The sequence below is a fragment of the Cerasicoccus maritimus genome (assembly GCA_031296935.1).
Lineage (GTDB): Bacteria > Verrucomicrobiota > Verrucomicrobiia > Opitutales > Cerasicoccaceae > Cerasicoccus > Cerasicoccus maritimus.
This window is the reverse complement of record JAVDPD010000013.1, coordinates 57672-115342: the sequence shown is the minus strand read 5'-3', so window position 1 is coordinate 115342 and position 57671 is coordinate 57672. Positions and strand designations below refer to the sequence as shown.

Here is a 57671-nt window from a genome sequence, read left to right as displayed (position 1 = left end):
CGGGAACGGGCGTTGGCACGATTGCCGATGAGCCCGGCATGGCGGACTACCGCACGATCGCTGCGCTCGTCGACGCTGAGCCGTCCGCTGAAAAGTGGGACGAGGAAGCGCAGGTGAGTTACTTCTACAGCGCAACGCTCGATGGTGGCACCTTTGCCGGCTATGACAGCCCGCGCGCAGTGGAACGCAAGCTTGAGTATGTCGACGACGAAGGCCTCGGCGGTGTGATGTTCTGGGAGCTTTCCAACGACATCCGCGACTACGACGACGAAGACAGCATCATCCACATCACTTCCGAAGCGTTCGCTGAAGAAGAGACTGCGGATGGCGGCGATGACTCGTCTAGCACCGATGGCTCGTCTAGCAGCACCGATGACAACAGCTCCAGTTCTGATGGCTCGGATGATACATCTGGCGATGCGGAAGTGAGCTCCTTCAACTACGGTGAAGCCTTGCAGAAGTCTTTGTACTTCTACGAGGCTCAGCGTTCCGGTGAGTTACCCGAGGATAACCGCGTCTCATGGCGCGGTGACTCGGCGCTTGACGATGGCGCGGACGTCGGGGTCGACCTCAGCGGTGGCTACTATGATGCGGGCGACCACGTAAAGTTTGCGCTGCCGATGTCCTCCTCGCTGACGCTGTTAGCGTGGGGCATCGACGAGTATGAGCAGGGCTACGCCGACAGTGGACAGCTCGACGAGGCGCTCGATACCATTCGCTGGGGCACGGATTGGCTGATGAAGGCCCATCCCAGCGCCAACGAATTTTACGCACAGGTAGGAGATGGTCATGTTGACCACTCCTACTGGGGCCCGCCGGAAACCATGACGATGGACCGCCCGGCCTGGAAGGTTGACGCGGAAAACCCCGGCTCCGATGTAGCGGGTGAGGCAGCAGCAGCATTAGCAGCAGCAGCTATTATCTTTAAAGACAGTGACCCTACCTACGCTAGCGAACTAATTTCCCATGCTAAAGAACTCTACGCCTTTGCTGATTCCTACCGCGGCAAGTATTCAGACTCAATTTCGAACGTTCAATCATTCTATAATTCCTGGTCGGGCTACGAAGACGAGCTCGTCTGGGGCGCGCTCTGGCTTTACAAAGCCACTGGCGACGCTGCCTACCTGACTAAGGCCGAGAGCTACTGGAGCGCCGTGGGTGGCCTCAACAACGGCTGGACGATTAACTGGGACGACAAGTCTTACGGTGCCGCCGTGCTCCTGGCCCAGCTGACCGGCAAGGCGACTTACAAGAACGCCGTGGAAAACTGGCTCGATAACTGGGTCGGCGGATCGATCACGCGCACCGATGGCGGCCTGGCCTGGCTTGACCAGTGGGGTAGCCTGCGCTACGCCGCGAACACCGCAATGATGGCCTTCATCTACGGTGATACGGTCAACGATGACGGCGGCGTTTACACGGGCTTTGCCGCGGAGCAGCTCGACTACATCCTTGGCGACAATCCTGCGAACCGCAGCTACGTGGTCGGCTTCGGTGAGAACTCGCCGATCAATCCGCACCACCGCGCTGCGCATGGCTCGACGACGAACAACATTGGCCTGCCGGTCAACAACCTGCACGTGCTCTATGGCGCGTTGGTTGGCGGCCCGAAGTCAGCCGATGATTTCAGCTACGTCGATGACCGCACGGACTACATCACCAACGAAGTGGCGATGGATTACAATGCGGGCTTCACCGGCGCACTCGCACGCCAAACACAAGTATACGGCGGTGCGCCGCTGGCGAACTTTCCCAACTGATAGGCTGACGTAGCCATAATCGGCTTTAAGTTGGATTGAGTAAGATACATAGCCTGGGTGGTTGGTTTCAACCAGGCGAACACAGCAGGGCGCGGTAGCAGAGACCGCGCCCTGTTCCAGCTTCCAGCTGGACCGATAGATTTGCGCATTGCGCAAATGCGGTGCGCAAAGTTGGCGGATTGTTCTGGCGGCCTATGGGGACTGTGCTACGTTTCACGACATGAGTTCCCCGCTGTTTGAATCGTTCCAAAATTGCCCGATGTGCGGCTCGTCGAATTTGTCGGCGGGTGACTTAAAGCGCCAATGCGCCGACTGCGGACACGCGATGTTTAACAACCCGATTGCTGCCGTTGCGGTGTGGATTTTTGACGCCGAGGGGCGTGTGTTGCTCATCGAGCGTGGTCGTGAGCCGGCCAAGGGTAAGCTTGCGCCTCCTGGAGGATTTCTAGATGCCGGCGAGTCGTTGGAGTGCGCCGCGGTGCGTGAAATCGAAGAAGAGGTCGGCCTGAAAATCAAGGAGCTGCGTTACCTGATTTCACACAAAAACGATTACCTTTACGGGGGCAAAACCTGCTCGACCTGCGATGTGTTTTTCACTGCACAATTAGCGGAGCCCGCAGGCAACGGCGTTGTGCAGGAAGGGGAGGTCACTGCGATGTCCTGGCGCGCGTTGGCTGATATCGCTGCTGCAGACCTCGCCTTCGAATCGATGCGTGTGGCTTATGCGAAGCTACAGGAGCTCGTTCAAGAAGGCTTTTTATCTAACTTTGCCGAATCGGGCGTCGAAAGGCTCAGTTGAGCTTCGCTGGAGAGCGTCTTTACGGTCCAAGGTTCAGCATCTTTACTCGATGCCTGTCGCCTAACCGTGAATGAGTAGGATTTACTGTTTGTCGATGACGAAATCGTCCAGGTATATCCAGCAGTCGTTGGATGAAATGTAGTCAGATGTCGCATCGCCGCCTCTGAAAATATCCCACATTATTTGATCAATTTCTCTCCCTGAATTTTGGGTTACCCATCGGAAAGTTGCATTGTAGTAAATTGTACTGTCGTTGATTTTTACCTGAAGCTTGCCGTCATAATTATCATCGGTGTTCATTTTGACGTGAATCCAAATGTCATACCAATTGTCATCGGTAATGAAGTAACGTGTGCTAAATTCATCGCCATAGACACCAGGCTGATCAACGTAATAGGCGTATGGCGCTAGAAATGGTTGGCCATTGTTTATGTTGTCGTAGGTGTGCCAAACAATGCGGAAGGACCATCCATCGCCAGGAGAGGTATCCTGGCCGCCAGCATAGATTTGGCCTCCGCCAATCCCTGGCAGTTTGCCTCCTTTTTTCCAATCAAAGCCAGACTCAAATTTAACTTTATACTTAATGATGTAATCGGTCCCGTTATCAATCAGAACATCGCAGATGGTGCCTCCTGACTGACCTACCAAGTCCTTGAGTAACTTGACGCCTAACACTCCATTAGTTATCTGATGCCTGTCTTTTTCTTCGTCGCTATATCCGTAAACGTTGCCAAAATCACTGGTGAAATAGCCATACCAGTAGGTGCTGTTTTGCCAGCTGAAATAGACACTGTTATCGCTGTAGATGGTTGACTGCCCATATGATGAACCAAGGGGCATCGCGAGGATTGAGCACATGACAAGCTGCGTGGCATGTGACTTGAGGGCCTTAAAAAATTTAAGCGGAGAGAAACACGTATTCATGCTCTAGGTGAAGGGTTGAAGTTGCCGGTGAAATTTTTCAGAAAGCAGTTAATTGATTTGTACTTCCGAATCAGCAGGCGATTTTTCGTTGGTTTTGAATACGCCGCCGAGTGGAGAAATGTATGTAGCGCCTTCTATCGTGTGCAGTGGGAATGTGCTTCGAGTCATGGCCGACTCTTCAACGCTGAAGCCGGGGTCTTTTTCCAATTCAAAAATAGTAGTCCCAGCCTCTCTCTCTCTACTCTTGTTCAGGTAGAGCCCACGTCCGCTTCCATCGGCAAAAGTAATTGCAGCCCAGCGTGAGGAGGGCAGATTCATTTGACCGTCGACCAACAGCTCTGTACCCGAAGGTGATCCTTGCAGTGACAGTACCCGCATTGGCGTATTTTTGCCTCCGTCAATGATTAGCTCTTCATTCTGCTGTAAGGTTGAACCAACCGCGGCCCAGCGCCACAGAGTTTGATCGCTTCGAGTTGAGAAGCCGGCTGCGCGTCCGTGAAATGTATAATCTCCAAAATTTATCCCATTGCTAGACTGCCCCAAAAACCAATGATCTGTTCGATCTTGCAGGACAATGGTTACCATTACACCGGACCCATGCTGATTAAAGTCCCAAATCACGTTTAGTATTTTGGATACTTCGCCATCAGCGACTGGCTCATAAACACTAGCCCAGAGCGTAGGTTCGTCTGGCTGAACTTGTTTCTGTCGAAGCAGATGCCATCCAAGGAAGTCGTTCTTTTTGGATTCATCCTGATTGGTTGGCCGAAGGCGTGGAAGCCTGCTGATCCAGCTGGTTGAACCGGGTTGTGGTGCTATAAACAGATTGAGCGCTACATTGCTCTCGGTGCCTAGCCAGGTCATCTTGAAAGAGGACTCGGTATCCACTCTTTTGGGGGATTTGAGCAGAGCGCTCCAGGCTCCATCGCCAACTTTATCTTCATTCAATACATGCGCCATGCTTAAGCCAGCATCTACTAATTGGGCATCAACTGTTTGGACGACGTCTTCATCTTCCGTTTGCCGTAACATCGAGCGATGGATTGTGCCGCCTTTCAGCCAGAAGCAGTCAAGGACATAACCAGACCAATCGCCTGTAGCGACTTGGATAAGCGCGCGTTCGGATACTTTTATGCCTTCGTTGACAGGGCCAGGCGAAGCCCCTGCAATATAGGTGACAACGCCATTTGAGGACTGGCCGCTATCATAGCCTAATAGTGCGCTACGAGCCCATGCTCCTTGCCATACTCCGTAAGGCCCATCTTCGTAGGTCGTATCTTCGTCATACGCCAACGACACATTATGAGCGAGTGGGGACATGTGGAAATAACGGTTATTGGCAGGTCTGAATGCGTAGCCTGCATCGGGCAGGAGCTCTTGGCCGTGCCCCCAAAGTTGCAAACTTAATCTACTGTCGTGAATGTGCCCGCCGCCGTAGCGACCACCTCCGGTCAAAACCGGCAACGACAAGTGTGACTCGATATCGCGACCGGCTAGTGAGAAATGGCCGAAGTCTGGAAATTCAATGGGTTTCGGCGCCCTCGGTGTTGAAGTGGCTGGAACTGCCCAATGGGTGTCATTGATAGGAATCGGTCTACCGCTGGGCATTCGAAAGTCATTTTGCGCCTTATCAATGGCGTCGAGACGCTCCGACAGTTTCTGGACTTCCGCTTTGGTATACTGAGCCTGGCCAGAGAGCAGCCCTGCTTCAAGCATCGGCAACAGTGCTTTTAAGTTTCCGGTAACTTGCCTTGCATAGGAAACAGTGCCTTCTTGCCAAATTAAATCCGCATACCAAAAGTCTGATCCCCAGGCTAAATAGTTTGCGGTGTCATAACACTTTTGGAGCAAGACTTCGTCTTGAATCACTAAGGCCAATGAGGCGGCATGCCTTAAGCCAAAAGGAGTATAGTTTGTTATTTGATTAGGGCGATTGAGCAGCTTTTGGAAGGACTGAGAATATGCCTTGAGCCATACTTCAATGTCTTCCTTTCGTGCGAGTACCTCGCCACTTTTAGCTTTAACGGGCCAGATTGGGGCATCGTAAACTAAGCCAAAGCTGATGACCGCCGGGTAGGGAATCCACTTGCCTTCTACGTGTATGCCTGTCGGTGGTTGTGGCGTATTTCTGGATGCGAGGCCGGCTAGTATGGTTGCGGCTTTCTCTGCGGCTGCCGCATCACCGTTTAATCGATAGAGGTGGCTTAGCTGCCAGGCAGTCCATTCAATCGGAGGGCGTGCATGCGAGGTAAAGTTTGTTTCGTTAGCTGCTTGGTTAAAGAGCAACACATTGGAGGATGTCAGCGCGGAGGCTGCTTTTTCGCACAGAGTAGGAATATCGCTTTGAGTTGGCGGCGAGGTTTTCCATGCGGCATAATGCCAAGGTTCGTTCGCCAAGCAGATATAGGGTAGCAGCGCTAACAATAGGGTAGAGGTCTTCATGGGTGCCTTGAGTAATCAGTCTGTCGGCGCAAACGCTATAAGTTCTTTGACCTGAAAACATTTTCGTAAGTTGGTTCCTCGATGAACTGTACGCTGCCATCCCAGTAAGCTGCATTGAGTCCTGAATTGTGCCGCCAATCAGTTGAGGAACCCTTCACCTTACTTTTGAATTTGGTTTGATTATAGTAATCTGTCGTAGCTGTGGTTTCTGAGTCGATGAATTGAGGCGAATCTGGCGCGTTGGATATCTGTGTGCGTATCTTCCACGTGGGTTCATCTTTTAGTAAAAGATAAGAAATGGCATTCCATTCCGTGCCGTTGGTTTCGAACGCCTCAATTGCAGAATCGTCATCAGGGCATTGGAAAACTGAGGATGTAACTTTGTACTCATCATTATCGAGATATGGATAAACCTGCCTAAACCAGTATTTCCCTGCCTCTTGAAACGGAGTTGCGATCAGATCGCCATTGTGGTCATTCGAATATAGTAATGACGCCGAACTCAGCTGTCGGAGATTACTGGCGCAAACGCTGCGTTTGGCGCTCTGGCGTACGGTCCCAACTACTGGGATGAGGATTGATGCCAACACTCCGACAATTGCCATGACGGCAAGGAGCTCTACTAGAGTGAATCCTGAATGGCTCTCCTTAGGATAATTTGCTAGCTTTTGCATCTTGAAACAGTGAAAAAAATGGGTGGGACTGGTGTGCGTGGGAACTAGGCAAGAGCTGCTGATGAGGCGCAAAGTGCTTCGTCATTCACGAGTTGATTGGAAGCATCTTCGATTGCTCTTAGCCGGCTTTCCCAATAATATTGTGGTAAAGGAGCCACTACTTTTCCATTGAGGCATTGCTCCAATTGTTCACCGAATTCCCTACAGGCCGTTATGTCTTGCGCGAGCAGGTCAAAGATAATTTCTTCAATCCCACTGTTTGCTCTGGTTGGTTCGAGCTTAATATTTTCCTTTTGCTCATGGAGTTGTCGAATCCAGTCCCACGATCTATCTACGTGCGTAGTGAAATTGCACAGAAGCTGTTTGCACGAAGCGAGGTGCGTAGCTTCTCCTAAATCATCCAGTACGGAAATACAGGTCTTGATGCCATCCAGAGGAGCTTGTCCGTTGTGGAGGGTTATGGCCATGTAGGCCAGTGAATCAAGGGCGCCATCGATTGGAGTCACTTGAATTCTGCCGCTAGCATATCGGCTCCAGGCCGTGATGAATATGCCTTTCAATCCAAATTGAGCCGTTAGCGCAGCCCAACCCTGTGTAGCTTTTGCTCTTGCAAGCGTATCAGGCAGATTTGCCCAAGGGCCGTCTGCGCCTTTGTAAGAGGTGGCGCCCCAAATGGAGCAACCCAGCTTGTGAAGTTTCTCGATGTGGGGGAGCCGGAAATGATAGGTTTCTGGATTTCTTGGGTCGCCCGTGTATCCCCAAACAACCAGGTCGAAGTCTTGTGCGAAAACTTTTATCTGATCATCTTCCCATTGGACGACTTCATCGTGCCAGAGCAGGGGGCGTATGGAGTTATCTTTAAGGAGAATGAGTGATGGTTGTAATTGTTTTAAGTATAGTTCTGCTATTCCATAAGTTTCAATAAACTCCTTGCTTGCGGGGTGTTTACCCAAAGTGTAAACTTCATCTCCACCTAAATGAAAGTGCTTGATACCAGGGATGAGCTCAATGACATCCCGAATCATGTCGGCGACTATCTGAGGTGAACCTTGGGCTAAAGGGTGGAAAACATCGGTACGGTGTGGGACTTCTCGCATGCTCTCGTTACCGGGCAGGCGCAGGACATTCTCGGAATGGCCGAGGCTTTGGACCAGTGGAATGATCTCAATGCCAAGCTCATCACATCGCTTTGCGAACTGTAAGATTTGGTCTTTGGTGTAAGCATGTGGTGCACGAAGGCGTGGATCGCAAGACCACGGAAAGCAGTCCTCCCACTCTACTAATATAGCTTGAATTCTAAGCGTGTAGAAAATGTCAACCAGCTCCAGCAAACGATGGAATGTTGGGACTAATCCTTTGAGGTCCAAGTGTACTCCGCGAAATGGCACCGCTGCGGATTGAGCGTCGAATGCTAATGCTGTAGCCATATCTATTTATTGCTCGAAATTCACGTGAATGGGTGATTTTCCTTCGGCAAGATGTTGTCTGTAGGCTGAGGGGGGCATGCCTATAGCCCGGCTAAAAGATTGGCTAAATGAGTTGATGGATTCGAATCCGCAGCGTTTTGCGACATCTGAGATTGAAAGGTCAGGGCAATTGATCAGTTGTACTCCGCGAGTCAGGCGCGATTGTCTCAAGTAAGCCCCAAGGCTAACCCCAAAGTTTTCACGGAAAACTTTGCGTAAATTGCTTTCGGACATTTCGAGGTGCTTGGCTATGTCATCAATGCGCACCGCGAAGTCCATTTCGCGATCCACGAAGCGGGCTATCTTTTTTAGAAAATGGTTCGTTTCGTGTTCTTGTAGGTCAATCGTGTCGACAGGCGACAGCGTATGGGTTTTGACGGCCGATTGGCAGACTCTCCCCATGGTTAGCGCAGCTTCAAAAATGTCGAGTTCTGAGCACGGATCCAGGTAGATCTGGGTCGCTTGCTTAATGGACTTTAAGTGAGCATCCGTTAGCTCTGTCATCAGCCCTGACTTTATGGGCAACAAGTTCTTACTGCTGAGATCGAATGTGAAGAAAAGCCACAGAAATCCATCCTCAGGAACGTTGTAGTAACGGTGAAACGTTTCGGGGGGGATCAATGTTGCTGAGCCGGGATTGAAATCGTATTCGTCATCACCGAGACAAACCCGCGCCGACCCAGAATAGTTTACAACTAATTCGTACCTCTGGTGCAGATTTTGAGTGACTCGGGTTGGGCTCAGCTCCTCGGCGTTTTGCCGTAGAAAGAACATGTAATTGTTTGGCATCACACCGTTTTGCCAGACGTGACCGTGATAATGGTCAGGAAGGTCGCCAATGGCCTTAAGCCATTTTGGTGCTGTATCTTCTTTTGTCGGATGAAGTTGGGTATGATACTCTTCTGGTTTAGCCGTTTCCATTAATTTAATTTTGATTATTTGCTAAGATCGATAATATTAAATAAAAAACATTTAGGTAATGTCAACGATTATATTGATCCTGTGAATCGTTGTCCTCTTTGGGGCATTGTTATTTTTCATGCATTCGGGGTAGTGCTCTTCCAGTTTGGTAACGTGAATCTGAGGAGCCGAATGGATTTTGAGCTATCCTGATCACCAGGCAAAATGACTCCCAATGTCGGACGGTGGGGCGATAGGCGGACTACCGTATTTTGGACAAGCTTCCACTGGCCATCAAAGGAAGCAATTTTCAGTGGTGTTACGGCACGGTCTTGGTGCAGTGGCGTCCATGAGCGTGCTGATGGATTGATGGTTATTGGACTACTGTTTTTTCCAATACGGACTGCTTTCGGTGCATCCGAGTAATTGCAGAAAAGCACCCCCATGCTGTTTTGATCAGCTTCTGAGCAATCGATGAAGCCTATTTTAAATGGTGAAGATTCACTTGTTCTCTGATCCCTTGTTAGAACCAGCACACCAGAGGTGGAATTGCTTGGTAGGAGTAGTCTCTCGCGAGGAATGAATGTTGTTTTTTCTCCTGGTTGATTCACTCGCTCGTAGAGCGTGAACTGTCGAGGCCCATGATAGGCAAATGGCAAGGACAGGAGATTTTCATCTGCAACGACTTGCTGGAAGTTATCTGGATTGGAGCTGGTGCGCACCCAGCGCTTGTACCTCTCCGCATCCTCTGAGTGAGACTGCGCATTTACTTCAGTTGAAAACGGTGCATTGTATTTGGGCTGATTTTGTTGCTCCAGCATTAGTATGGCAAGGTCCACTGAAACCAGTGGATCATTCTCGGCATGTAAGCTGAGGCTTGAATAGCAGACTAGCAGCCCCAAAAGGGACAGCAATTGACGTAGTGTATGTGGTGTTGTTTTCATGCGAAATTCTAGTCTATCCATCGAAAGGATACGATGATGAATCTGCGGCCAAGCTGTGCATTGGTTTCTGAATGAAGTGCGTTTGTGCCATCTGCATTGTATGGGGGTGCCCAGGGCTCGTCGGCGGTATCTACATATTCGGGGATTCTTTGGACGATGGCTTCGCATTGTGCCGTAGAAATTATTTTGTCTGTGAATGGATCACTTACTTCACCATAGGCAAGAATGCGAAAAGTGTCAGAGCGAACTGTCATGGCAGAGTCCAACGTGGAAAGTAGGTCTCCTTGCATGAGGTATCCAGGCATGCCTTGGGTGGTGACTCCATCCAGGGCTTGGGCGTTTGCGATGCTGCTATGGTTCTCTGAAGCGCTGACTTTCGATGATTCTTCGCTTAAGAGTGATGCGTTGGGCAAGGCCGAAGCGATGGTGTCGCTATTCGATGGCTTGCGATCCAGAGCTGCTTGCAGGGTACCTTTAGCAACGAGCTCTTGTTTTCGCTCGGCTGGTAGGTCATCCCGTAGGGTTTGGCTATTGGATGACCAGTCTGCGGTGGGATTGGCTCTCACTCGATTGACAAATTGGCTCATGCTGGGAAATGGACCCCGGACTTTGACTTCTTCAACGATCGCAGTAGCAAGGGCTCTTAGTTCATGCTCGTTTAGGCGCCGAAAGCCGGTGAGCATTCCCTTGTTTTCTGAGTTTAGCTCCCCTGGGGAGAGGCTGCCTCCGAGCGGATTCATTAATCTGGTGTAGGGCGCGCCATTTTCTGCGTCTTGATTTTGATCTTGTAGAGTTACGGGTGCATCGAGGGCGTTCGCTAGAAATGCTGCCCAGGCTTCGATGGAAGTGGAGTTTACGTTAAATGCGCCATCCAGCATCAACTTCGCAGCATGTTCATTGAAGCCATCCGAGGTTTCTGTTTGGGCCAGGGATGCGCCGTATTCCAAGAGCAATGGATGCGCTGATTGCTGCGTATTTGAGTTTACTGCTGAAAGAAAATATCTGTCGTAGAGCGCTTCATTTACCAGATACGGTATGTCTGGCAGCCAGAATCTTTCAGGCTCATTAAAATGAGCGACCACTTCCTCTGGTTCAATCAGTGGAGATGCGATTGATTCTCCTAGATTAAATGCAGGAGTTAGGTGTTGGCCACCTCTCGGCTCATTGCCGCTAACGGGGCGTATCGCGCTGCTGGCGAGGTTTGCATGGCGCAAACTGGCAATATTGAAATACTCATCACCTGGTTGCGATAAGCGAAAAATCGCTGCGCGGTCGTTGTCGAAATTATCTGCCTGGCCGCCCACGGGTGTATAGGTTGGGTCTGGGTTGGGGTCGTTCAGTACTAATGCAGGCGTAAAGGCATCGACGGCATCGTAGTTGAAGAAAAGTCCGGAGGTGTAGGTGCTGGGCATTTCTGCGGAGCGGCTGAATGTGTACTCCGAACGAGGATTGTAGTGATAGCTCCAGCGGATTTTTTCGGCTCCAAATGCGCTATTGGGGAGGCCAAAATTATCGTCGGAAAATTTCGTTGAAAAAACCTGTAGAACGGATGGGACGGTCAGCGAGCCTTCCTCAAGGAAGCTTGCCGGCGATTCGAAATCAGCAGGGTCCGCAAGGCGCTTCATTTGCGATGCGTTAAATACCAGAGATGTGGCACCGCCCTTTGTGTGTGATAGCTGAAAAATCTGATTAACGAACAGTTTTTCTGGTGAGCTGACTGATAGCCAGCCGTCTTTTAGCTGCCCAATTGAAGAGGGTTCCAGTAGATCCCATACGCCGTTGGAGTTGTAGAAACTATTGGTGTAAATGCTTTTGGCTTCGTTGTCTGGAAGGGCCATTTTCATGGTTACTTCATAATCCGCAATGGAGTCTCCCTGAGCGTCGGCGTCGAGCGTTAAGACTACGTGGGTGCGTCGGTAGAACGATCCATTTGGTCGCCATCCAGGCTTCAGATCATTGGTGTTTGTGTCACTGGAATCAGCTAATTGGAAAGTTCCTTCATCGGGGGATAATATCACGGCTCGCCCGGCGGGTAAGACCATTTCGGGAATGTAAAAATGCATTGGCCCGATACTTTGATTTGGAGTAGAACTTTCTAGTTGGCCTCCAATGGTTGGTACATTGCTTACGACTTCATTTCCTGTTGCATTACGTATGGATAGTCGAATGCCGTAGCGGTCATGAAATTTGTAATTGCTGCTGCCGACGTATGGGCGGGAAATCGCTCTTAATTCCGGTATGCGCATCGCAACATTGTAGGGGTTCCAGAGCACGATGGCGGGGAAGTAGTAGTAGTAGATTTCCCAAGTGGTGGTATCGGCATCGGGGGGAGATGTCTGTATTAATGCTGGAGTGATGCCCAGTTGGGCTCTGGTCAGGATCGGTAAAATGCCGGGTGTGTTTTCGCTCGGCATACGCATGGCGACGATTTCTCCAGTTGCCCAGGTTGCATCGAGGAGCGCATTGCTGTTATCATTGTTATTGATTGTTTGTATGCCTTGGTAATGGTCGCGCAGGTAGCCCCAAGTGGGTTGAATAATTTTGTGTTCATCTGGAAGTGCAAATTCCGGGTAAAGTGGGGAGCTGTTTTTTGTTTCGTCTGGAGCTGCATTTCCATCGGTTTGTAGGGCTACGGTGAGGTCCTTTTTTAGGCCGCCATTGCGGACATCCGCCAAGACTCCAAGTGAATCTAAGCTGAAGTCATGATAATGCGGATTTGTTGTGTCGTCGGTTTCCGACGTGAATACATTGGCAAAGCGTGGGTCGATGAGCTGGAGCATCTCCATGCTGGTTGCATCGCTGGCGAAAGTATCATACTTGGCTCGATCGAGGTCGCGCAGACTGGTGTCCACCAGCTGTGGCGTTGCGCCGACGGGGTGTAGCCATTCGAAGGAGTTCGAGGGTGTCTCGTCCTTGATGGCTTTCCGGTTGATCTTGGCCTTGAGGCCTTCATCGCCAATCCACCAGGCATAACGATCATTGAATATGCCTGCTGTGTTTCCAATGAGTTGCTTTTCGACAATTACATCTGCTTCTTCAAAGGTGTATGGATTAGTAAAGTCTGCGGTGGCTTGGGTAATGTTGGCGTGGTTTCCCCATATAAAGCCCTCGTTTCCACTGACGAGGAAGGCGGGTGGCTGGAGGAGGTTGGTATCGTTTTGAGCTCCCGGCTCATGGGGCCAGTTAAGGTTCTGCGTTGGCCTTACGTCCCAGACGGCGGTGTAGAATGGATTCGAAACTGTCTGATCGTCTGATGGGTTAGTCGCTTGGTCATAGTCTTCGAGTATATCTGCACGTGCGGTTATCCGCTGGTCCGGGCCGGCCAGGCGTTGCAGTTCTCCGAGTGCAATATACAATCCTAACTGTGCGTTATGCCGTGCCTTATTCTTGGATGCTTCAATACTGGTAGTGCGCGTTTCGATGTTGATTAGCGTGCTGATGGAAAGCATCAGCATCACCATGAAGGCCATCAGAGCTAGAGCGATAATCAGTGCAAAGCCTGGCTTAGCGTCTTTGGTGATTATCCTGCTGTATCTATTCTTGGTGTATGGCATTTGTTATGCAGAGGTCGATATTCCAGGTGCTTTCAGTATAATTGCATGGTGGTAGTCATGCTCGTGTTCCGGTGAGGGACTACTCTTAGCCTATTGTTATGGCCTCGGGAGCGCTTCACCTGATCGGGCAACATCAACTTGCGATGACCAATAATGGCGTATTGCTGGTTTACCCTGGCGATGCGGCTTGAGCGATGTCGGTAAGATTAAAATTGATAAAAATATTGTTGACGATCGATAAAATTAAAATAATCCTTTTTATGTAATGTCAACGATTTACTTGAAAGTTTTACCGATCCTTATGCTCGGATTGATGCAGGTTAGTGCAGAAACGGTTGGGACTTGGGACTTCAGAAATGGTAATCTGGATACCGAAGCGTTTCTTAAGGATTGGGCTATTGGCTCTGTCGCCGCTGAGCAGGAGGGCGCGATTCAAGTGGTTCCCCCGCCTGGGCTGGTTGAGCCGGGGCAAGTCGCAATGGTTCTCAATGATGTTTGCGACAGCTCCGCTCATAAACTGAATGATGCAGATGGCACTCCATTGCTCGTCTATAAATTCGATAGTATTCCAGCGGGTGGATTCTTGTTTCGGGCCGGGACATCAGGTTCTCAAAATCAGAATGCCACGATTACATTGCTGTCCAGGGGGCGTCCGCTGCTAATCATTAAATTGATCAATAATACAACGGGTGTCCTAGTCAGCGGTACGGGTGAAATCGAGTTTTCAGATCCGGTCAGTTGGTTTAATCGAGCGCGTTCGTTTGAAGTATACTGGCATGAAAATGGGCGGGTGGATTTTTACTTCAAACCAGATTCTGGGGATCCGCTGGAGATTAGATCGCTACGTTTTCTCTCACCGGGCAAGCCCAACGAGATACAAATTAAAGTCGGCTATGGCAGAGGTACGGGGAAGGCTGTCCGACTGGAAACCATTTCACTGATTAAACAAAACTAACACTCAAGAATAGGCAAAAAATGAAAAGCACAACAGTTCTACCTCTGTTTGTAATCGGCGCCATTTGTAGCATTTCTTTGAATGCTCAGACGCGGGAATACGGATACTCTTTTTCAACTCCAGAGACTTTGGCCACAGACGTTGCCAGCTGGAATTATACATTAGACACCTCTTACAGTGGATCAGGTGATCCGGGCACCACGGCCAATATGTTTATCGTCAGAGGCGAAAGTGGAAGCTCTGATCATTCAATAGTGTCGATTGCTGGCGAAACGGCTTACTACGTTCGCACTGTAAATACTCAGAATACCAATTTTGGGTTCTATTTGATGAATCTGGATTTCACTGATTTTACCTCGGGTCAAGATGTTCTGGTGAGCTACAGCTTTAAGATCCTTGGCAATGATACCAATGGTGGCATCGATCCAAATGACTGGCAAGTTCTCTACACGGAAGGTACGACTGGAGTCGGGGTGAGCAGTTACACGGACGTCGCGCAAACTTTCAGTTTTCAGGATGATAATCAGACTTGGACGAGTATCTCGGGGACCTTCATTGTCTCGGGTGCTTCGGACCGTGGCGGTATCCTTATAAACGCTGGCACAAGTGGCAGTGGTTATACCTCTAGTGGTGGATACTATCTTGCTGATTATGCTGTTGAAGTTTCGTCGATCCCTGAGCCATCCAATTTTGCCCTCATGGGTGTGGCAGTTATTGGCGTGCTGGCGGTTGCGCGTCGTAGGATAAAGCGAAAAAAGTAATCCAAGGCAGACTGTCTAAGTATATTCAACTTCATTGAATTCGAACAAGTCGCAATGTTGTAGCTAGGGGGGCAGCACTGTGCTGTTACGCTACGATCTGGACTGATTTCGAGATTCAACGGAACTCGTAGTTCCTCCAATGGGAGCCACTCGTTATCTACTTTGCGAGTGGCTCTTTACTTAGAATTTTGAACTCAGAGAGAGTCGCTGGGATGATAGTGGAATACACTACATTGGCTGTTGGCTGAGTCTTTTCTCGGCTAAATCGTAATGTTAGTGATTTTGCACGCGGGGGAGCTCAAGGCCCAAGAAGATGTGTTCTCTGACAAAGTTGCTTAGAGGGTGCCACAAGTGAGTTCGCCACGAGATTTACAGTGAGATCGGGTGGGAAAGGATTCAGGTAACTTCGGTCTCTGCAACGAGTCTGCATATTGTTACATGTCTGCTCGTTTTACAAATGGCCTTCAAAAGGCGATGAATGGAGTCCAATCGTTGATTGATTAACCCATTCGGCATACCCTTTTGAAGAATAAGAATCCAGGCTTTGCGCTCGTTATCGCCCTCGTGTTGATGGCCTTCATGGTCATGCTGCTTTTGTCGTTATCCACAACTTTGATGGTGGAGTCAAATGCGTCTTCTGTTCAGCGAATCGATGCGGAGGCACGAAGCAATGCACAGTTTGCCTTGGTGCAGGCGTTGGGAGAGTTGCAGAAACTGGCCGGGCCAGATCAGCGTATCACGGCTCGAGCGGATATTCTAGCTGACGACGCGCCTTACTGGACGGGTGTATGGTCGAGCGATCCGGATGACGAAGCATTCAGCCTGAGTGACGATCAGACTCAACAGGAGATTAAAGATCGTAGCGTGCTCAAATGGTTGGTCAGCTTGCCCAATAATGGAGAGTTGGCTGTATTGGAGCCATACTTGGGACGTTCGGCGAGTAGCTTAGCCGATGATGAAATCCTGATGGCGGACGACGATTTGGACGGTACGGCGGTCATCTTGCCCAAGGAGGACATCTACAGTGAGGGGGCACTGAAGGGAAAATATGCCTACTGGATTTCGGATGAAGGATTGAAGGCCAATGTTTCGCTGACGCCGGAAGATGTACGTCGCGCGAATAATTTGGATGCGCGAAATCCGTCAGTCATGAACGCAGCATCCATTGATGGCATTGGTGCCTTGATTACTGATCTGGAGATCGGGCAGTCACAGCTGGGGGCAACGACCACCTTGTCTGAATTGCCTATTGTGCTGAATACCGATGATTCCATTTTGGAGGATTACGCGCATGACATCACGGGTGAAACACGTGGGTTGCTGGTCAATGTACGCGATGGCGGGTTCAAAAAAGATCTCACGGCAGCTTTTGAAGACACCGAGGATTTTCAGGATTTAATCGCGGATCATGGTAGCACTCAGGTGTTTGATGCGCAAGGTGGGGTGGCGAACGACAAAGATCCTGGTGGACCTCTTTGGGAGCAGCTACGCTCGTATTACACCCAACGCCTTAACGACGATGGAGAGCTGGAATCCCGCGAGCCAACGGATGCGCAGTCCGGCGTTTACCCGGTGATTGCTCAGTTTTCGCTTCATCATCACCTAATCATGTATAGCATTGGATCCGGGCAGTATCAGCCACGCTTGTGCCTGTTTCCAATTGTTGTTTTGTGGAATCCATACGATCAGCCAATCGCGTCTGAGACCTACTTTGTCAAAGTTACCGATATTAATACCTACAATGGCGCTGAGGGGATGACGATGGAAATCCAGCCGCGTATCTATCTGAAAGAAGATGACGGTCGACCGGACACCGTTACCTATACGAATCCAAACAATGGCCAAGTTTCTTACTACAAGGAGAGTGATGTATTTCCCAATACGAGTGATCCGCTGCGCTTCGAATTGGTAAGCCCGGTGATTGAGCCAGGCGAAGCGCTGGTGTTTTCGCCAAGCTCGATTTCGAAGATGGATTCGAATCCTGCCACGCCAATGCCGCTGGAAGTGGGGTTCTACGACGGTGAATATTTTTACTACGAAGATGTGACGCCGTTTACGTTGGATTTGCTGGGCGCGGAGCAGCAGATCGATCAGTTCGGCCTGCGGATGATGTCTGCTAACTACCTGCGCATTCGCCTGGCGCGTGAGTCGATCGCCAACGCGGAAAACAATGTGCTGCTTCAGCATGTTTCGGGGCAGAATTATTTTGTGACTGGCTCAGGAGGCGGTGGGCAGGGGAATATTCTCTGGCCTGCGACGGACAGTTCGCTCATCAGCTCCGCAGAAGCAAATCAGCCGATCATTGCCGGGCATACCAATTACAATTTAGCGACGTTCCCCGCTGCCGGAGCTTACATGCATCTCAAGTTGCCCAGCAACTATGCCGAGGTGAATAACAACGACGACCTTACGGATGCTCAGCGTGAAATAATGCCCTACGTACGCACGATAGCGAACTACAATCCACGCGCGCCACGCAGCAGTAAAACTCCGCTGGAGCAGGTGGACTACGGTAATAACCAGGGCAGCGACTTCGCCTTTAATCCAAGCTACTTTGGCAACACTGAAAACTACCACTGGTATTATGGCCTGCCCGCGAACAACTCCTACTTCAGCTACAATCATGGCGATGAGCGAGTGAACTTCAGCTATACGGACGATCCCAGCGCCATTACCGACGGCGGTTTTATTCTCTATGAAGCGCCTACGGACGACAGCTTCTTCCTTTCTGTTGCAGACCTTGCCCACGCGAATCTTACGCAGCCGTTCATCAACTCGAGTAAATTCTACAGCCATCCTTACAAGACTTACAACGTCCAGAACACCTGGCCGGCATATGCAATCGGCAACTCGTTACAGGATCCGCGCATTCCTGCTGGCCAAACGTCTCGCAGCACTTGGCCCGATAGTAATCCGGATCCTGCCGGTTACTATCACTACGATGTGTCTTACTTGCTCAACGACGCTTTGTGGGATGGCTATTTCTTCTCGGCTTATAACGCTGCGGATGATAGCAGCCACAATGCTCGGCACTCTTTGACAGACGACTTTGACCTGGGATTCGCGACCTCGGCGGCCGGTCTTTACGTGAAGGGCGCCTTCAATGTAAACTCTACTTCTGTGCGTGCCTGGTCGGCATTACTTTGCAGTGCAAAGCATGCAGCGGTGGAAAGCCGTGTCGGTGAATACGACGATGCCGCGACGACGCCTTTTCTCCGCGTGGCCATGCCCGATGGTGAACCCACTGCGGTGGATCGCAACACACTCGATGACGCGGTTTATAATGGCTTTCTCGCTCTAACTGATGATGATATCGAACGCTTGGCGGAGGCCATCGTTACGCAGGTTAAGGAACGCGGTCCATTCATTTCCCTTTCGCATTTTGTGAATCGTGTGTTGGACTCAGCCAATTACCAATCTACCCGCGAGGCGGCCTACGCAGCATCGGGCGAGGAAGGTAGGCGCGCGATGATGGTGGGCGCCTTGCAGGCGGCGATTGATTTGTCTGAGGTTAATGCGGTGTCGGCTACAGGGAGTTCGCGATTCAACGACGAAAACTACAAACTGGCTGAACCCGACTTACAGGAGTTTTACCGCGAAATGGATATCGATGCGAGCTTGGGTGATCGTGCCACTGGCGCAACCGGCTACCTCACCCAACTGGACTTGCTCGATGTGATTGGCCCGGTGATGAGCGTACGTTCGGACACCTTTGTCATTCATGCCTACGGCGAGTCGATTAACGCACTGACAGGGGAAACTCAATCCATCGCGCGCTGTAAGGCGACGGTTCAGCGAGTGGCGGAATTCGTCGACCCTTTGAATGCGGCGACCGATGAAGAGCAGGACTTGACCGAGATTAATCTAACCTTTGGGCGACAGTTTCGCATCATAGATTTCCAATGGATCGACTAAGCAAAGTTACTGCATGGCTGATGTTGGGCGCGGCGCTCTGCCTGGGGCAATTGGCACAAGCTCAAGGGGTGCAAGATGCCTGCTCGGTGGAGTTTCAGGTGATGGTGTTCAGTGCGCGCAAGCAGGTGTCCTCTGGTACATTGGCAAATGCGCGCCCAGCACACGAGCTGCCCGACTTGTATTTCATCGGAGCCGATGGCTATGAGCCAATTGCGATTAACCAAACGACGCTTTCGCCTACTTACGCGTACTCCGGACCCACGCAGTTTAGTCTCTACGCGCGTAGAGATTCTGAAGACGGGCCGATTTACACGCCGGTCATCAACGTGAACTTCGGACGGGAATGGGAGCGGTCAATTATCGTAGTGACCACCGCCAGCGTCGGCGAGCAAAAGAGCCGCGCCATTGCGATTAACACTTCTGAGCAAAACGTGCCAGCTGGAACAATTCTGGTTTACAATCTTTCGATGGAAGAGCTCGTGTTGAAAGCGGGTGGGGAAATCTACAACCTTCGACCTTTGGCACCGGTTAGTGTGCCAGTATCCGGCATTAAAAACTTAACGCTTCCAGTGCAGTTAGCGCTGAAGGACGACGACGATTACAAGCTGGTCTACCGTCGTAAATGGCGCATGCAGCCAGACGTCAGCGGTGTCTATTTTTTGTTCACGCTCAGTGACAATGATCGCCGTTGGTTTATGCGAAATGTGATTCTCTGAAAATCGTTGCAGCGAAAGATAACGTTCCGCTTTTCAAAAAAATTGCTTACGCTTCACCAGCTGCAAATGACCTTCACGCTATTGGCCAGTGCGTTGGGTTTATGAGCGAAGCGACAGGCTTTGATTCAGTGTGGGCAGACTTTCGCCGTCTAGCCATTCGCCATTTACCATTTCGATGAGGTCAGATTGATCGGAGCCATGACTGCTGGAGCGGATCATCAAATTGAGTAGCTGCAAACTGCGACGTAGCAGGATGACGTTGTCCCGGAAGTAACCGGCGATTTGGCCAGCGTAATTCGGGTCCCACATGTTGATGGTCAGGTAGGCAAAATCTTTGGGCATGGTGTAGCCTAGCAACGCTAGCGTTTCGTAATGGTGATGCGTGTCGCCAACGACGACATCCGGCCGATAGCGCTCTACCCATTCTCCTACAGACGTATGCTGCGTGTGGTTGCGGAAATTACAAAACTGAATGGGAATGAGCTTGTCTGGATTGTTTTCGCGATGATGTCGGCAAAGCACGGCACCGAGGCGCTGGTTCATGGTAAAGGACTCGGGGTAGTCCTCGAGCAGCACGCCGATGCGCTGATAGCCGTCGCGCTTGAGCCGCCGCCAGATTTGTTCGATTGCCATAAACTCATCGTGCATAACGATGGGGCAGTCGGGTTGTGTTGCCGATACGTTGATGCTCACTGCGGCAAAGTTTTTCAACAAGTCGGCGATGTCGTATGGCGCTTCGGAGATGTAGGATAACACGGCGCCGCTGACGCCCTTGGCGTCCATGCGCTGCATGAGTTTTTGGATGCTTGGGTAGTCGCGCAAGTCTTCGGGGATGAGCGTGTAGCCAAGAGTCAGCGCAGCTTCCCGATAGCGCTTGTACTCAAGCTCGTCGGTTTCCGTGAGATCCTTGCTGTCGAAAACGTAGCTGATGTTCAGTCCGTCGTTGGAGCGACGTCCGCGCCAGCGTCGCTCAATCAAAACCTGAAACCCGGGGTCGGGCCGGTAGCCCATTTTCTCCGCGGCGTCTTTGATCTTCTTAATGGTTTCGGGCGCGGTTTTGGGGTCCGTCCGCAATGCACGTGAAACGGTCGCGACACTTACGCCGAGTTTTTTGGCGATGTCACGCTGAGTCACGTTTTTCTCAAATGAATCAGGGGGAGTAATGTGGGTATTTTCTCGATGCCTAGGCGGGAGTCAAGTTTCGCTCAATGTATCGGTGTGGACTTGTGGTTGCTGAGAATGCCTAGCGATCCAAGGATGTGGCTAAACGCGCGGTCGCCAGTGGTGTATTTTGTTACATCCTTTGCTGCTTGAAGCGCATGCTCTTGTGGATAAGATTCCATTTATAACCCAGAACTCCACACACACCATACCCTATGCATCATATGAAAATCAATCCTCTGCTGGTCTGCGCGTTGGCGCTACCTTCTATTGCCTTTGCTCAAACTACATGGACTGGCGCGACGGACAGCGTGTTTTCTACGAGCACGAATTGGACCGCGGGCACGCCAGACATTTCGGGAAATGATGGCTTCATCACCGGCACAGGTCCCGCCGTGTCCATTGACAACTCGTTCTCTTCCAATGTCACCCAGACTGGGAATACCGTAACCTGGGATGTAACAGCTGCCAAGAATTTCTCAGGCGGCGTTTATAACCTCAATGGCGGCACGTTTGACTTGGCTACTTCGAACATCTTCATTCTCAATGGATCGACGATGAATGTAGACGGCGGCTCTTTTACCGCAAGTGTTGGCGCCGGCTCCATTCGATTCGTCGGAACAGCGGCTACGCTTAACATTTACAGCACTGTCAGCATGCCCTTAACGACAAATAACCAACGCGATGGCAGCATGCTCATTGACGGCGTTACCGCTACGTTTGGCACTTACCTTTACGCGCTTAACGGCGTCGTGAATCCGTTGTTGACTATTCAAAATGGCGGCACGCTCGATGTCAGCCTCCTGCAGTATGGGGCGAACCCGGATACTGGTTATGGCCAGATCACTATGGGCAGCGGCGTGAACTCTATTGTGGCTGCGAATACGACAGGTCGCTTCACGGAGTTTAACTTCGATTTCGAAGCAGATTCGGTGGGGAGCAGTATCACAGTTGCTGGAGCCAGTGCGCCAGACGAGGCCACTTGGATATCGCAATGGGCGGCTGGCAAGCTGACGGTTGCTGGCAGCAATAGTGGGGACTTTGCCGACTACTTCACTTTTTCCGGTGACACCTTGACGCTGACGTCAGTCCCAGAGCCAGGCATGTATGCGTTATTCCTTTCTCTGGGCATTCTTGGCTGCGTGATACGTCGCCGTCAAAGTAAGGCAAATCGATGCTGATTAGCTCGACCGCTTGCCGGTAGGGCTTGGGTATCAGTTCTATCCCTCTACGCACGAAAGGAAAGGGCGCTTCATTTCCCCGCATTCAATCGAATCAAGAATGACTGTTCGCTGAACGTTCAATTTGTTGTTTGAATTGCCGGAGTGGAAACTTTTCGGGAAAGCCAATTTGTGGGTAGATTACTGCGTTAACCAAGTCTTGCTCGTCAAGTCGGTAGACAAAAATAGAATTGTTGATGCGTGCAACTGGCTCCTGTTCAATCAGGTATAGCCGCAGTCGTTCGTCTCTTAGCTGCTCGTAGGACCTTAGGACTTTTAGCCAATGCTGAGGGTTGTTCTGGGCAATCTTATCGAGGAGTAATTGCATACTGCTTACGCCGTTAAAGAGTCGGGCTAGCTCTCGGATTGAGTGCAGGTAGAGTTGGTTTTGCTCTTCGGTCCAGGGGCGAGAAACTGTCTGATAAGGACCTTGTAGGATCGTGGCGCTCATTACGTAATAGCCAGGTTCCAGGCGAGGCATATTGTATGAATAATACAACTGATAGCCTGCCGAAAATAGATAGCGCGCATCGATGCCAAGGTATTCGGGATTTTCAGTGCCCAGGCAACCTAGATAGACCGGGATTTCATTGGGAGCCGCATTGTTTTCTGCGAGCCAATCACTCAGTGCACCGAGGTCCTGGCCCCAATCCAGTGAGCTATCGACTAGCAGCTTGTAACCGTTTTGAGAGCCTCCAACTGCAATATTGAAGAACGATAAATAATTAGGGTAAGCGGTGGCGCTTTCAAATACATACAGGGTCAATAATGATGCAATCGCGATCTGGCCGACTCTATTGCGGCGCCACAGGATAGCCATTCCTCCGATGAGGACTAGTCCGCATAGTATGACGGGCAACATATAGCGCAGCCCCAAATTTAGTGAGCTGTTTATTGCGACACTGCCGTAAACCAGTATGAAGATTACCAGCGGAATTGTCAGGATCATCCTCGTTACCTGTTGCTCCTTCTGTAACAGATCTTTGCCGGATCGTTTGAGCCAAATAAAGAGACAGAGTATGCCCAGGAGAGTTAAAGCGATCAATGCGATGGGGCTCTTGAAGAGTAGAGCGAGTGGGAAGAATGCATGAAAGCCGGTGAACGAATACTCGCCCATCAAGAAAGAAGGGCGTATATGGCTGTTCTGCAAGTTCTGCGCAACGCCATAGAGAAAGGCTTCCGGCAGTAGTTTATGGTTTAGGGTAAAGCGTATCAGATCGGCGCTGATTTTTTCAGCAGGAAGCACGTAATCCCAATCCCAGTTAGCGTTAGGGGCAGGCAGCTCTGGATTATAGGTTTCAAAGCGAAAGCCGTAGCAGGCCCATAATACAGTCCATGCCAAGATTGCCGCAACGGTCAGGGCACTCAGTCGCATGCCAAAAGTTTTTAGGTAGCCCCGTGCCCGATGCCCCTTACTTCGCCAGACGATTAAGTAATCCGGCTTAAGTATCGTAACCAGGATCAATGAGATGCTGGCCACTGGCGCTAGCAGAGCAGCGTGGTTTTTGGATACGCAAAGTAGCCCAGCGCCAATGCCCAGCAGACATATTCTCAGCAAAGTCAGTTTTTCCAAAACCAGCCCAAGCGCAAACAAGGAGAGGAGGAAGGTCCCAGCACCAAGCATGTCCGAAGTGATGAGACTGCCGTGGGCCAATATTTCCGGAAAGCAACAAAAGAGAACAAGTGTAATGAAGCCACCGCATATGCCAAATAAGCGCTTGGCGTAGATGTAAGACAGCAGGCCGATTAGGGCTGTTATGAGTATGATAACGACACGTCCGCAAAAGATTAGCCAGATTGGTTCAGTTTGCAGGTCATAGAAATAATGTGCTTGGGCGCTCCAGCCATCTCTGTTGGCCCACGAGTAGTGATCCGTAGGAATTGCGGGCGTGTCCATTGTTAGCATAGGAACGGATGCCATGCGTTGAGACAGCTGGCCGTTCTCAGGGTGCAGTCGGAAGTCGTCGAGTGTCCAAAAGGAGTAACCACCAATTAAGTGGATGCCTTCGTCATAGGTCATTGATTTACTCGAAACGCCATATAGCGCCATGAGAAAATAGCCACCGAGGAGCAGCATGACACAGATTCTTTCTATACCGACTTTCATCGCTGGCATGGTTGTCGGTAAATACGGAATAGCAAATGGAAACTCAGGAGGTTTCTATAGGTTTTAAATTCTCTGTTTGTGAGCTGAAATAATTGATATGCGTATGTCGGGAGAGCCTATGGCCACCGTAATCGTTGGGGACGCAGTCCCTTAAACGACGGTCCGCGAGCTTCCGATCTTTGGTTTATAAGGCCCTGCGGATTTGCTTGCCGTGATTTTTTACCAACGCATAGTAAGTGCCCGATGTTTCGTGACGATACAGGCATTCAGCAACCTTTTGGAACGTGGATTGACTCGATTTTCCGGGCTCAGGCATGCCCTAAAAGCTCCCGGGTTACACTTTCGGGTTGCAATGGCCAAATTTCGCCGTCGAAATTCTTACATAACCAATTGGTATAGAAAGGTTTGTCCCCATAGTTCAATGGATAGAACCGCGGTTTCCTAAACCGTTAATCTGGGTTCGAGTCCCAGTGGGGGCACCATATATAAATCATTGACTATCAGTGCTTTTGTAAAAAAACGCAAATAAGCTCAACCGCGTATAGGTGCGCAAAAATACGCTCAAAAGCACGAATAAACTGCAACACATCTGAACTTTGCACTACAAAGTGGGCATTGCCAGAGGTTCGCTCTCAGTGTAGCCTAGACGATAAGGCTTATGATACCAATGCCATAAGAGACTTCATTGAAAATGCAAAAGCCACTGCTGTTATCCCTCCAATGGAAAGTATTGAATAATATCCATTACGACAAAGAAATCGGAAAGTTTCGACGCCGAATAGATAGCTTTTTCGCTAGGATTAAGTGGTTCAGAAGAGTTAACGTAAGGTGTGACATAACATCTTCTTCGAATATGGGATTCGTAACTCTCTCTGCTATAGCTGATTGGGTGATGAATTGATTTGTCCGCGCGGCCTAAAGTAAATTCCCTCAGAAGTATGCCCAAGACATCTAATGCATTAGGCTGAGGCTGAGTCGAAAAGGTCACTCCGGACTCATACTGTGCTTCGCCACATCCCCATTAATCGAGCACTTTTACGTTCGCATTCCGGTGCATAATCCGTGAAGCTGACCAATTCACGAGATACCAGAACCACCAGCACCATCGAACGAATGCAAATCGCAGCAAACACAGTTGTTTCCCTGAACTACACGCTCAAGGACGATGCAGGCAACATCATTGACCAATCCCAGCCGGGCGCGCCGCTCGTCTATCTGCAAGGCCACGGCAACATCATCCCCGGACTCGAAAAAGCCCTTGAAGGCAAAGCCTTGGGCGAAGCGCTGGATGTCCGCATCGATGCCGCTGAAGGCTACGGAGAGCCCAATCCTGCCCTGACACAAGTCGTCCCGCGTGATCGCTTTCAGGGTATCGACGAGCTCGCCGTTGGCATGCAGTTTCAAGCTGGCACGGAACAAGGTCCCCCCATCGCTGTGCGCATCACTGCGATCGAAGGCGACAGTGTAACCGTGGACGGCAACCACCCGCTCGCCGGCATGGCGCTCAACTTCAGCGTAAGCATCGCTGATCTCCGGGAGGCAACCGAAGAAGAAATCGCTCATGGCCATATTCACCAAGGTGGTGGCTGTTGTGGAGGCGGTGGCCACGACCATGACCATAACCATTCCGGTGGTTGCGGTTGCAGCTAAGCCCAGCATATTCCATTTTCCAAGCCGGCGTTTAGCGCCGGTTTTTTATGGTTCATCGTCAAAGACGAGGGAATGTCGTGCAAAGAAGCGGTGAAGAAGCTAGAGATTAAGTTCTGGCACCGAACCATCCAGCTTCAACCCTGCTTCAATGAATGGAGATTGACCTATTTTCCCTGTTTTGGAAAGGCTACAGCCTGTAGTCATGTCGTTTTCTCAGCCACAAGCATCTTCTGTTGAGGTTAGAGCCTGAGGGGGGTGGCGTTGTAGCGGTTGCGGTCAGAGCTGCTTGCAGATTCATGAGAGGGTTGAGCGTCGAATCCGCGATTGCGATCTATTGGATTGTCGGCTGACACTGGAGCTTCCGGTTCGCCGGGTCGATTGGGCATTTACACTGGCAGGCTCATCAGTTCTCAAGAAACGAAAAAAGTCCTTAAGGACAGTATCGATCAGCTGCTTGCATCCAAAGACCCCGCCCAAGCTATGGAGGCGCTGGACTTGGTGCGTTCTCTGCCGAGAAGCGTCGGTAAGAGAAATGAGCTGTTCCGGAAATAAAACGGCCCGCTGTTCGGCGGGCCGCTTTTTGGGGCTGATTGTGTGTAGATGACAAAGGATTAGCCGAGTCCGTGGGGTGTTGCTCCGACCTTGACCTTCCCCTAATAATCAAGTGGTCTTTCGCTTATGTCAGAAGCCATCTTGACTGGTTACAACGTCCACACGGCAGAAGATCGCCAAAAGATGCTCGCAGCGATGGGTAAGGAATCCATCGCCGACCTCTTTACGGAAGTGCCGGAGCACCTGCGGGTGCAAGGGCTGCTCGATCTGCCTCCCGCGCTCAATGAGTGGGAGCTGGAGCGCCACCTGCGCGGCCTCGCCGGTGAGAACGAGACGACGATGGACACCCTCAGTTTTCTCGGTGCTGGCGCCTACGAGCACCACGTGCCCGCCGTCATCGACGCCATCGCGACGCGCGGCGAATTCCTGACCGCCTACACGCCTTACCAGCCGGAGATGGCGCAGGGCATTCTGCGTTTCTTGCACGACTTTCAAATTCTGTTTGGTAAGTTCCTCGGGCTGCCCGCGGTCAACTGCTCCGTTTACGACGGCGCCACCGCACTGGCGGAGTCCGCTTGGATGACGTGCCGTATCACCGGCAAGCGTAAGCTGGTCGTCAGCGAAGGCCTCTGGCCGGACTACCGCGAAGTGCTCGGCGTTTACCTTGCTGGCCGCGACGTGGAGCTGGTCACCGCGCCGATCAACGCCGAGACAGGCCAGATCGACGAAGCCGCGTTGGCCGGATTGCTCGATGGGGACACGGCGTCGTTTCTTTACCAATCGCCGAACCGCTACGGCGTTGTCGAGCCGATGTCGCGCATTGGAAAGCTGGTGAAAAGCACGGAAGCGCTTAACGTGATGGCGAGCTATCCGATGCTGTTTGGCATCACGAAGAACCCCGGCCAGTTCGGCGTGGACATCGCCGTCTGCGAAGGCCAACCGCTCGGCCTGCACCTCAACGCCGGTGGACCTTACCTCGGCATCATCGCGACCAAGGACGAATACGAAATGCACCTGCCCGGTCGCATCGTAGGCCAGTGTTCGGACCTCAAAGGCGAAGAGGCCCTGGCCCTCGTCAAAGAAGAGCGCGAGCAACACGTGGCCCGCCACAACGCCACCAGCCACATCTGCTCGAACCAAGCGAACCTCGCCCTGCGCGCGCTGATCTACATGACGCTCCGCGGCGAAAACGGTTTTAAGAATATCAGTGACCTTTGCGTGCAAAAGGCGCATTACCTCGCGGACAAACTCACGTCGCTGGACGGCGTTACCCGCGTCCACAGCGGCCCGTTCTTCAACGAAGTCTTGCTGAAATTGCCCGTGCCCGCGAAGGAGGTCTTAGCCACCCTGCGCGACGAAGGCATCTTCGGCGGCGTGGCCGTGACCGACCTCGATCCCGAGGCGCCAGCCAACCAACTGCTCATCGCAGTCACCGAAACCAAAACCAAAGCCGACCTCGACCGCATGGTCGAGTGCTTCGCGGCAGCGCTGTAGGGATGATCTATTTCGAAACAGCAATACTGGAGGGCGACGCTCTGTCGTGGCCGCCCATTGCCTCACCGAACAACGGCGACGACAGAGCGTCGCCCTCCAGCGGACGTTTTCATGGGGTAGGGACGGTTGCCCTCAACCGTCCGCCACGTCTCGCTGGCCGGCAGGATGGAACGCGGACGGTTGAGGGCAACCGTCCCTACCTTTCCACCATGTTGAAACTGCCCGTTAGGGATAACGGGCGCTACCGTCGGAAGGCGTATCTCAAAAAATGAAGAAAATCAAAGAGTTCATGGCAGGGATTGAACCTTGGACCGTTGATTACGGAACGTTAGATGATTTTCCTCGCTACCATGTTTACTTCTTCGAATGGATCGACCGCTTAACGAGCTTCGAGGACGCTGAAGAGGCCTTAGATGGTTGGTCCCTCAAAGGGGCGTTTTTGAACCACTTCATGCACCGGTTTCAAAAGGCTGGCTGGAATGGTTCAGGCAATAAGCAAATCCTTTGGCTTCCTCCCTTTAGTGGCGTCGGGGCGCCCAGCAAAGGGTTTTATGTATTTCATATTAAGCAGAAAGAAGATGGTATCTCCTGGCTTGCATGCCGATACCCGATTCTCGGCCTCGAAGAGAACGAAATTTTAAATTCTTAGCTACCATGACTCCCCAATCTATTTTCAAAAAATCGCGTCCGAACGTCAGTGGCGCGACGGTGTTCGATAACGAGTTTCCGGTCGGTGAGAATCCGGGCATTTGCTGCGAGGCGGAGGACCTGCGGGATGAGCCGATCGGCATTCCCGAGCAGTCGGAGATCGATGTCGTGCGGCACTTCACGAACCTCTCGCGTCAGGCGCACGGCGTCGATAACGGGCCGTATCCGCTGGGTTCGTGCACGATGAAGTATAACCCCAAGCGCAACGACAAGCTTGCTATGCTCGACGGCTTTGGACGTTTGCATCCGCGCCAGCCGGCCGACTCGATGCAGGGCGTTTGGCAGATGCTGTGGGACTTGCAAACTTACATTGCCGAGCTCACCGGGATGGACGCCGTGACTCTGCAGCCGGCCGCTGGCGCGCATGGCGAGTTCACGGGACTGCTCGTGATGAAGAAGCATTTTGAAAAGATCGGACAGGCGCACCGCAAGGTCATCCTGATCCCCGACACTGCGCACGGCACCAATCCGGCCAGCGCGGCGATGTGCGGCTTTACCTGCAAGATCATAGCCACGAGCAAAGAGGGCATGATGGACCTCGACGCCTTCGAGGCCGCGCTCGATGAAAACGTCGCCGGGCTGATGATCACCAACCCATCGACGCTGGGCCTCTTCGAGCAGAACATCGAAACCATCGCCAACAAGATCCACGACAACGGCTCGCTGCTTTACTACGACGGCGCGAACCTGAACGCAATCATGGGCCTCATCCGCCCGGGCGACATGGGTTTCGACGTCATCCACATCAACACGCACAAAACGCTGTCCACCCCGCACGGTGGAGGTGGCCCCGGCGCGGGTCCTTGCGGTGTGAAGAAATTCCTCGAGCCGTATTTGCCGACGCCGGTCATCCGCCCGATCGACGGCGCGCCGATGCCGGACTACGACCGCCCGGATTCCGTGGGCAAGGTCAAGACGCACTTCGGCCACATCGAGGTGCTGCTTCGCGCGTATTGCTACATCCTGGCCAATGGCGCCATCGGCCTGAAAACGGCGACTGAAAACGCCGTGCTCAACGCCAATTACATCAAGCACCAGCTGCAGGATTTGCTGCCTAATGTGTTCCCGCAAAACTGCATGCACGAATGCCTGCTGCACGGCGGCAGCCTCGACGTGCGCGGCGCGGATTTCGTGAAGCGCCTGATCGACTTCGGGGTCCACCCGCCGACACTCGTGGGCGCGGGCTGCGTCCACTTTGCCGAGGAGTTCGACGACGCCATGCTCATCGAGCCAACCGAAACCGAAAGCCTCGAATCGCTCGACTTCATGATCGAGCAATTCCGCAAGGTCGCCAGCGAAGCCAAGGTCGCGCCCTACATGATCGAGACCGCCCCGCACACCGCCGCGACCGCGAAGATCATCCACAACGAATCTGCCTGGATGAGCATCTACGATCCAGAGGAGGGGAGGTAGGCGCGATTTTGGCATGACAGCACAAGCGATAAGCACGCGTGAACTTTTAGTTCATATAGCTCTTGGCCATGATTTAGGGCAAGAAGTGATTGATTGGGCGTGTGAGCTACTCGTTCAGGGAAAGTCTTCTAAACACCTCGCCTATGTCGCTGGCTATACGCTTCAAGTTAAGAATCAGAACTTAGAGGAGTTTCGCACCGACCTGTCTCTTGCAATTCAGGAATTAGATCTGAAATTGCCTGATATAAAGCAGGCATATTCGGACTATGCGTGTATGCTGTGCTCTGATTATTTAGAAGGTCGATTATCTCAGCGAAGCGCCTTGAATTCTCTTTATGCTATTTGGGTAGACACCAATTTTGATCCTAATCTTCGCTTCGATAATCGATATGATGTTTGGCTCTATTTGGAAGATTCAATACAGCTGAGTGAGGAGGAATACGGCCCGCTACTCTCAGTATTCAAGGGCATAAATATTGCGAATCAGGAAGCCTACTTCCGAAAAGAGGCTGAAGCTTTTCTAAAAAAATACCAAGCTGATTACATCTAGGAGTATGCCCATCACCTACCAGCGCGACGCCCAGCTTGACCTCGATCAATTCATCGAGCTTTACCGCGCGGCTACTTTGGGCGAGCGGCGGCCGGTGGAGAATCATGCTGTCATGCAGGCGATGATGGAGCATGGCGACTTGACCATTACCGCGTGGGATGGCGATAAACTTGTCGGCATATCCAGGACGCTAACGGACTTTGCATACGTGGCCTATCTTGCCGACTTGGCCGTCCATGTGGATTACCAGAAGCGAGGCATCGGCGCGCGGCTGGTTGAGGAAACCCGCGCGGCGCTGGAGCCGACTTGTTTCATCACGCTGCTTTCGGCGCCGGCGGCCAATGAATTCTACCCGAAAATAGGGTTTGAGAAACATCCGCGCGCGTGGATGATGAAGCCTAGCCAATCGACTGAAGCGGAGCCCTCGGACCCGCAGCCCGGCAGCTGTAAATAATAATTCTGCTCATGAATCTCCCACCTTTTGAACCACGCAAGGCGCGCATCCTCGTTGTTGAGGATACGAACATGATGCGCGTGATGATGCTGCGGCATTTGTCGCAGGCCGGTTATGAAAACATCGACTCGGTCGAAGATGGTCAGCAGTGCCTGGACTACATTGCCGAGAAGCCGATCGACCTGATCCTGCTCGATATTCAGATGCCGGTGCTCAATGGCTACGATACGCTCAAGGCGATCAAGGCCGACCCGAAGTGGAAAGACATCGCCGTGATCATGGTCACCGCCGTGGACAACATTGAGAGTGTCGCCCAGTGCATCACCGATGGCGCGGACGACTACATGCCGAAGCTTTTCAACCCGATCCTGCTCACCGCCAAGATCGACACCTCGCTCGAACTGCGTCATCTCCGCCAGGCCGTTGCGGCCAACGCCTAAGTTATGGAACGCACCACGCTTCAGTTTCACAGCATCCGCTCACAGATCATTGTGTGCGTGGCGCTGCCGGTCGTCGCGACGATTGCGCTGATCTGCTACCTCCTGCTTGGGGAGTTTTACAACCAGCTCGAAGCCGGTGCGTTGAAGAACATCAACCTCACCACGGAGCGCGCGGCGCAGGAGATTGATAAAACGAATCTGGAGACGATCACCTTCCCCAAGACAATGGCCTTGGCGCAGGAAGCCGGCATGTTTGGGCAGCGTGAAGCGTCGATTCGCTACGCGGAGGAAGTGCTGGCCAAGCACCCGCAGTTGACCGGCGCCTACTTTGGCTATGAGCCGAATGCCGACGGCGAAGACGCGGAGTTTCTGGTGACCGCGAGCGAGGAAGACAAGCGGGCGCTGATGCCCGATGGCCGCTTTTTGCCCTACTGGTATCGCCTGCATGAGGATGATTCGCAGCTCGGGCTGGAGCCGCTCGTCGACATGGAAGAGAGCTTTTATTATCAGGGCGCAAAAAACCTGGCGCAGGACGAGTCCGAGCTGCGCAACATTTCCTTCGCCAGCGAACTGAGCAAGCACTACAACCCCGCGCGCGCCAAGCAAACGGACGACCCTGTTAACGCGCTGGCGATGGTCACCGAGCCCTACGTTTATGAGGGCAAGCTGATCGTGGAGCAGACATACCCGATCATTATCGACGGTGAGTTTAAAGGCATCGCCGGTGTGGACCGCGCCTTGGCGTTCATGGAGAGTTATCTCGAGAGCCTCAAGCAATACGATACGGCGGAGTTTACGCTGATCAGCAAGCGCGGCCGCATCATCGCGTCGACCATCGATGGCGATGTGGCGTTGCCGGAAGACAAACTGAAGGCCAAGCGTATTGAAGACATTACCGAAAATGAAACCCTGCTGAAGTTTTATAAAATGCGCGGCAATTCCGATGTCGAGCTGGTGACGGGCGTTGACGGGGTGGAGCGTTTTTACGACGCGGTAAAAATACCGACGGGCAGTTGGACGCTCGTCATGAGTGTGGATCGCGATGAAATTTACGCGCCGGTCAATGAACGCATCGCGTTCCTGGTGGTGATTTCGTTCATTGGTTTGGCTCTGACGCTGGCCATCATGGTGTGGCTGGCGAATAACATTGCGCAGCGCATTTCGCATGCGGCCAAGCTCGCCAGCCGCGTGGCCGATGGCGACTTGACCGCGAAGGTCGAGGTGAAAACCGAGGACGAAACCGGCACGCTGCTGCGCGCGATCAAGACCATGATCGGCAACCTCAATGTGCTGATCAGCCAGGTGAAGGGCTCGAGCATGCAGCTCACCTCGACGGCGACCAAGATTTCCTCCAATGCCAAGGCGCAGGAAAAATCGGTCAATGAATTTGAGACATCGACGAACTCCATCGCCGCCGCGGTGAAGGAAATTTCCACGACCTCACAAGAGCTCTCCAACACGATGAGCGACGTGACCGCCAGCGCCAACGAAACCAAGGATTTGGCAGACTCTGGGCGCAAGAGCCTTGAGCAGATGGAGACGATGATGAACGCGCTGGCGGAGTCCAATGACACGATTTCCGGCAAGCTGTCGGTCATCAGTGAGCGCGCGAAAAACGTCAACCGCGTCATCACGACGATCACCACGGTAGCCGATCAGACGAACCTGCTCTCGCTCAATGCGGCGATCGAGGCCGAGAAGGCGGGCGAGTATGGTCTGGGCTTCTCAGTGGTTGCGCGAGAGATTCGCCGCCTTTCCGACCAGACCGCAGTCGCCACGCTCGACATTGAGCAGATGATCAAGGAAATGCACGCATCGGTGGACAGCGGCGTGGTCGAGATGGAGCACTTTAGCGCACAAATGAAGCAGAGTGTGCTCGGCGTGAAGACGGTCAGCGATCAGCTCGGCGGTATCATCAAGCATGTGCAGGATTTGACGGTGCAGTTTAAGTCGGTGAAGCACGGCATGGACACGCAGTCCGTTGGCGCGCAACACATCGACGAGGCGATGCTCCAGCTCAAGGATGCCGCCCGTGCGACCACGGCATCGATCAGCGGCTTTAACCAAGCCACCATGGACCTCCAGCAGGCAGTCAAGGTCCTGCGCAGCGGCATAGACAAATTCGACACCAAGTCCTAAGCAGCGTGCCGCTGCACCCAGAGTTTTGGAGAATCAGCCTTTCGGCTCGGGCCAATGGACATTCGAAATAGCCATCATACGTGGGTGGCTAGCTGGGACGCTAGCCGCTACCTCTGCTCGGTTGCTTGACGCTTGGGGTAGCGGCCAGCGTCCCCGCTGGCCAGTATCATCCAGCATGGTCTTCAGCCGTTGGCCCAGCTGGGATTATTGTAAACGTAGCCCTTAACGTGCCCCGAACCTAGCCGTGTGCGTTGCCAAACCTAGCCGTTGGTTGCCTTTAAAGCCCCTCGCGTGTTGGTCCTTACGCCCATGAGCGTAGGAGAGCTACGTCCACGGACGTAACCGGCCTACGTCCCGGGACGTAAGGGGTCTACGTTCATGGACGTAAGCAGCAGTACAGGAGGCTGCGTTACTCCAACACAAGTGGCTATCTCAAAGCAACAAACGCCTTGATACGAGGTAACAATGCCGCAGTCGTCATGGAAGACATCCCGCAAGACCGCCTGATCGCAGAACCAACGAAGCTGACGCGGAAAAGCGCTGCGGCCTGATCGGCCAAGTTAGATGAAAAGCTCGCTAAGTCGTCCCACGCCTGTTAGGTGCTTGCAGGATTATGTCAGGGCAGCGTCCCTTGCTCCCAGCCAGCGTTAACCAGCCATTAACTTTCGCTGTGTTATATTCCTTCAACGGAGCCGTTTATCTTCAAGATCACGCGACATCATGAAAGTATCACTACTACACTCAATTTCTTTGATCACCTGGCTATTGCTAAGCGCCACGACCAGCGCGGTCAGTCAGTCGGACACCCAAGTCCAATTCGATGGCTACGTGGATGGAAAAATCACGGTTGGTTCAGACACCACCAACTACACGAAAAGTGATTGGACGATGACCTGGGATGAGGCCGGCATCGGCTCAATCAGCAATGTGAGTTTCTCCACCGATCTGGATGGCATTGCGGTCAACAGCGTCGACTTCAAATTCACGGTAAGCGACGGAGGCTCATTCACTTATGAATGGCCCGCTTGGCCAGCCACCTACAGTAACGACAAGGAATTCACCAACGTGAAAATCTCGGTGCAATACACTTGGTATGATAACAGCAGTAACTGGTTTATCGAATTCAAAGAGTCTGGCTCGAACCAACTGACCCTCTCTTTTGACGGTGCAATCTCAGGCGCGCCGGACAGCAGCAGCGGCTTCCAATACGCGGTCTATCAAGCCGCGCAAAACCAGAGCGATGAATACCTGACAGAGAATGCGAGTGACGGCACCGCCGCGTTATCGGACAGCGATACGCTTTACCTAGTCGACTTTGTCGACCTCATGAATCAATTCACGGGAGAGGATTACAACACGCTGTTCTCCTACTATGAGTTCAGCGACAGCGGCTCGGACTATTACTACGAGATCACCAGCGGCTACCTCACTGACCCCGAAATCGTGCCTGAGCCCCGAAATACCGCCATCATGATGTCCGGGCTGATGGGTGTTCTGGTGTTCCTACGCCACAGAATTAGGCGACGTTCCGCGGCCATTAACTTTCAATAATTACCAATAGGCTGCGAGTAAATGAAGTTGCCGCGGCGGGCGAATTTGCTTTCAATATTGCGTTGTGACTGAAGACTTCAGCATTCTGGAGCGGCAAAAGCGTCTACTGGCCAAGGAAAAGGCCTTTCTGCGCGAGTCCGTGCCCGTGGAGGAGATTCCGCAAGACCGCCTGATCGAACAGCAGATCAAGGAGGAGCGCGACGGCATCACCACCTACGCCCTGCCCCTGATCGCGGCAGGTGTCATCACGATGTTTTTCTCCTTCATCGCGGTGAACCCGGCGGCCATGTGGGGCAGCTGCATTTTGGGTGGCGCGTTGCTCGCCTTGGGCGTTTTAATCGTCACTCAGCGCGTGCAGGCAGTCACCCGGCTGAAGGCGGAATTGAAAGCGCTCGAAACCGAGACGCGTCCTTGACGCCCCCGCGTAAACGTCCAAACTCGGTCGGTTTCCCATCAAAGCGATGAAAACCGCCGATTACCAACCCGCCGAAATCGAGTCCAAGTGGCAAAACTACTGGGCCGACAACAAGACCTTCGCCGCGCCGACTCCAGCCGCAGGCGACCAAGCCGCGCCCAAGTTTTACCTCCTGGATATGTTCCCGTATCCGTCCGGTGCCGGTCTCCACATCGGCCACCCCGAGGGCTACACCGCCACAGACGCGCTCAAGCGCATGAAGAAGTCCCAGGGCTTCAACGTGCTGCACCCGATGGGTTGGGACGCTTTTGGCCTGCCCACCGAGCAGTTTGCGATCAAGACCGGACGCCCCCCCGCTGAGGTGACCGCCGAAAACATCGGCAACTTCAAGCGCCAGCTCAAGCAGATCGGCCTGACCTACGATTGGGACCGCGAGGTCAACACGACCGACCCGACTTACTTTAAGTGGACGCAGTGGATCTTCACCCAGCTGTTCCAGCATGGCCTGGCCTACGTCGACGAAAAGCCCGTGTGGTATTGCCCGGAGCTGGGCACCGTGCTGGCCAATGAAGAAGTCCTCAACACGCCCGAAGGCCCGCGCTCCGAGCGTGGCAGCTTCCCCGTGGAGCGTCGCCCGCTGCGCCAGTGGGTCCTGCGCATCACCAAGTATGCGGACAAGCTGCTCGCCGGCCTGAAGGACGTTGACTGGCCCGACTCCACCAAGCGCCTGCAAGCCAACTGGATTGGCCGCAGCACCGGCGCCGAAGTCGACTTCGCCCTCGACGGCATCGACGCGAAACTGCGCGTCTTCACCACTCGCCCGGACACCCTTTTCGGCGCGACTTACATGGTCGTCGCCCCCGAGCACCCGCTGCTGGCGCAGATCACCACCGACGCCCAACGCGACGCCGTGGAAGCCTACGTGGAAAAGGCCAAGAGCAAGAGCGACCTGGAGCGCGCCGAGCTGTCCAAGGAGAAGACCGGCGTCTTCACCGGCGGCTTTGCGATCAACCCGGTCAACGGCAACAAGATCCCGGTTTGGGTAGCGGACTACGTGCTGATCACCTACGGCACCGGCGCGATCATGGCCGTGCCCGCCCACGACGAGCGCGACTTCGAATTCGCCAAGGAGTTCGGCTTGGACATCGTCCAGGTCATCGAAGACAAGGACGGCGATGGCGAGCTGACCGAGGCCTACACCGGCGACGGCAAGCTCATCAACTCCGAGATTTTGAACGGTCTCAACGTGGCCGACGCCAAGAAAAAGATCATTGGCGAGCTGCAGTCCAAGGACGCCGGTAAGGAAGCGGTTAATTACAAGCTGCGCGACTGGCTGTTCTCGCGTCAGCGTTACTGGGGTGAGCCGTTCCCGGTCCTCTGGCTGACCGAGAAAGACTACGCCAAGCTGAAGTCGCTCGATAAAAGCGAGCTGACCCGCACCCTGCCCGTCAAGCCCGTCACTTGCGTGATCGAAGGCGAGACGCTGCACGCGGTGCCCGTGCCCACGCAATACTTGCCACTGACGCTGCCCGAGGTGGAGTCCTACCAACCGACCGGCACCGGCGAAAGCCCGTTGGCCAAGGCCAGCGAGTGGCTCAATGTTTGGCTGAATTTGAAGACCGGCGAGACCGTCCCCCACGTCAAGATCGTGGACGACTTGGAGCAGCTCACCGAATGCCCTGGCGAGGACTGGGTCGCCGCGCAGCGCGAGACCAACACCATGCCGCAGTGGGCCGGCTCGTGCTGGTATTACCTGCGCTACATGGATCCGCACAACCCGGACTTCATCATCGACCCGCAAGTCGAGGAATACTGGCAAACGCCCGACCTCTACGTGGGCGGCGCCGAGCACGCCGTGCTGCACCTGCTTTACGCGCGCTTCTGGCACCTGTTCCTGCACGACATCGGCGTGCTCAAAACCAAGGAGCCGTTCCAAAAGCTGTTCCACCAGGGCATCATCCTGGGTGAAGACGGCGAAAAGATGTCCAAGAGCCGCGGCAACGTCGTCAACCCCGAGGTGGTCATTGCCGACCACGGGGCCGACGCCATGCGTATGTATCTGATGTTCCTCGGACCGCTGGAAGCCATGAAACCGTGGAACACCGACGGCATCATGGGCATCGACCGTTTCTTGAAAAAGGTCTGGCGCACGTTCATCGGCGACGATGGCGAACCCGCCGCCAAGCTGGGCAACGACGAGGACGACGCCGATACCGCGCGCGCGCTCCACGCCACAATCAAGAAGGTCACCAGTGACTACGAGAGCCTCGGCTTCAACACCGCGATCTCGCAGATGATGACCTGCATCAACCAGTTTGCCAAAGCCGAGAAGCTGAACATCGCTTCGGCCAAGACCTTCCTGCAACTGCTCGCGCCGCTGGCGCCACACATCGCGGAAGAGCTCTGGGAACGCCTCGGCGAGCAGCCCGCGATTGCCAACGCCCCCTGGCCTAAGCACGACGAGTCCAAGCTGGCCTCGGACACCGTTAAGCTGATGGTGCAGGTCAACGGCAAGCTGCGCGGCAACCTCGAAGTCGCCAAGGACATCTCGAAGGACGACGCCCTCGCCCAAGCCAAGGCCCTGCCCACCGTGCAGGCGCAGACCGACGGCAAGAACATCGTCAAGGAGATCTACGTCCCCGGCCGCATCGTCAACCTCGTCGTCAAGTAAGCCATGCGTCTGTTTGCCACTGCCCTCGCCTGCCTCCTCGCGCTGACTGCCAGTTTGCGCGCGGCGGACGGCTTGGCCGTGTTTGACAGCCTGGCCCAAGCCACGGCGACCAAGGACGGGCAGGTGCTGGAAATTGCCAAGGGCTTCGAGCCGACCGGCGTGGAAATTACCACCAACGCCGACGGCTTTGCCGCCCTTGTGTTTTCCAACGGCGTGGCGGTTTACGTGAGCGCCAACACCCGCCTGCGCGTTGATCGCTACGACCAAATGCCCTTCGAGTCGCGCCCGGATGACTTCGAGTTCGAGCCCAGCCGCTCGGACTTAAAGCTGACGCTCATTCAAGGGCAAATCGCCTTAACCCAGCGCGACCCCAACCCGAGCTCGCTGCTCAAAGTGTCGCTTGAAGATGGCGTCGAAGCCTCGCTCAAGGCCCAAGCCGCCGTGCTGATCCACGAAGGCGTGGAAAAGGAAGTGGCGATTTTAAAGGGCCGCGCGAGTATCCAGATTGGCGACCAAACCCACCTGCTCAATGCCGGCTACCGGCTGCAAGCCCACGCCGTGGACCCCAGCAATTTGATCCGCCCCGTCACCGACGCGCTGACGCAGGAGTGGACCCCGCAAACGGACATTGCGCTGATCACGCTGCGCCGCTGGTTCTTCCAAACCAGTGACGGCGCAATTGAGCCCATGCGCGTCGTGCCGCCCGTGATTCGCAGCAGCAAGCCCTACCACAACACCAAACTGTAAGTGTCGCTCTCCCGCTACCTTCCCGACGACTTCGACCCCACGCAGCCGGTGGCGGTCATCGCCGGGCAGCGCCTTTATCCGGTCCTCACGGTAGAGCGTCTCCGCGCTGCTGGCGTGCCCGTGTGCCTGGTCGCCTTCGAGGGCGAAACCCGGCTCGACCTCTACGAAAGTTTTCCCGCCGACCAACGCGCCATGATCAAAGTCGGCCAAGTCGGCCACATGCTCAAGGCGCTCAAGCGCTTCGGCGCGCGGTCGTCGATGATGGTCGGGCAGATCACGCCCGGGCGTTTATTCAAGGGCCTGCATCCCGACCTGAAGGCCGTTGCGATCCTCGCCAAGCTCAAGCATCGCAACGCCGAAACCATCTTTGGCGCCCTCGCCGACGAGATGGCAAAGATCGACTGCGCCCTGCTCGACGCCCGAGCATTTCTCGATGACCAAATGGCGAGCCCCGGCCTGATGACCGCCGGTAAATTCCAGCCCGACGAGGACTCGCTCCAGCACGGCGTGCACATCTGCCGCGAGATGGCGCGCCTCGATGTCGGCCAGGGCATCGTGGTCAACCGCGGCACGGTCGTCGCCGTCGAAGCCTTTGAAGGCACGGACAAAATGCTCGAGCGCGCCGGCACGTTTAGCGCCAAGGAAATGGTCTTTGTGAAGACCGTGAAGCCCAACCAGGACTACCGTTTCGACGTCCCCGTCTTCGGCGACAAGACCCTCGAAACCATGGCCCAGCACGGCATTAAAGCCGCCGCCCTTGAGGCCGACAACGTCATCATGCTCGACAAGCCCAACGTCCTCGCGGCCGCGAAGCAACGCGGCATCACGCTGATCGGTTTTTCGGCTACTTGACCGCAAAATGATTCGGTGAAGTCGCGTGCTACCTAAAATTCATCTGACCGCATGTCCAGAAACTCGGTGGGCTTGCTGCGCCCGGCCCTATTGACGCGGAGTATCGTTGGGCAGGTATGACCATATTGGGCAATGAGGTGACGTCATTGAGGGTTTATTGAAAAATGCTGCTATGAAGTTTTTTGAGTCAAGCATGCTTGTTGTTGTTGTTCGGTTCTGAAGTCCTCCCTCGGTTGCTCGCTTGTTTTCAAGCGGCTTATACTGCTATGCGCGCGCGACTGGTCGGCGCTTAATGACGTATTCAATGTCGTTTGAGGGTGGCAGGCGGTCTTATCTCTAGAACGGGCTTGGCCCATACATTTTTCCAGACGCGCTCCTTCACCGGAAAGATTATTGGGTTGGCTTTTCTACTTTGTTTATCTTGAGCGAAGTTATCCTATTTGCGGTTTGATGAGCAGGCCGATTTGCTCGGGGGTGGTTTGGTCGGTAAAGAGTCGCCACAGGTCCACGGCCAGTCGTCGGGCGACCGCGACGATGGCTTTTTTCCTGGCTGCCGGGGAGGTTTTCTTTTCCAGCAAGGCGGCGCGGAACTTTTGGATCGGCGGGTAGTTGGGCTGATAGCGCACCAGGCGCCAGGCGCACTCGACCAGCTTGGCGCGCACGCGCGGGTTGCCGTGTTTGGTGATGTGGCCCTGCCTGCGCTTTTTGCCCGAGGAATGTTCGCTGGGGCACAGCCCGGTGTAGCTGCTGACTTGGCGGCGGTTGTTGAAACGACTCCAGTCGCACATCTCCACACCCAGTTGGCGATAAGTCAGCGCGCCGATGCCGCGTGGCAGCGCCTTGGGGGCGTCTTGCTCGAGCTCTTCGGTCAGCGCTTTTTCCTGCTGACAAACTGCCTGCAGCAGCTCGCGCAGCACGCTCAGGTGTTGCAACACCCACTGCGGTGCGGACTCCTCCAGCTCACGCCAGCGGGTGCCTTGCCACCACTGGCCTTTCACGCGAATGTCCTGCGTCAGCAGCAGCGAGCGACCTTGCCCCTGCAAGCTTTTGCGGTGCTTCTGGATCTGCTCGCGCAGGCGGCAGCGGGCGCGTTGACGCTCCTGCTTGAGGCTCGGCACATGCACCACCGTGAAGGCTTTGCGGTTGCCGCCGACGTAGCGGTCCAGACGCTGGCACAAAGCCAGCGCGTCCAGCGAATCGCTTTTGACTCCGCGCCCCTGCTCGTCCCAATCCTGCGGAACCACCACGTAGCTGTCAGCGTGAACATCGATGCCGAGCTTAACGGCCAGGTATTGTTTTTGATCTATCATCGGTTGCCGGGGTGAGCAAGGGCTGGACCCGGCAACTTCATGTTATCTCTAGCCGCTTGCGGTCGTGTAGAAATCAAAGTGGCTCTCATCGACTTGCCGCACCATGACTGGCAATGATTTGCGCGAGGGCAAGGCTTCAGCCTTCCCAAACGTCGCAAACCGGCTACAGTTCGCTAATGTTCTAGCGAGCGAGGTCGCTGAGTTTGAGAACCTTTATGCCACTGGAGGAGAGAATATCTGTGGCCATATCATTATCTTCCAAATGCAGGACGAGGCCACACTTACCTTGTGGGCGCATGAGCATGGGGTAGGTGTAGTGAATATTTATCTCCGTTTGTGTGAGGGCGCAGGTCACGTTTCGGATGTCCTTTTCAGAATCGAATTCAACCACCATGACCTCGTTCAAGGAGAAGGCCAATCCCTGTTCTTCGAAGAGCTTTTTGGCGTCCTCCCAATAATCCGGTATCAATCGGAGTATGGCGCTGTCCGTCGTGTCGACCGTGCAGATCGACAGTATGTGGATATTGTGCTGGGCGAGCATCATAATGATGTCATTCAGTCGCCCAACTTTGTTATCGGCAAAGATTGAGAATTGCCGGATGCAGTCGTCACCCGGACTGCGCAGTATTTCCGCACTCATAAGCCAGTTGTTGTAAGCCGCTTAGAGAACCATGACAACTACTAATTATCCAGAGTAGTTCCCAGCGAGCAAATTTCGCTTAAGCGACTTGGACGCTTGGCTAGCTAATGGTTTCCTGTAGAGATACCGATTAGGGCGGCTTAGACCACGCGGAATTCCGCATTTTCGAGGCCTGGTGCCCGCTCCTTAACGATGGTCTGATTACCATCCGCCAAGACTACAACGCGGGGGGTCCACTCCTTGGCTTCCTCGGCAGTCATGCGCGCAAAGGACATGATGACAAGCAGGTCTCCGGGTTTGCCTCGGTGGGCGGCAGCGCCGTTGAGGGCAAACTTGCGGGACCCGGCAGGGGCCTCGATGGCGTAGGTTTCCAAGCGTTCGCCATTCGATATGTTGCCTACAAGAATTTTCTCGAAGGGGAGCAGGCCGATGCGCTCCATCAACTCCGCGTCAATGGCTAGTGAGCCCTCATAGTCAACTTCTGCTTCAGTGACTTCGGCTCGCAAAATTTTACTCTTTAGAATATCGACTAACATTGTCTTAGTTAAAGGCACAGCAATTTCCGTACACAGAATCGTTTAGTTCACATTAACTTTTACCGAGCGTCAATGCACAAGTGGAGAATTAGCCAAATACTATTCCCTGATGCGTGGGATCTTTCACGAATTGGTTTTGCTAGTGGAGGAATGTAACTAACTGGATATGAGTGATTAATGGCCGCATTTGCAATGGTCGTGGCCGTGATCGTGGTGATTGCAGAGTGCGCTGTCGGGCAAATCAATGCTGAGCCCTTCCTGATGTTTTTTTAGCAATTCCGCTACGGTGCGGCAATTGTCAGCATGAAAAATAAGCAAACCTGCTTCATGCGCCCGCTGTAGGGCCCCACGGCCCATGTTTTGTCCGAAGAGGATGCGGCAACCGCGTTGACTGAGGCCTTGAATTGGGGCACATTCACCTGTCATTCGCAGGTTGTCTGCACTCAGGCACTCATAGTTGCCTCCGTCGGCATCCACGATGGCAAAGAACGGAGCCTTGCCGAAGTGGACGCAAATTACTGAATCATGGCCTTGGTCGGCCTCAACGGGTACGGCCAGGCGCTGGATGTTTTGGGTGGCTGTCATGCGGATTTTACCTTGATGTATTGAATGACTTCGTGGTTGGAAACGCCCTTTGCGGTGTGCGGCACGATGCAGACTTCTGCGAGTAACTCTATCGCATCAGGGCCAAAGCGTCCGGCGACAATATCTGTAACGTTTGCTTGCCTGAGACAGTGGATTGCGGCTTGCGCTGCTTGTCGCCGGACGTGGGCCCCTGCGTTCTCCAGGACCGTCGTGTGTGTGGTAACAGAATTGTGGATAATGAAATATCTGGCGCGACCAAAGATAGAGCTAACTGAGCTGTCGAGATCGCCATCCTCACTCGCAATTGCAATGATGCGCTCTGGAGGAGGTTGTCCAGAGTCAGGCTCTATTTCATCAAACTTGATTTGAAAGTCTGCGGTTTCTTCGGCATCGATGCAAAGGGGACGGTTGCGTTCAATGCCCAGGGCGATCGAGCGGCGTGCTCGCTCTAGCATGCGGCCAGCAGTGCTGTGGGAAACTCCAAGTTCGTTAGCGGCTTCGCGAAGAGTCAGCGCATGTCCGTCCACTAGTCGCATGACTTCGAAATCGAGCAGAGATACTTCGGCGTAGGGCTTTAGCTGGCGCTCAGTTGGGTTCACCGGCAGGTAAACCTTAGGGGAGGGCATACCTTGAAGCTGGCGTTGTTTAGTAGGGCGTCCCATGAGTTGTATGGTTTTAGTAACGGGAATATTCCCGAAATGAGCAACCTGTAACCAGCTCTTTTGCACGCTTAGAAGGAGGGGAAAACACGCGATTAAGCATGCTTTCTAACTCACAGTACGGGAGAAGTAAGCGTGGCTTGGCTTATCCGACTTCCCGAGCTGGGGTGACCGCGCCGTTAGCGACTGCTTCATTACGCGCCTCGCGGCGTGCTTCGGCAATTTGCTTGCGGCGGGCGAGCTCACGCATGTCCACGGCGACGTCATCCTTTTCGAAGATTTCCTGCCCGAGAATGTGCTCCATCACGTCTTCCATCGTGACTACGCCTGAGACGGAGCCAAATTCATCCACAGTAACCGCGAGCTGTTGATGGTTCTTGAGGAACTGCTGTAGCGCATGTGCGGCGTTCGCAGTGTCGGGAACGTAGATGACTGATTGAGTCAGTTGTTTGACCGTGACGGCGTCTCGGTCTTCAGCCTTGGCCTTTAGCAGGTCACGTCGCCGGACGACCCCGACGATATTGTCGATGTTTTCATCGTAAACAGGTAGCCGAGCAAATGGGATGTTTGGCAGTCGTGCAAATACTTCGCCAATGGTTTCCGAGCATTCGAGGGCCGACACAACCGTGCGTGGTGTCATGATTTCGCTGATCTTAACATCGTCCAGACTTAGGGCGTTAGAAATGATGAGGCTCTCGTCAGCGGTTAGAGTACCCTCTTTGGCGCTTTTTTCAGCCAGAAGGATGATCTCTTCTTCGCCCGATTCTTCCACGTTGCGCTTACCGGCGATTAAGTTGACCAAGGCTTTACATGCCTTGGATATTGGCCACATGGTAATGCGAATTATGTGCAGTGGATAGACCATCAGCGGCTGTAGGGAAGGGCGGTAGAGCACGCCGACATTCTTCGGAATGACTTCGGAAAAGATGAGAATCGCAGCGGTGAGCAGCAGTGGAAAATAGTGAACTGCAAACTTTGGGTTTTCAACGAATAGCTTGACGGCAAAACCTCCTGACAGCGTGGCGCCCAAGGTATTGGCGACGGTATTCAACGTGAGAATCGCGGAAGATGTTTCTTCGATGTCTGTTTTAAACTTTTCCAGCAGAGCTCCGCGCTTTGGCGCTTTGTTCTTGAGGCTCTCAATTTCAACCGTTGTGGTGCTGAGGATCATGGCCTCTAGCAGTGAGCAAAAGGCAGATACGGACAACGTAAAGATGACTGCGAGGATGAGCGGTAGATAGTCCATCAGCGCAGGAGGGCGGGCCCGCGGCCCGCGGTTCTAGGTAAAGGCTCTATATCTTCAGGTTCCATGTATTGAATCCTCCATGTCATAGATTATGAGAACCAAATGCAAGCATAACCCGCGCCTGTTTACTGGCGCAATGTTGTGCCTGCAAATAGCCCTCCTTATGTGATATGCAAGTGGAGTATTTCTTGGCGGATAAATGACCTTTCTCCCTTGACCACTGAAATAAAACGCAATTTGATCTAGTTCCCAGACAACTCTTTACGATATGCACACACCCAGAATCCTCGTTGCTGCCTCGGCATTAATCGCCTCCTTCACGTTTTCGGGATGCGAGTTATTTGAAGAAGGTTTCGAGCAGCCCGTTACCGTTTACTCATTTCCAACTGGTGCCGATGTTTCCATTGATGGCGAAAGCGTTGGCAAAACCCCGGTCACCGTTGAGCTTGGGCGACTCAAAGCGCACCAGTTAGTCCTCAACAAAACCGGCTACAAGCCCCAGAAGGAAACGGTCTTGCCGAGTCGGAATGACGAAGGCAAGGGCCTCGTTCGTTTCGGCCTGATGGAAGACACGGGCCTTTATTACGACCTCGGCCCTCAGCCAGTTCAAGCTCAGCTTGTCCCGGATGTGCTCCCAGATAGCAGAGGTATTGATGCCTACAGTGAAATGGCGACTATCATCACGGAAGTCGATCAGCGTCGCGAATCCGGCCAAATTGGTCCGGTAGAGCACAAGTATATCGTTGATCAGATCGTCAATTTCTACGCGAACTAAGCGCGTCCAATAATTTCCTGACGAAAACCCGGCCTTACGCCGGGTTTTTTCTTGGCGTGTGATCAGATTGTTAGACAATCCGCGGCAATGAGTGATTTACAGCACACCCCGCTCTACGCCTTTCACCTCGATCACGGTGCTCGCATGGTGCCCTTTGCCGGTTGGGAAATGCCGGTGCAGTACACTGGCATTTTAGATGAGCACCTGGCAGTCCGTGAGCGCGCGGGCTTGTTCGATGTAAGCCATATGGGCGAGGCGCTGATTAGCGGTGCTGGGGCTGAGGCCTTCCTCGACTACTTATTGCCGAACAAAATTGCGGGCACGCCGATTGGCAAAGGTGTTTACTCGCCGATGTGCAATTCTACGGGTGGTGTGGTGGATGACCTCATTGCCTATCGACTGGGTGAAACCGAATTTTTGCTCTGCATTAACGCTTCCAACACCCAGAAGGACCTCGACTGGATACAGCAGCAGCTTTGTGGTTTTGACTGCTCCTTGGAAGACGTTTCGGCGACTTACGCTCAACTTGCGCTTCAGGGGCCGATGGCGCTGGCAATCCTCAATGCCGTGGCAGGTGTTCCCGAAGGCAAGGAGCTACAGGTCAGGCGTTTCCGTGTGCTGGAAACAGAGATAGCCAGTATTCCCTGTCTCATTTGTGGCACGGGTTATACGGGAGAAGCAGGTGTCGAAATCTATTGCCACCACGGCCATGCTCGACAGTTGGCTGGTGTGATCTTAGACGTCGGTGAGCCGATGGGCCTCACACTCTGTGGTTTGGGTGCCAGAGACAGTTTGCGTCTCGAGGCGGGGCTTCCGCTGTATGGACACGAACTGGGCGACGACATTACGCCGACTGAAGGTTGTGTCGGCTGGACTGTGAAGCTGGATAAGCCGGGAGATTTCATTGGCAAAGAAGCGCTCCTGGCAGAGCGCCAAAATGGTCCGAAGCGAAAAGTCATATTTTTCACCATGAGCGACCGTCGCATTGCTCGTGCGGGTACGCAGGTGTACCAAGGTGACACACTGGTCGGTGAGGTTGTGTCTGGCACGCAGTCGCCGGTGCTGGGCTGTCCAATTGGCAGTGCTTTAGTGGACGCCCAAGTGGACGTCAGTGCCCTAGAGGTCGAAATCCGTGGCAAGCGTTTTCCGATCACTGCTAAGCAACCGCCGCTTCATCTGTAATCCGGCGGACGCGGGGCGTTACCAATTCGTTTTAGTTATGCTGCTGCCTTTCAGCAGAGGCGTATGCAGGGATGTTGAAATGATTTAAATTGGCGGGCTATTGCCGCGCATTGTCGCGGCATGAAGGCTTTAGCTCCGCAGGAAGCTGTCGACCTTATTGGCGACGATGACGCCGTAGTTGATCGTGCCGAGCCAGCCGCTCATGATGATGCCCACCGAGCCCGCGTGGTAGAGGCCGGGTAGTTGATCGGGCAGGGCCATCGAAACCTTCAGCCCTTCGAACTTCGTGCCGAACGAGGCCCCACCGAAGTGGCGGACGTAGCTCTTGACCGTGCGCGGGGTCGCGGCTTCGAGGTGATCAACCTTGCTGCGGATGTCGGGAATGTATTTTTCCAGGCCGTCGAGGGCTTCTTCGCAGAGGCGGGTTTTCGCGGCTTCGTAATCTTCGTCCGAAAGGTCCTTCCAGTCGTCCCAACGCGCGTTGAGCGAGGCCACGATGGCGTAGCGGTCGTCTTCGACGTGGGGACGCGTTTCCGGGTAGTAAACCGAGAAGGTGCGGCTGCTGGTTTTGAAGCTCGTCAGCTCGTCGCTGGAGAAATCCTGGGCTTCGGAGGTGAAGACGAGGTCGCCGATAAACGGGATGGACTCGCCGCGCTTGATGCCGATGTAAACCTGGCAGGAGCTGGTGTTGAGGCGCACGGCCTGGGCTTCGTTAATGAACTCGGGCGTGAAGTTTTCTTTGCCCGCGAGTTCGAAAATGGTGTTCTTTATGTTGGCGTTGGAGAGCACGGCGCGGCACTTTACGGTGCGCGTTTCGCCGGTGCGCGGCTTAATGGTGACGCCGGTGATCTTGCCGTCTTCCACGTGGACTTGCTCGACGAGGCAGTTCTTGCGCAGGGTCACGCCGTTGCCTTCGAGGATCTCCGTCATCTGCGAGATCAGCTGATCCGTGCCGCCCTGGTAAATGAACACGCCCTTGCTCATGAAGTTGGAGAACACGATGCCATAGGTGATGGCCGGGTCGTCCCAAGTGGAGCCGTTGGCGTAGGAGATCGGCTCCATGAGCAGGCGGTGGACGTCGTTGCGGCCGGGGAAGAATTCTTCGAACATTTCCTTGGCCGTGCGGTCGTCGCGGTCGTAGTAATTCATCTGCGCGAGGTGCTCATAGAATGCCTCTACGCGCTCGCGCTCGACGCCGAATTTTTCGACAAAAATCTTGGTGAAGTCGTCGCGGTCGAAGGTGGTTTCGACATCGAACTGCGGGTTGATGAAGCGCACGCTCTTGAGCTGGACGATGCGGTTGGCGATGTCCTTGCTCCAGTATTTGCGGCAGCTCTTGATCATGCCGTGGGGGAAGCCGTGGAGCGAGATGTCGAAGATGTGTCGGCCGGGGCGCTTGAACCAGGTAGCCAGGCCGCCGAGCTGGTAATGATGCTCGAGCAGGAGGACGCGGTGGCCCATCTTTGCGAGGGTGTTTGCGCCCGTCAAACCGCCGAGACCGCTACCGATCACGACCACGTCATATTCGTCTTCAATGCCTTCCAGCCAATCTTTCGCCATCTTCTTTTCGGGTATAAAAACCGGCCAAAGTAGGGCACCCGTCGCGAAAGGCAAGGGCGGAAGAAGTAACTTATCGCAACCAGAGGTCGTCCCAAGCCTGCAAAAATTGACTAGCCATCTCGGGCGGATGGGCTTTCATCAAGCCAACATGCCCGACGCCTTTTACTCCGATTTCGATTCCGCTGCCTGGGGGGAGAACGGTCCGCAGCCGCCAGCGGACGATCCGCATCGCACGCCCTATCAGGTGGACCGCGACCGGGTGATTTTCTCCTTCGCCTTTCGGCGCCTGCAATCGAAGACACAGGTTTTCCAGTCTGGCGAATACGACTTCTACCGCACGCGGTTGACTCACTCGCTGGAGGTGGCGCGCATCGCGCGTTCGATCGGGGAATGGCTCCGCCGTCCGGAAATGGGCGGGCAGGCGATTGACTTGGATCTGCTCGAAGCCATCGGCCTGGCGCACGATCTCGGGCACCCGCCATACGGCCACATTGGCGAGCGCAAGCTTAACGAGCTCATGGCCGACTACGGCGGTTTTGAGGGCAACGCGCAGACGTTACGCATCCTGACGCAGCTAATTTACGAGCGCCCCGACGGTGCCACGGGCATGCGCCCGACGCGCGCGTTCCTCGACGGCGTGCTCAAATACAAGTCGCTGCGTTCCGAGGAAACCAAGCGCAAGGGCCAGCTGCCCGCGAACCACTTTATCTACGATGATCAGGCGAATATCCGCGACTTCGTGTTTGGCGGACGCACTGCGCCGGAGGATGTCGTCCTGAATAAATTTAAGAGCGTCGAATGTCAGATCATGGACTGGGCGGATGACACCGCCTACTCGCTGCACGACATTGTCGACGGTGCCAAGGCGGGCTTCCTGACACTGGACTCCATCCAAGCCTGGGCCGCGACGCTGCCCGAGGACTTGCACTGGATGCGTGAGCATGCGGCCTACGAGCGGCTGCTGGACTCCATCAAGCAGAACAAGCTGGAGCCGCGCTTTGCGAACAAGGTCGGCAATTTCATCCACGCCTGCAAGCTGGCACCGGTCGAGAACTTCCTGAGTGGCCTCACGCAGCGCCATGCCTACACCGTGGTCATCGACCCCGAGGTCGAGCGCGAGCGCGACATCTACAAGCAACTGGCGCTGGATGTCATCTTCCGCTCCACCCGCATCCAGCAGATCGAGTTCAAGGGCGGGGTGATCCTCGACAAGCTCTTCAACGCGCTGGCCGATCATTATCTCGACGGTCGTATGACTGGCCGTGCGCTGAAAGTCCTGCCCGAGCCGGTCCACAGCTGGACGGTCGGCGCGGCGGATGAGGTCTCCCGCGCGCGCTACCTGTGTGACTTTATTGCCAGCCTCACCGACCCGCAGGCCGCGCGCCTGTATAAGCGCCTCTTCGATCCGGACTTCGGCTCGATCACGGATCTTTCTTAAAGAAGCCAGGGTGCCAGCTCTACAACCCGGTTGGCCTTTTTACGTTGCCGCCTCGATTTGATTTTTACTGACTTATTCAATGCAGCCGCACCCTGAACTGACTGAGCACTACTCTTCGCTGGATGAAAAGCAGAACTTCCTGCGCAAGGTGTTCGACGAGGCTGCGCCGCATTACGAGGGCATTGCCAAGTGGGGGTGGTTTGGCACCGGGCATAACTACCGCGTGTGGGCTTTGAAACGGCACGGTCTCAAGCCCGGCATGAAGGTGTTGGATGTCGCTGCTGGCACCGGCCCGACGGCTCGCGCTGTGCGCGATGTAATCGGCATGGAAAACGAAGCCGACATCACTTGTCTGGAGCCCAGCGCCGGCATGATTGCCGAATCCAAGAAGCTCATTAACTGTGAGCACGTGCGGGCCGGGGCGGACGATATGCCCGTGCCCAGTGAGCACTTTGACTTCCTGACGATGGGCTTTGCGCTGCGTCATGTGGATGAGCTGGAGCAGTCGTTCCGCGAATTTTACCGGTGCCTGAAGCCGGGTGGCAAGGTGCTGATCATGGACGTCACTACGCCGCCAGGGAAACTGGGCAAAGTGTTTTTCAAGCTGTATTTCAAGCACATCCTGCCGTTCTTCACGAAGGTGTTTACGGGCAGTGAATCTGCCCGCTACCTGATGGCCTACTATTGGGATACGATGGATCAAATGGCGCCGACCGAAGTGGTGCTGGAAGCCCTGCGCAAAGCCGGCTTTGCCGAGCCGAAGCACGACTTGCTCAAAGGCTGCTTCAGCGAATACACTGCTACCAAGTGATCGCGAATTTTCTGTTTTGATGAACCAGTTTCCTGCGAAATTCATAGCCATGCCCGCCACCGCCACGCGTCCGCACAACGAGCTGATCCCAGCTTGCATTGCGCGGCTTGAAGCCGATAGAGCGGGGGACTGAGGGCGATGCCCATTCGGGTTTTATTTGGCGCCGCAGAGTCCGGTCTGGATCCCCGCCGGGGAGAAATTCACGTGGCCACGCCGCTGCTCATGGGGCCGGGGCACGAGACTATTTGCCCGGGGCCGCTGGATGTCTTTGCGCAATCAGCTGACCATTTCATGGCGGAAAGCAACGGCTGGCTGACGGCTGCCTACTGTGTGCCGATCTGCGGCACGATTGCGGAAACGGCACAGCGGCTCTACGCCCGCATGCTCACGGATTTCGCCGATGCGCAGATCGTCCGCATTTGGAATTTCGTGCCCGCAATTAATGAGGAGGTGGACGAGCTGGAAAATTACCGTGGCTTCTGCCTGGGGCGTCATGAGGCGTTCGTCGAGCAGTTTGGCGGCCGCGCTAATGAGTCCTTTTGCTCCGCCTCGGCCGTGGGCGTAGGGGGGCGGCATTTGGTGGTTTTCGGCTTGGCGACGCATCGTCGGGTTTTACATCAGGAAAACCCGCTTCAGGCGCCGGCTTATCATTACCCGGACCGCTATGGCCCGCGCCCGCCGAGCTTTAGCCGCTCGTCTTTTGTGCCCGGGGAATCGCCCGTGCTCTACATTTCCGGGACGGCCGCAGTGCGCGGCTCCGAAAGCGTGGCGGTGGGCGACTTGATGGGGCAACTCGAAGTGACCGGCGAAAACCTCGACCGAATCATCTCCGAAAGCGTGGGTTCGCTGGGGCAGGATATAGCCCAGGTCGGAGTCGCCTCCGGGCGCGCCTACGTGCGTAACCCTGCCGATGCAGAGACCGTCATGGCCTGCATTCGCGAGCATGCCTGGGCGAAGGACGACCAGGTGAACGTTGTTCAGTCCGACATTTGTCGCAGTGAGCTACTGGTCGAAATTGAACTTTCTTGGCCGGCCGCCTTGACCTAGACGCGGACTCAGTTTCATTCCCAATTTTATGGCGGATGCCACCATCGATTGCCTGATTGCCGGCGCCGGTCCTGCGGGGACCGCGGCTGGAATTCTGTTGGCCGAAGCGGGGCTGCGGGTGGTGATCGTGGAAAAACAGGACTTCCCGCGCTTTCGCATTGGGGAATCGCTGATCCCGGCAGTGAACGCCACCTTGAAGAAACTGGGCGTGTGGGAGCGCATGGACGAGGCGGGCTTCCTGCGCAAATATGGGGCAGAGTTCCTCTATGGCGACGGCTCGCAGGTGGTCCACAACGTCTTCGCCAAGGGCTTCGTGCCGGGCTACGAATACACCTACGAGGTGGAGCGCAAACGCTTCGACCAACTGCTGCTGGACCGCGCGGTCGAGGCCGGTTGCGAGGTCCGCCAACCGGTGGCTGTGGATTCGGCTGAGCAGGTCGATCAACGCTGGCGCGTTAAGCTCAGCAACGGCGAGTCGATTGACGCCCAGTGGTTTCTCGACGCCTCGGGGCGGGGTGGTGTGCTGCCGCGTCGCCTGGGCATGAAGCGGGAAGAATTCGATCACCTGCCGCGGCGCTTCGCCGTCTTCAATCACTTTCGCGGCGTGCAGCGTCGCCCGGGGTGTGAGGCGGGCAACATCACGATTGTCCGCGTGCCCGATGGCTGGTTTTGGTCGATCCCGCTGGACGCCGAGCGCACGTCGGTAGGGCTCGTCACGGCGCGGAACGAGCCGGGCAAACGCCCGCCCGAGATCTTTGCCGACTGCGTGGCGCGCAACGCCTTTTTGCGCGGATGGATGGCCGATGCCGAGCCGCTGGATGACTTTCAGGTCCAGGCGGATTATTCCTTCCGCCAGCCGCGCTACGCGGGCGAAAACTGGTTCCTGCTCGGTGATTCCGCGTGCTTCCTCGATCCGGTGTTTTCGTCGGGCGTTTACTTGGCCTTGTCCTCGGCCGAGCACGCCGCAGGGCTGATTTGCGGGCAGGCGCGCGAGCGGGGTTACCTGACCGACAGCGAGCAAAAGAGCTATGAGGACAACCTCAATGGCCGGGTGTCGGTGATGAACAAGCTCGTCAGCATTTTCTACGACCCCTACGGCTTTTCGGTCTTCATGAGCCCGACGAATCGATTCCGGCTTTTTGCCGCGGTGAACGCAATTGTGGCTGGGCACACGCAGATGGAATTTGGGCTGCGCTGGCGCTTCGCGCTGTTTTGCTGGATCTGCCGCCTCAACCGCCGCGCGCCACTGGCACCGTTGGTGGAACTTAGTTGACCGATTGCGCTTGGCGCGGTGGCCGTTGATTCGTAGAACCGGCCCATGATTCGAGTCCGCCGATCCTCTATTCGCCGGTTCCCCGCCCCCGAAGAAAGTGCCCTGATCTGCTTCCTGTCGCTCACGTTGGGCGAGGGCGGCTCGGTGCGCGGCTGCGCGGTAATACGCCCGCCTGAAGCTGCGCCGGAGTTTGCTCAAGCGGCTGAACAAGCCGCCCGCCTGGCCACCGAGGTGCGCGCTGGCAGTGTGTTCAGCTTTTGGCTGCAGATGCGCGCCGCGCTCGACTCATGGCAGAAAACCAATGGCAAATCTATGGCCGCCGCCGCCTTTGGCCTCGCGTTGTTGGAGCGCGCGTTGATGGACGCCTTTTGCCGCGCGAAGACCAAACCTTTTGCCGCCTGTCTGCATGATAACGACTTTAAAATCGAGCTCGGCAAGCTGTGTCGTCCGCTCAAAGACCGCCAACCTGGTAAGCTGCTTGAGGGGCCGCTGCAAGGCGGCATGCGGGTGCAACTGGCCGTAGCGCCCGCTGCTCCGATGACGGAGCTGGAGTCAGCTATTGCCGCTGGCTATCGACAGTTTAATCTCGGGCTGTCCGGGCAGGCGACCGCTGATTTGGCGCGACTCATCGACATCGCTGCGCGCCTCGATCAGATCGAAGGCCGCTATGCAGTGAGCCTGGAAGGTAATGCCTCCTTTGCCACACCCAAGGAATTGCGTGAATTATGGGAAGGCATGAAAGCGGTGCCCGAGCTAAAGAAGCTCATGCGCAGCGTGGCCTACATCGAGCAACCTTTTCCGGTCGATGACTCGCTGACCAATGCTGCGCTGGCGCTGTTTGCCGAGTGGCCGGAACGTCCGCCAATCATCGTTGACGAGTCCGACGACAGCTTTGGCGCCTGCGCCCGTGCGCTGGAGTGGGGCTACGCGGGCACGGTCTTCCGCGCCGCGCGGGGCATCATCCCGGGCGTGGTTGACGCGAGCTTGCTCGGCGCCCGCCGCGACCGCGAACCCATTGGTAAGTGGACGATTGCCGGCGGCCCCTTGAGCGTTGGTTTGCCTTTGGCGCAGCTCGCGGAACTCTCGGCCAACGCCGCATTTGGCCTTGGCTCCTGCACGATTACTCCCGGGATGCTGGCGGCTCCCACGACCGACGATCCCTGGCGCGAAACGCTCGTCGCAGCGCATCCCGAGACCTTTGATGCGCAGGGCGCTTTGCGGGTCAATGGTGGCGCCATTGCGCTCGATGAAGTGGTCCGCGCAGGCTTTGGTTGCCTGCCCGAAATCGACGCAACTGAATTGCTGCATGCCTAGCGAGGAGACACTCCAGGAGCATCGGGCTTTGCGCACCAGCATTTGGGGCAACCTGGTGCTGGGCGTGCTTGGGCTGGTGTTTGCGGTGTTTAGCCGGTCGGACGCCGTGCTACTCGACGGCGTGTTTTCGATGATCAACTTTGTCGTCGCGCTGCTCTCGCTAAAGGTCGCCAAGATGATCATGCGGCCGACGAACGACCGCTACCCGTTTGGCTACGTTTACTACGAGCCAATGCTCAATTTGGGCAAAGGCCTGCTGATCGGGCTGGTCTGCTTGTTGGCGTTTGTATCGTCGGTCGAGGCGTTGATTCATGGCGGTCGGCAGATCGAGGCGGGCATCGCGTTTTTCTATGCGGCGGCGGCGGCGGGCATCGGTGGATTCATTGCATACACCTTGCGTTCGCTGGCGCGCAAATGCAGTTCGCCCATCGTGGAGGTGGACGCGAAAAACTGGCTGCTCGACACCATTCTCAGCGCGATCATTGCCGTGGCGCTGCTCGTCGTGTATCTATTGCAAGATTCCAGTTTGAGCAAATGGACGCCCTATGCGGACCCGGCGGCGGTGCTGGTGCTGTCGCTGATTTTCATTCCGATTCCGATCAATATTATTCGCCACAACTGGGCTCAAATCGTCGGTCGGAATGTGGACGAGCAGCTCCTGGCCGACGCCAAGAAATTGCTCGGCGATTTTCTGGCCGACAAAGACTGCGCGAGCCACGAAGTTCGTGCCGTGCGCGCGGGGCGCTTTGTGTATTTGCACTTGTTCATCGTGGTCGAGCGCGACGCGAAATGGCCGGGCAAAGTGGAGGATCAGGATGCGTGCCGTCGGGTGGTTTTCAATGAGCTCAAGCCGCGCTATCCTTACATCGTGGTCGACGTGATTTGTACGCACGATGCGGAGTGGGCGGAGATGGATTTCTGATTTAAAATACGCGTTGCCCCCTGCGGAATTTCGCCAACACTGATGGCCAATGAATGGCTCGACGCATCGTTGCTGGGCGGAGATTGATCTCGCCGCGTTGGAGCGTAACCTGGGGAAAATCCGGGCCGCGCTGCCGTCGCACATCCGCTATGTGGCGGTCGTGAAAGCCGATGCCTACGGCCACGGCATGCCCCAAACCGTGGCGCGCCTCATGCAAAGCGGTGCCGACGCCTTTGCGGTGGCCAACGTTTACGAAGCCGCCGAGCTGCGTGAAATCGGGGCAGGGTGGCCCATCCTCGTGCTCGGCGCTGTGCTGCCCGAAGAGGAGCCTTACTTGCTCGATTACGACCTGGTGGCAACCGTCTCCACAGCGGACGAAATCGAGCGGCTGAACAAGCTTGGCCGCAAGCGCAAGAGCCCGGTCCGGGTCCACCTGAAGGTCGATACCGGCATGGGCCGCTTGGGTATTTGGCACACTGAGGTGCGTTCTGTATTTGATAAAATTGTCGCCGCCAAGCACATTGCGCTCGAAGGCGTGTTTACGCATTTTTCCAGTGCCGACAGCGACCCGGACTACACCGCTCTGCAGCGTAAGCGCTTCCTGCAAGTGCTCGACAAGCTGCCCGAGCTCGCGGGGCAGGACTTGCTCATCCACGCGGATAACAGCGCTGGCCTCGACACACTTTCGCCGGACAGCCCGTTCAACGCCGTGCGCGTAGGGCTGCTGCAGTTTGGCCACGCGCCGTACCGCGGTTCGCTGCTCGACCGGATCAAGCCGGAGCCGGTGCTGAGCTTTCACGCGCGCGTGGGTATCATTAAAGAGCTGCCGTCCGGCGTGCCGATCAGCTATTCGCAGACCCATCGTTTGCGCCGTCGCAGTCGCCTGGCTGTGCTGACTGCGGGCTACGGCGACGGCATTCCGACAACCGCGAGCAACCGCGCCGAGGTGCTGATCCGCGGGCAGCGTTGCCCCGTGCTGGGCCGGGTCACGATGGACCAAACCGTCGTTGATGTGACGGATCTACCTGAGGCCCAGCCCGGCGACATCGCCACGATGATTGGCGCTCAGCAACTGCCCGAGCACCTTTGCGAGCCCGACATCAAGGGGCTGCAGTTTGCCCGCATCACAGTCGAAGAGTTTGCGCATTGGTGCCACAACATCCCGTGGGAAATCTTCTGCTCGATCACTAAACGCGTGCCGCGCATGTATCGCACGTCGCGGGAGCAGTAGCTCTGAGACGGCGCTTAATCCACAATGTTGGTGATTTCCACGGAGACTGGACGATGGTCGCTGGTTTTGCGGCTAATAGTCAGGGGCGCGTTGATCAGCTCGTGAATCTCGTGCTCGATTTTGCCAGCTCCTGGTTTGACTTCGATCGGCAGTCTTCCGTTGACCAAACCTTGAGTGAATAAGATGTGATCTAGCAAAATGTGCGGGTCACGGCTGGGATCTACGAAGTCTTTGAATTTCACGGACCAACGCAGATGGTCGGGATAGTCAAAGAGTGCGTGGTTGAGAAAACGGTCAGCTTCGAAGATGTTTCCCTGCACGTTGGAAATCAGATCAAAGAACAGGAATTCGTTTTCGAAATACTCCTTACCGGGCCCGTCATTCAGATCACCCATGACGAAGATGGCGGGGGCGGTTGTTTGGTCGAACTTTGCATTAATGTATTTGCGAACGTTGGCGGCTTCCGTGGTCAGCTTGATGCGGGCTGTCAAAGCCCTGCGAATAAAATCCTCCTTGCGGGAGCCTCCGGCATTCCAGTCTGAGCTGCCCGAACGCACAAACTTGCTCTTGAGGTGCAAGCCGATGAACTCCGCGCGCACACCATCTATGTCCATGATTAGTACTTGCGGATGACGATAGTGCTGGTGCTGCTTGGCTTCGAATTTTCCCCACAAATGGACCGGCCAGCTAGTCTCTGTAAAGGCGTCCCAAGTCTTGGTGGGAAGCAGACTGCATGCGTCGTGATATTGCCGCTTCACCAAAAACCAAATCCACTGCTTGCCCGATGTGTCGTACTCGCCATCCGGCGCTTTTACCGGCAGCCAATCGCCGCCAAGCAGGTTGTTGCAAACTTCTTCAATGGCCGCTTCGCCTTTCGGACCTTCTAGAATACAATAGACGTCAGCGTCGATTGCACGGATTTCTTCTACGACAGCGTGACGGCGGTCGATCTCGTGATTTTGAAGATTAGGCTTAATCAGCCGATCTAGATGTTCTACATTCCAGCTACATAATTTCATAGCATATAGTTGTTAGTGATGGCCATTAGCGACGTCAAGGCGATTGAGTTTTGTTGCGACATTATAACATGATCCATGTGTATCGCCAGGTTCGCCCACGAACTCATGTCTGAATTTAAACCTTTGTCGCGACGAGCTGCACCGTGGAGCTGAGGCCCTGGTGATGGGAGCCTTCGTTGACCTCGCGCT

47 protein-coding genes and 1 tRNA gene (2 of these 48 cut by a window edge) are annotated in these 57671 nt (G+C 54.6%); 30 read left to right on the top strand and 18 right to left on the bottom strand.

Annotated elements, in window-relative coordinates:
• Positions 1 to 1760, top strand: partial view of a glycoside hydrolase family 9 protein gene (locus RBB62_RS10130; RefSeq protein WP_309398679.1) — the final stretch only. It extends 3043 nt beyond the left edge of the window; the window shows 1760 of its 4803 coding nt (coding positions 3044–4803); the start codon falls outside the window, past its left edge; the stop codon is at positions 1758 to 1760.
• 220 nt (positions 1761 to 1980) lie between these two features.
• Positions 1981 to 2559: an NUDIX hydrolase gene (locus RBB62_RS10125; protein ID WP_309398678.1), complete on the top strand. Its 579-nt coding sequence runs from the start codon at positions 1981 to 1983 to the stop codon at positions 2557 to 2559.
• Positions 2560 to 2640: 81 nt separating this feature from the next.
• Here RBB62_RS10125 and RBB62_RS10120 read toward each other — a convergent pair whose 3' ends face one another.
• The 7 genes from RBB62_RS10120 to RBB62_RS10090 all read right to left on the bottom strand — a co-directional run bounded on the left by RBB62_RS10120 (position 2641) and on the right by RBB62_RS10090 (position 13463).
• Entirely contained in the window at positions 2641 to 3483 is an 843-nt protein-coding gene (locus RBB62_RS10120) for a polysaccharide lyase (protein ID WP_309398677.1), read from the bottom strand.
• A gap of 48 nt (positions 3484 to 3531) precedes the next feature.
• Positions 3532 to 5925, bottom strand: a complete 2394-nt coding sequence (locus RBB62_RS10115; RefSeq protein WP_309398676.1) for a heparinase II/III family protein — start codon at positions 5923 to 5925, stop codon at positions 3532 to 3534.
• A 35-nt stretch (positions 5926 to 5960) separates the two neighbouring features.
• Entirely contained in the window at positions 5961 to 6599 is a 639-nt protein-coding gene (locus RBB62_RS10110; RefSeq protein WP_309398675.1) for a type II secretion system protein, read from the bottom strand.
• 44 nt (positions 6600 to 6643) lie between these two features.
• Positions 6644 to 8026 (bottom strand): family 20 glycosylhydrolase, encoded by a 1383-nt coding sequence (locus RBB62_RS10105; protein WP_309398673.1) that lies wholly within the window; start codon positions 8024 to 8026, stop codon positions 6644 to 6646.
• A 6-nt stretch (positions 8027 to 8032) separates the two neighbouring features.
• Positions 8033 to 8986: an AraC family transcriptional regulator gene (locus tag RBB62_RS10100; protein WP_309398672.1), complete on the bottom strand. Its 954-nt coding sequence runs from the start codon at positions 8984 to 8986 to the stop codon at positions 8033 to 8035.
• A 116-nt stretch (positions 8987 to 9102) separates the two neighbouring features.
• On the bottom strand, positions 9103 to 9909 hold the full coding sequence (locus RBB62_RS10095; protein ID WP_309398671.1) for a hypothetical protein: 807 nt from the start codon (positions 9907 to 9909) through the stop codon (positions 9103 to 9105).
• 8 nt (positions 9910 to 9917) lie between these two features.
• The gene (locus RBB62_RS10090) at positions 9918 to 13463 is read right to left on the bottom strand and encodes a hypothetical protein (protein WP_309398670.1); all 3546 of its coding nucleotides are present in this window, start codon (positions 13461 to 13463) and stop codon (positions 9918 to 9920) included.
• A 265-nt stretch (positions 13464 to 13728) separates the two neighbouring features.
• On the opposite strand from RBB62_RS10090, the gene RBB62_RS10085 reads away from it, so the two are divergent.
• The 4 genes from RBB62_RS10085 (at position 13729) to RBB62_RS10070 (ending at position 19810) form a co-directional block, all read left to right on the top strand.
• On the top strand, positions 13729 to 14418 hold the full coding sequence (locus RBB62_RS10085) for a hypothetical protein (RefSeq protein WP_309398669.1): 690 nt from the start codon (positions 13729 to 13731) through the stop codon (positions 14416 to 14418).
• 20 nt (positions 14419 to 14438) lie between these two features.
• The gene (locus tag RBB62_RS10080; protein ID WP_309398668.1) at positions 14439 to 15179 is read left to right on the top strand and encodes a PEP-CTERM sorting domain-containing protein; all 741 of its coding nucleotides are present in this window, start codon (positions 14439 to 14441) and stop codon (positions 15177 to 15179) included.
• A 522-nt stretch (positions 15180 to 15701) separates the two neighbouring features.
• Entirely contained in the window at positions 15702 to 19094 is a 3393-nt protein-coding gene (locus RBB62_RS10075) for a hypothetical protein (RefSeq protein ID WP_309398667.1), read from the top strand.
• A complete protein-coding gene (locus RBB62_RS10070) occupies positions 19082 to 19810 on the top strand; it encodes a hypothetical protein (RefSeq protein ID WP_309398665.1) in 729 nt (242 codons plus the stop codon). Before RBB62_RS10075 ends, RBB62_RS10070 begins: the two co-directional genes overlap by 13 nt.
• Before the next feature lie 99 nt (positions 19811 to 19909).
• On the opposite strand, the gene RBB62_RS10065 is transcribed toward RBB62_RS10070, so the two are convergent.
• Positions 19910 to 20944 carry a LacI family DNA-binding transcriptional regulator gene (locus tag RBB62_RS10065; protein ID WP_309398663.1) on the bottom strand — a complete coding sequence of 345 codons (1035 nt, stop codon included), beginning with the start codon at positions 20942 to 20944 and terminating at the stop codon, positions 19910 to 19912.
• Between the two features lie 251 nt (positions 20945 to 21195).
• Here RBB62_RS10065 and RBB62_RS10060 point away from each other — a divergent pair, with 251 nt between their 5' ends.
• Complete coding sequence (locus RBB62_RS10060) at positions 21196 to 22152, top strand: PEP-CTERM sorting domain-containing protein (protein WP_309398661.1); 957 nt, start codon at positions 21196 to 21198, stop codon at positions 22150 to 22152.
• Between the two features lie 94 nt (positions 22153 to 22246).
• On the opposite strand, the gene RBB62_RS10055 is transcribed toward RBB62_RS10060, so the two are convergent.
• Entirely contained in the window at positions 22247 to 24307 is a 2061-nt protein-coding gene (locus RBB62_RS10055; RefSeq protein WP_309398660.1) for an ArnT family glycosyltransferase, read from the bottom strand.
• 398 nt (positions 24308 to 24705) lie between these two features.
• Here RBB62_RS10055 and RBB62_RS10050 point away from each other — a divergent pair.
• The 14 genes from RBB62_RS10050 (at position 24706) to RBB62_RS09985 (ending at position 39934) form a co-directional block, all read left to right on the top strand.
• A tRNA-Arg gene (locus RBB62_RS10050) sits at positions 24706 to 24780 on the top strand.
• 631 nt (positions 24781 to 25411) lie between these two features.
• The gene (gene slyD, locus RBB62_RS10045) at positions 25412 to 25948 is read left to right on the top strand and encodes a peptidylprolyl isomerase (protein ID WP_309398659.1); all 537 of its coding nucleotides are present in this window, start codon (positions 25412 to 25414) and stop codon (positions 25946 to 25948) included.
• A 678-nt stretch (positions 25949 to 26626) separates the two neighbouring features.
• Positions 26627 to 27994, top strand: coding sequence for an aminomethyl-transferring glycine dehydrogenase subunit GcvPA (gene gcvPA / locus RBB62_RS10040; protein ID WP_309398657.1), 1368 nt, complete (start codon positions 26627 to 26629; stop codon positions 27992 to 27994).
• A gap of 268 nt (positions 27995 to 28262) precedes the next feature.
• Positions 28263 to 28643, top strand: coding sequence for a hypothetical protein (locus RBB62_RS10035; protein WP_309398656.1), 381 nt, complete (start codon positions 28263 to 28265; stop codon positions 28641 to 28643).
• 5 nt (positions 28644 to 28648) lie between these two features.
• Entirely contained in the window at positions 28649 to 30115 is a 1467-nt protein-coding gene (gene gcvPB, locus RBB62_RS10030) for an aminomethyl-transferring glycine dehydrogenase subunit GcvPB (RefSeq protein ID WP_309398655.1), read from the top strand.
• A 13-nt stretch (positions 30116 to 30128) separates the two neighbouring features.
• Positions 30129 to 30665, top strand: coding sequence for a hypothetical protein (locus RBB62_RS10025; RefSeq protein WP_309398654.1), 537 nt, complete (start codon positions 30129 to 30131; stop codon positions 30663 to 30665).
• 4 nt (positions 30666 to 30669) lie between these two features.
• Positions 30670 to 31119 (top strand): GNAT family N-acetyltransferase, encoded by a 450-nt coding sequence (locus tag RBB62_RS10020; protein WP_309398653.1) that lies wholly within the window; start codon positions 30670 to 30672, stop codon positions 31117 to 31119.
• 11 nt (positions 31120 to 31130) lie between these two features.
• Positions 31131 to 31559 (top strand): response regulator, encoded by a 429-nt coding sequence (locus tag RBB62_RS10015; RefSeq protein ID WP_309398652.1) that lies wholly within the window; start codon positions 31131 to 31133, stop codon positions 31557 to 31559.
• A gap of 3 nt (positions 31560 to 31562) precedes the next feature.
• A complete protein-coding gene (locus RBB62_RS10010; protein ID WP_309398651.1) occupies positions 31563 to 33698 on the top strand; it encodes a methyl-accepting chemotaxis protein in 2136 nt (711 codons plus the stop codon).
• A gap of 720 nt (positions 33699 to 34418) precedes the next feature.
• The gene (locus RBB62_RS10005) at positions 34419 to 35249 is read left to right on the top strand and encodes a hypothetical protein (RefSeq protein WP_309398650.1); all 831 of its coding nucleotides are present in this window, start codon (positions 34419 to 34421) and stop codon (positions 35247 to 35249) included.
• Between the two features lie 64 nt (positions 35250 to 35313).
• Entirely contained in the window at positions 35314 to 35664 is a 351-nt protein-coding gene (locus tag RBB62_RS10000) for a hypothetical protein (RefSeq protein WP_309398649.1), read from the top strand.
• Positions 35665 to 35710: 46 nt separating this feature from the next.
• Complete coding sequence (leuS, locus tag RBB62_RS09995; protein ID WP_309398648.1) at positions 35711 to 38335, top strand: leucine--tRNA ligase; 2625 nt, start codon at positions 35711 to 35713, stop codon at positions 38333 to 38335.
• Positions 38336 to 38338: 3 nt separating this feature from the next.
• The gene (locus RBB62_RS09990) at positions 38339 to 39082 is read left to right on the top strand and encodes a FecR family protein (RefSeq protein ID WP_309398647.1); all 744 of its coding nucleotides are present in this window, start codon (positions 38339 to 38341) and stop codon (positions 39080 to 39082) included.
• Positions 39083 to 39934: an LpxI family protein gene (locus RBB62_RS09985; protein ID WP_309398646.1), complete on the top strand. Its 852-nt coding sequence runs from the start codon at positions 39083 to 39085 to the stop codon at positions 39932 to 39934. It begins immediately after the preceding gene.
• A 431-nt stretch (positions 39935 to 40365) separates the two neighbouring features.
• Here the strand turns inward: RBB62_RS09985 and RBB62_RS09980 are convergent, their stop codons facing one another.
• The 6 genes from RBB62_RS09980 to RBB62_RS09955 form a co-directional block, all read right to left on the bottom strand.
• Entirely contained in the window at positions 40366 to 41244 is an 879-nt protein-coding gene (locus RBB62_RS09980) for an IS110 family RNA-guided transposase (protein WP_309398645.1), read from the bottom strand.
• A 181-nt stretch (positions 41245 to 41425) separates the two neighbouring features.
• Positions 41426 to 41884 (bottom strand): acetolactate synthase, encoded by a 459-nt coding sequence (locus RBB62_RS09975; RefSeq protein WP_309398644.1) that lies wholly within the window; start codon positions 41882 to 41884, stop codon positions 41426 to 41428.
• 140 nt (positions 41885 to 42024) lie between these two features.
• Positions 42025 to 42420 (bottom strand): aspartate 1-decarboxylase, encoded by a 396-nt coding sequence (gene panD, locus RBB62_RS09970; protein WP_309398643.1) that lies wholly within the window; start codon positions 42418 to 42420, stop codon positions 42025 to 42027.
• Between the two features lie 174 nt (positions 42421 to 42594).
• Complete coding sequence (locus RBB62_RS09965) at positions 42595 to 43005, bottom strand: NifB/NifX family molybdenum-iron cluster-binding protein (RefSeq protein ID WP_309398642.1); 411 nt, start codon at positions 43003 to 43005, stop codon at positions 42595 to 42597.
• Entirely contained in the window at positions 43002 to 43667 is a 666-nt protein-coding gene (locus RBB62_RS09960; protein WP_309398641.1) for a DUF134 domain-containing protein, read from the bottom strand. Before RBB62_RS09960 ends, RBB62_RS09965 begins: the two co-directional genes overlap by 4 nt.
• A 142-nt stretch (positions 43668 to 43809) precedes the next feature.
• Positions 43810 to 44910, bottom strand: coding sequence for a hemolysin family protein (locus RBB62_RS09955; protein WP_309398640.1), 1101 nt, complete (start codon positions 44908 to 44910; stop codon positions 43810 to 43812).
• Positions 44911 to 45178: 268 nt separating this feature from the next.
• Between RBB62_RS09955 and RBB62_RS09950 the strand changes: the two genes are divergently transcribed.
• Both RBB62_RS09950 and gcvT read left to right on the top strand, forming a co-directional pair.
• Entirely contained in the window at positions 45179 to 45685 is a 507-nt protein-coding gene (locus RBB62_RS09950; RefSeq protein ID WP_309398639.1) for a PEGA domain-containing protein, read from the top strand.
• An 87-nt stretch (positions 45686 to 45772) separates the two neighbouring features.
• Positions 45773 to 46867 (top strand): glycine cleavage system aminomethyltransferase GcvT, encoded by a 1095-nt coding sequence (gcvT, locus tag RBB62_RS09945; RefSeq protein ID WP_309398637.1) that lies wholly within the window; start codon positions 45773 to 45775, stop codon positions 46865 to 46867.
• A 129-nt stretch (positions 46868 to 46996) separates the two neighbouring features.
• On the opposite strand, the gene RBB62_RS09940 is transcribed toward gcvT, so the two are convergent.
• Positions 46997 to 48427, bottom strand: a complete 1431-nt coding sequence (locus RBB62_RS09940; RefSeq protein WP_309398636.1) for a phytoene desaturase family protein — start codon at positions 48425 to 48427, stop codon at positions 46997 to 46999.
• Between the two features lie 148 nt (positions 48428 to 48575).
• On the opposite strand from RBB62_RS09940, the gene dgt reads away from it, so the two are divergent.
• The 7 genes from dgt (at position 48576) to alr (ending at position 56463) form a co-directional block, all read left to right on the top strand.
• Positions 48576 to 49865: a dGTP triphosphohydrolase gene (gene dgt / locus RBB62_RS09935; protein WP_309398634.1), complete on the top strand. Its 1290-nt coding sequence runs from the start codon at positions 48576 to 48578 to the stop codon at positions 49863 to 49865.
• Between the two features lie 79 nt (positions 49866 to 49944).
• A complete protein-coding gene (locus tag RBB62_RS09930; protein WP_309398633.1) occupies positions 49945 to 50676 on the top strand; it encodes a class I SAM-dependent methyltransferase in 732 nt (243 codons plus the stop codon).
• 138 nt (positions 50677 to 50814) lie between these two features.
• Positions 50815 to 51723 (top strand): chorismate transformation FkbO/Hyg5 family protein, encoded by a 909-nt coding sequence (locus RBB62_RS09925; RefSeq protein WP_309398632.1) that lies wholly within the window; start codon positions 50815 to 50817, stop codon positions 51721 to 51723.
• Positions 51724 to 51751: 28 nt separating this feature from the next.
• Positions 51752 to 52996: an NAD(P)/FAD-dependent oxidoreductase gene (locus RBB62_RS09920; protein ID WP_309398631.1), complete on the top strand. Its 1245-nt coding sequence runs from the start codon at positions 51752 to 51754 to the stop codon at positions 52994 to 52996.
• A 45-nt stretch (positions 52997 to 53041) separates the two neighbouring features.
• Positions 53042 to 54310, top strand: coding sequence for a hypothetical protein (locus RBB62_RS09915; RefSeq protein WP_309398630.1), 1269 nt, complete (start codon positions 53042 to 53044; stop codon positions 54308 to 54310).
• Positions 54303 to 55232: a cation diffusion facilitator family transporter gene (locus RBB62_RS09910; RefSeq protein ID WP_309398629.1), complete on the top strand. Its 930-nt coding sequence runs from the start codon at positions 54303 to 54305 to the stop codon at positions 55230 to 55232. Before RBB62_RS09915 ends, RBB62_RS09910 begins: the two co-directional genes overlap by 8 nt.
• 49 nt (positions 55233 to 55281) lie before the next feature.
• A complete protein-coding gene (alr, locus tag RBB62_RS09905; protein WP_309398627.1) occupies positions 55282 to 56463 on the top strand; it encodes an alanine racemase in 1182 nt (393 codons plus the stop codon).
• 14 nt (positions 56464 to 56477) lie between these two features.
• Here alr and RBB62_RS09900 read toward each other — a convergent pair whose 3' ends face one another.
• Both RBB62_RS09900 and RBB62_RS09895 read right to left on the bottom strand, forming a co-directional pair.
• Positions 56478 to 57482: a hypothetical protein gene (locus RBB62_RS09900; protein WP_309398626.1), complete on the bottom strand. Its 1005-nt coding sequence runs from the start codon at positions 57480 to 57482 to the stop codon at positions 56478 to 56480.
• A 115-nt stretch (positions 57483 to 57597) separates the two neighbouring features.
• Positions 57598 to 57671, bottom strand: the 3' end of a protein-coding gene (locus RBB62_RS09895; protein WP_309398625.1) for an SAM-dependent methyltransferase. It continues 523 nt past the right edge of the window; the window shows 74 of its 597 coding nt (coding positions 524–597); its start codon lies off the right edge, out of view; its stop codon occupies positions 57598 to 57600.

Coding starts and splice junctions, on each gene's coding strand:
- RBB62_RS10125 (WP_309398678.1), top strand. CDS start 1,981: ATGAGTTCCCCGCTGTTTGAATCGTTCCAAAATTGCCCGATGTGCGGC.
- RBB62_RS10120 (WP_309398677.1), bottom strand. CDS start 3,483: ATGAATACGTGTTTCTCTCCGCTTAAATTTTTTAAGGCCCTCAAGTCA.
- RBB62_RS10115 (WP_309398676.1), bottom strand. CDS start 5,925: ATGAAGACCTCTACCCTATTGTTAGCGCTGCTACCCTATATCTGCTTG.
- RBB62_RS10110 (WP_309398675.1), bottom strand. CDS start 6,599: ATGCAAAAGCTAGCAAATTATCCTAAGGAGAGCCATTCAGGATTCACT.
- RBB62_RS10105 (WP_309398673.1), bottom strand. CDS start 8,026: ATGGCTACAGCATTAGCATTCGACGCTCAATCCGCAGCGGTGCCATTT.
- RBB62_RS10100 (WP_309398672.1), bottom strand. CDS start 8,986: ATGGAAACGGCTAAACCAGAAGAGTATCATACCCAACTTCATCCGACA.
- RBB62_RS10095 (WP_309398671.1), bottom strand. CDS start 9,909: ATGAAAACAACACCACATACACTACGTCAATTGCTGTCCCTTTTGGGG.
- RBB62_RS10090 (WP_309398670.1), bottom strand. CDS start 13,463: ATGCCATACACCAAGAATAGATACAGCAGGATAATCACCAAAGACGCT.
- RBB62_RS10085 (WP_309398669.1), top strand. CDS start 13,729: ATGTCAACGATTTACTTGAAAGTTTTACCGATCCTTATGCTCGGATTG.
- RBB62_RS10080 (WP_309398668.1), top strand. CDS start 14,439: ATGAAAAGCACAACAGTTCTACCTCTGTTTGTAATCGGCGCCATTTGT.
- RBB62_RS10070 (WP_309398665.1), top strand. CDS start 19,082: ATGGATCGACTAAGCAAAGTTACTGCATGGCTGATGTTGGGCGCGGCG.
- RBB62_RS10060 (WP_309398661.1), top strand. CDS start 21,196: ATGAAAATCAATCCTCTGCTGGTCTGCGCGTTGGCGCTACCTTCTATT.
- RBB62_RS10055 (WP_309398660.1), bottom strand. CDS start 24,307: ATGCCAGCGATGAAAGTCGGTATAGAAAGAATCTGTGTCATGCTGCTC.
- slyD (WP_309398659.1), top strand. CDS start 25,412: ATGCAAATCGCAGCAAACACAGTTGTTTCCCTGAACTACACGCTCAAG.
- gcvPA (WP_309398657.1), top strand. CDS start 26,627: ATGTCAGAAGCCATCTTGACTGGTTACAACGTCCACACGGCAGAAGAT.
- RBB62_RS10035 (WP_309398656.1), top strand. CDS start 28,263: ATGAAGAAAATCAAAGAGTTCATGGCAGGGATTGAACCTTGGACCGTT.
- gcvPB (WP_309398655.1), top strand. CDS start 28,649: ATGACTCCCCAATCTATTTTCAAAAAATCGCGTCCGAACGTCAGTGGC.
- RBB62_RS10025 (WP_309398654.1), top strand. CDS start 30,129: ATGACAGCACAAGCGATAAGCACGCGTGAACTTTTAGTTCATATAGCT.
- RBB62_RS10020 (WP_309398653.1), top strand. CDS start 30,670: ATGCCCATCACCTACCAGCGCGACGCCCAGCTTGACCTCGATCAATTC.
- RBB62_RS10015 (WP_309398652.1), top strand. CDS start 31,131: ATGAATCTCCCACCTTTTGAACCACGCAAGGCGCGCATCCTCGTTGTT.
- RBB62_RS10010 (WP_309398651.1), top strand. CDS start 31,563: ATGGAACGCACCACGCTTCAGTTTCACAGCATCCGCTCACAGATCATT.
- RBB62_RS10005 (WP_309398650.1), top strand. CDS start 34,419: ATGAAAGTATCACTACTACACTCAATTTCTTTGATCACCTGGCTATTG.
- leuS (WP_309398648.1), top strand. CDS start 35,711: ATGAAAACCGCCGATTACCAACCCGCCGAAATCGAGTCCAAGTGGCAA.
- RBB62_RS09990 (WP_309398647.1), top strand. CDS start 38,339: ATGCGTCTGTTTGCCACTGCCCTCGCCTGCCTCCTCGCGCTGACTGCC.
- RBB62_RS09980 (WP_309398645.1), bottom strand. CDS start 41,244: ATGATAGATCAAAAACAATACCTGGCCGTTAAGCTCGGCATCGATGTT.
- RBB62_RS09975 (WP_309398644.1), bottom strand. CDS start 41,884: ATGAGTGCGGAAATACTGCGCAGTCCGGGTGACGACTGCATCCGGCAA.
- panD (WP_309398643.1), bottom strand. CDS start 42,420: ATGTTAGTCGATATTCTAAAGAGTAAAATTTTGCGAGCCGAAGTCACT.
- RBB62_RS09965 (WP_309398642.1), bottom strand. CDS start 43,005: ATGACAGCCACCCAAAACATCCAGCGCCTGGCCGTACCCGTTGAGGCC.
- RBB62_RS09960 (WP_309398641.1), bottom strand. CDS start 43,667: ATGGGACGCCCTACTAAACAACGCCAGCTTCAAGGTATGCCCTCCCCT.
- RBB62_RS09955 (WP_309398640.1), bottom strand. CDS start 44,910: ATGGACTATCTACCGCTCATCCTCGCAGTCATCTTTACGTTGTCCGTA.
- RBB62_RS09950 (WP_309398639.1), top strand. CDS start 45,179: ATGCACACACCCAGAATCCTCGTTGCTGCCTCGGCATTAATCGCCTCC.
- gcvT (WP_309398637.1), top strand. CDS start 45,773: ATGAGTGATTTACAGCACACCCCGCTCTACGCCTTTCACCTCGATCAC.
- RBB62_RS09940 (WP_309398636.1), bottom strand. CDS start 48,427: ATGGCGAAAGATTGGCTGGAAGGCATTGAAGACGAATATGACGTGGTC.
- dgt (WP_309398634.1), top strand. CDS start 48,576: ATGCCCGACGCCTTTTACTCCGATTTCGATTCCGCTGCCTGGGGGGAG.
- RBB62_RS09930 (WP_309398633.1), top strand. CDS start 49,945: ATGCAGCCGCACCCTGAACTGACTGAGCACTACTCTTCGCTGGATGAA.
- RBB62_RS09925 (WP_309398632.1), top strand. CDS start 50,815: ATGCCCATTCGGGTTTTATTTGGCGCCGCAGAGTCCGGTCTGGATCCC.
- RBB62_RS09920 (WP_309398631.1), top strand. CDS start 51,752: ATGGCGGATGCCACCATCGATTGCCTGATTGCCGGCGCCGGTCCTGCG.
- RBB62_RS09915 (WP_309398630.1), top strand. CDS start 53,042: ATGATTCGAGTCCGCCGATCCTCTATTCGCCGGTTCCCCGCCCCCGAA.
- RBB62_RS09910 (WP_309398629.1), top strand. CDS start 54,303: ATGCCTAGCGAGGAGACACTCCAGGAGCATCGGGCTTTGCGCACCAGC.
- alr (WP_309398627.1), top strand. CDS start 55,282: ATGAATGGCTCGACGCATCGTTGCTGGGCGGAGATTGATCTCGCCGCG.
- RBB62_RS09900 (WP_309398626.1), bottom strand. CDS start 57,482: ATGAAATTATGTAGCTGGAATGTAGAACATCTAGATCGGCTGATTAAG.